We start from the raw sequence: 57,671 nt of genomic DNA, 5'->3' as shown, positions 1-57,671 counted from the left end.
TTGAACTGTTCCTTCATCACCCCCATGAGCAGATCCTCGACCTGGAGCAGGTCAAGGCGATTGACCTTGTCTTCGACCATGCGCCGGACATTGAGGGTTTCGACCAGCCGCGGGGCCTCCTGTTTAAGCAGATCCTCGACCAGACGGCATACCGAGATGTCGATTTCACGACGCAGATCCTGGGGAAAGCGCTCAGCAATTACGCCGAGGGGTTTCTGGTAAATCCACACCTGGGTCTGCTCACTGATCAGTCGCTTCAGCACCCGCTGTATCTGCTCTGAACGCAGGGTTTCGAGGAGACTCTCAGCAATCCGGTCAACCCCGCGCTTGACCCCGTCATCCGGCAATATCGACGACAACAGCTGGTTAAAAGGTCGATCTTTGATGCGATCCACGGCACATTCCGTCAACACCAGGGCGGTATCAATGGTGGAGTGCGACTGCAGGCGGTTTACCACCTGTTCCCGGATGAACGCCTGAGTTCCTGCTATTTTCCGGGGCGCAAGGTTTTCGGTAAAGCTGGCTACGGGACGGTCGAGCAGCTGGTCGATGCGCTGACGCAGCAGGGTCGCCATCTGTTCGCGGGTACGTGGTTGATGCAACCAGACAGCGATTTCATCACCGGCACGATCGAGAAATTCAGGGATTCTGGCATAGATTTTTTTCAGGTCGATGAAACCGCTGAGCAGCCCGGCCAGTCCGCCCAGGGAATCGAGAAAGCCGTCAATGGCCTTTTTCCCCTTTTTAACCAGCTGGGCGCGAAAGACCGGGTCCTGGAGCATCTCGCCGAATTTTTCAATCAGCGGTGGCAGCTCTTTTTCCAGTTGCACCAGCAGAACCTCGACCAGCTCCGCCGGCAGATGATCCCGCAGTGGGCGCTTGCTGGCCAGCAACTGCTCGACCTTGCGATCAACCGCACCACCGACCAGGTCTGAGGTTGCAGGCGATTGAAACAGGCGGGTATAGCGCTCAGCGAGATGGGTCTGCCAGGCGCGGTTGCGCTCCGGGGTCAGCAGGCTGCCAAGGTCACGCTCAAGCCACTGGTCCCCCTGCTCATGCAAAAACCTGTGTACCTGTTCAGCAAACTGGTCACTGGCGAAATACGTTAATAATAAGCTGGTGAACTTGTTTCGGGACAGCTGGACAATTTCATCAAAGCGTGGTCGAAAGTGCTCAGGCACCAGGCTTGCCAGAGAACCGCTGGGGCGATCCAGCAGGAGACTGAGCTTCTGCGTAACCGTCATGCGCAGTTCCAGCTGAATCGATTCCTTGCCCAACGCCCGCCCGACATCATCTGCCGTCAACAGATGATCACCGACCATCTCGCCCATGCGACGTGCCAGTTCTCCCCGCTTGGCCGGAATAATACCCGGGGTCAGGGGAACCCGCACCCCGAGTAGCCGCCATGCTCGTAACGGACGAAAAAGCATCCGGATGGCGATGTAATTGGTCACATAGCCGATCAGCGCCCCGAGCAGTGGCGGTATCAGATAAGGCAGGTACGAGGTCAGTTCCATGGTTAAGATGATACCGCTGGTTATTGATCCATCACGATCAGGGAATGGTCGCCGATATTCATGCGCCGTGGCGCCCCGATCAGGGTAACCGAGTCGCCTAACAGCGACTGATTAAGGCTCATGTGGCTGACCTTGCAATCGGCATTGATAATCGAATCGCTGATCGTACTGAAGTCGACCTCGCTACCGGCAGCCACAGAGACGTGGGGTCCGATAATCGAATGACGGATACGCGCGCCCCGCTCCACATGAACCGGTTCAATCAGCACGCAATCATCCACCTCACCATGAATATGGTGACGTCCTTCAAGCAGATAACGATTGGTTTCGAGCAGGGTCTCAGGCTTGCCGCAGTCGAGCCAGGCATCGATCTGCGGAGCCTTGAATTTTTTTCCTTCAGCCATCATGCGCATGAAGACAGCCGGCAGATAATATTCCCCCTTGACCGTATCACCGGCGGCGATGGTAGCCTCGATAGCGGCAATAAAACCGGCACCATCCTTAAGATAATAGAGACCGACCTGGGCTAAACGTGAAACCGGGGTGTCCGGCTTTTCTACCATGTCAACGATGTAGTCGCCATCCATGACGTTGACCCCGAAGCGTTGATAATCTTCGACTTCGCGGGAATAGATGAGGCCATCAGCATCACTGCAGAGGTGATCGATCCGGTTCAGGTCGGTAACAAAGATGGTATCGTTGAAGACCACCAGCAGATCATCGCCCGACTGGATGGAAGGCGCTGCCAGGGCAACGGCATGAGCCGGCCCGAGGCGCTGGTGTTGGACCTGATAGCTGCAGCACAGCTCCGGGAAGTGCTCGGCCATGAAGGCTTCAACCTGGGCGCCATTCTCATCGGTGATGAAGATATACTCATCGATAGCCAGAACCTTGAGGCGTTCAATGATGTGTTCGAGAACGGTTTTGCCGGCGACCTTGACCAGGGATTTGGCCTTGGTATGGGTGTGGGGACGCAGGCGTGTGCCTTTACCGGCAACGGGGAGGATAGCTTTCATGGGTTTTTCTCCTTATGGATCGCTAATGGTATTTGTTCCTTGAGTGCGTTAACTGTCGTTTGATGCCTCCGCCTTGTCACAGATCTCACCAATCAGATCGTAATCGGAAGAGTCGGTGATGCGCAACCTTACATAGTCGCCGACATTTGCCTGCCCGGCGGTAATTAGACAATGGCCATCAATATCCGGGGCCTGGCGGCGACTGCGCCCCTTTAACAGCAGATCGGTTTCATCGCTGTAGCCTTCAATCAGCACCTCTTCAATCTGACCGATCAGGGCGCGATTTTTCTGGAAGGAGACCCGCGCCTGGGCCTTCATCAAGCGTTTAAAGCGTGAGGTTTTGGTGGCTGCCGCCACCTGTTCAGGTAGTTGCGCCGCCGGGGTTCCCTCTTCACGCGAATAGCGGAAGACGCCAACCCGCTCAAAGTGCCCTTCGCCGACAAACTGCAGCAGTTTGTCGAATTGCTCCCGGGTCTCACCGGGGAAACCGACAATAAAGGTGGTTCGCAAGGTCAAATCGGGGACCCGTTGACGCATCCGTTTCAGCAGAAGGCGCGTACCTGCTTCGTCGAGGCGACGGTTCATCCCGCTTAAAATCCTGTCATCAATATGCTGCAGGGGCAGATCCAGGTAATTACAGATTTTCTCCTCCCTCGCAATCAGCTCGAGCAGTTCGTCGCTGATCCCTTCCGGATAGGCATAGAGCAGGCGCAGCCAGACCAGACCCTCGATCTTGACCAACTCACGCAACAGGCCCGGCAAGCTTGCCCCGTCGTTGCGGTCGCGGCCATAGGCGGTGATATCCTGGGCGATCAGGTTCACTTCGCTGACCCCGTTGGCCACCATGGAGTGGACCTCGGCGACCACCGAGTCAATGCTGCGCGAACGCAAATCACCGCGCAGCTGCGGAATCACACAATAGGAGCAGCGGTTGGAACAGCCTTCGGCGATCTTCACATAGGTACTGTACGCCGGCGAGGAGTTGACCCGAGGGGTGGTGTGGTCATAGAGGAAATCGGGGACGCCGATTGCCCGACTGGGGGTGGAGAGCTGCAGTTGTTTGTCGATCAATTCAACAATCCGTGCCCCTTCCGAGGTGCCGATGAACAGATCGACCTCCGGTAACTGCTCCTGCAGCTGCTCCTGATAACGCTGCGGCAGACAGCCGGCAACAATCAGCAATTGGCAGCGCCCGCTATGTTTGTATTCAGCCACCTCAAGGATGGTATCGACCGATTCCTCTTTGGCATCGTTGATAAAGGCACAGGTATTGACGATGATAATATCGGCCTGCTCTTCTTCCACCACGATGTTGAAGCGGTCGTCCGGCAAATGGCCAAGCATGACCTCGGCGTCGACAAGATTTTTCGGGCAACCGAGGCTGACCAGACTGACATTGAGTGGGTTTACGGGCATACGGATTTCCAAGTGTAGAGGTTAACAGCAGAGGCAACAAAGACTACCGGAAAGATAAAAAAATCGTATCTGTACAGCTCCGGATCGGGAATTCTATGTCAAGGGACGCTGTTCGTCATCCCTGACCCTGCGCAATGACAGAGCTGAATCAGAGCTGAATAAATTACCAAAAATCAGGAGCGCATATTCTCAAATTGCAGTTCAATCCCTAAGTCCTGCCCTTTGAGAAACTGCATCACTTCCTGCAGATCATCAATTTTTTTGCCGGTAACCCGCACCTGATCTTCCATGATCTGAGCCTGAACTTTCAGCTTGGTGTCTTTGATCAGTTTGACAACTTCTTTCCCTTTTTCCTTGCTGATCCCCTGGATGATAGCGACCCGCACCCGCACGGCACCAGCTGATGCCAGTTCAATCTTGCCATAGTCAAAACATTTGGGAGACAGGCCGCGGCGCACCAGTTTGCCGATCAGAATATCCTTGATCGCTTCGAGCTTGTATTCGTCCGCAGCAAGGATTTTCAGAGAATCCTTTTCCAGTTCCAGTTCATTGACGGTTCCTTTAAAGTCATAGCGCTGGGTGATCTCCTTGATCGCCTGGTTGACCGCATTGTCAACCTCCTGCAGATCAACCTTGGAGACGATATCGAAACTTGGCATCTCTTTCCTCCCTGAACTAAAATCTGTTGATGATTATCCAAGCTGTGGCTTTATAGCACAAAACCGCTCGCCGGCAACAGCGCAGGAGCGGTGAAAAAAGGCAGGTTGATGTTCGCAAATAATGGCGGTCGCTACAGGTCCAGACGGAAGAAATCACGTGCCTTGAACTGCGGCTCGCTGCTCATGCGGGTTGGCGCACTGCCGGGGGAAAAGGCTTCGTAGTAGGCGTCCTTGCTGTCTTCGGCGACGAGCAGGCCGTTCTGCCGATCGATGGGAAAAAACTCAATAGTATCGGGAACCGGAAAATGTTCCGGTGGATATAGTTTGATCGCTTCCTGCATGAACGCAATCCAGGCCGGCAGGGCGGCACGGCCACCGGTTTCCCTCCGGCCGAGGGGCTGTTCCTGATCATAGCCGAGCCAGGAAACTGCCGCCAGTTGCGGAATATAGCCGACGTACCAGGCATCTTTCAGGTCATTGGTAGTGCCGGTTTTCCCCGCCGACGGACGATTCAACACCCGGGCCTGACGCCCGGTGCCTTGCTGAACCACGCTCTCCATAATGTTAGTGGTCAGGTAAGCCGTTTCCGGCGAGATGACCCGGCGCGGGGCTTGGCGGATCAGACGTTGGTCGGCGGCCATGCCAGTGGCAAAGTCGGTCGGATCAATCGATTCGAGGATGCGCCCGTTACGGTCGCGGATCCGGGTGATATAGGTGGGCGGCGAGAGGATGCCGCCACTGGCAAAAACCGTATAGGCGGTAAGCAGTTCCATCGGCGTGATGGCAGTGGAGCCCAGAGCCATGGACAGATCGCGCTGAAGCGGGGTCTCGATTCCAAGCTTCTGGGCGTAGCTGGCGGCATAGCCGACCCCGATATCCTCAAGAATCTTGACGGTAACAACGTTGCGTGAGTGGGTCAGGGCTTCACGGAAGCGGGTCGGACCGTAAAACTTTTCTTCGTAATTTTTCGGTTTCCACTCTTCGACGTCGCCGTTTTCAACGTGCCTGTTTTCATAGATCAGCGGGGTATCAAGAATGATACTGGCAGGGGTGTAGCCCCGATCAAGGGCGGCTGCATAAATAATCGGTTTGAATGCTGAGCCGGGTAACCGCTGAGCCTGGATAGCGCGATTGAACTGGCTTTTGCGGAAATCATAGCCGCCGACCATGGCGCGAATCTGGCCGGTGCGCGGATCAATCGCAGCCAGGGCGGCCTGAGCCAGCGGTTCCTGCTCCAGGGCCAGTTCCAGTGGATCACCGACAGCATTGAGAACCCGCACATCAATAACGGCACCCAAAGGCAGACGGGTAGCATTGTTACCATCGGCATTGCCGGTGGGCTCGGTCCCGGCAGCAACCACTTCAATGGTTCCGGCCCAGGCGCTTGCACTGATGGCGATGGTAGCATTGCGATCGCCGATGCGGCAGAGAATCTGATCACCCCTGCGACCGACGACGACGGCCTGGGTCTCTGAACCAACGTCTAACCCGCCGGCAACAAATTCCTGACGTTGAGCGGCCAAAAATTCCGTCTGTTCAGCTTCATTAAGGATTATCTCAACCGGGCGGAATCCGCGGCGCTTATCGTGAGCCCGCAGGTTCTGTTTGACCGCATCCTGTGCCGCCTGCTGTAGCTTAAGATTAATACTGGTTTCCACCTGCAGCCCGCCGGTATAGAGCAAATCTTCACCAAAGCGTTGTTCAAGGTAACGGCGGACCTGCTCGTTGAAATAGGCGGTGACGTCCAGCAGGGTGTTAAGACGCGGGGTAATCACCACCTCTTCGGCTTCAGCGGCGGCCCTCTCGGCCGGGGTGATAAATCCTTCTTCCAGCATTCGCCCGAGGACATACTTCTGGCGATCCATGGCCCGTTGATAATGACGATAGGGGGAATAGCGGCTGGGGGCCTGGGGGAGTCCGGCAAGAATGGCCGATTCGGCCAGTGTCAACTCTTCAACCGTTTTGTCGAAATAGCTGCGGGCAGCGGCTTCGACCCCGTAAGAGCGATGGCCGAGGTAGATCTGATTCAGATAGATATAGAGGATATCTTCCTTGGTCAGGGTCTGTTCCATGCGCCAGGCGAGAATCGCTTCCTTGAATTTACGGGTGAAGGTGCGCTCCGGGGTCAACAGCATGGTTTTGGCTACCTGCTGGGTAATGGTGCTGCCCCCCTGGGATATTCCTCCCGCCTTAAGATTATTGATGGCGGCACGCATGATCGAGATAAGATCGATTCCCTGGTGCTTGAAGAAGCCGGCATCTTCAGAAGCCACAAAGGCCTGGACCAGGGTTTTCGGCATTTTTTCGTAGGGCACCAAAAAACGCCGCTCATGGGAATATTCGGCAATCACCGTGCCGTCGTCGGCATAAATGGTGGTAATCAGCGGCGGCCGATAATCAGCCAGGGACTCGACCTGGGGCAGGGTGGCGGAAATATAAAAATAGGCACCCAGCAGCACCGCAACAGCCAGCACGGGAGTAGCGAGAACAGCGAAAAAAAGGTATGTTAGCAGACGCTTCATATGATTTTTATAGACTTGCAGGCAAAAAATTGTTTCTGTTGAGCCGCACAGAGTGTGGATCCAAAAAAGATCAATGGGGATATATAACATGGGTGCCGGGGGGGAGCAACTGGATCTGTCAGGTTGGCATCAGCCTAATAAAAGAGGCCCAAGGTTTAAAACCAACCCGTTTTTTGCAATAAGACCTTAACATGGCGCACAGCGCCGGAGGAAATGCATGTACCGACATACCAAAATTGTTGCCACGGTAGGGCCGTCCTGTGGTGAGCGTGAGCAACTCGAAAATCTGCTCAAAGCCGGAGTGGATGTGTTCCGGTTGAACTTTTCCCACGGTGAGCTGGAACAAAAGAAAATCTGGATCCAGCAGATTCGTGAACTCTCGATATTGCACGGTAAAGCCGTATCAATTCTAGGTGACCTCCAGGGGCCGAAAATTCGTACCGGCGTAATGCGTGGTGGCGTCCAGACCCTGACCCGTGGCCAGCAGGTGATCGTCACCACGGCTGAGGTCGAAGGTGGTGACGGCATCATCCCTACCAATTACCAGGATTTGCCGGGGGACGTCGAGGCCGGGGATCGGATTCTGCTGGATGACGGACAACTGGAACTCGAGGTAATACGCAGCAGCGGCATCGAGGTTCATTGTCTGGTCAAGCAGGGGGGGCAGCTCAAGGACCGCAAAGGGATCAACCTGCCCGGCGTCAAGGTCTCGACCCCGGCGCTGACGGCCAAGGATTACGTCGATCTTGAGTTTGCCATCGCCCAGGAACTTGACTGGGTGGGCCTCTCCTTTGTCCGCACGGCGGCAGAGATCTGTCAGCTCAAACAGATTATTTTTGATCATCATTCCCCGATCCGGGTGATTGCCAAAATTGAAAAGCCGGAAGCGGTCGCCAACTTCAGCGACATTCTCGCGGCCACTGACGGAGTCATGGTGGCGCGGGGGGATCTCGGGGTTGAACTGCCATCAGAGCAGGTGCCGTTGATCCAGAAGGGGATTATCCGCCAGTGTAATGAAGCCGGCAAGCCGGTGATTACCGCCACCCAGATGCTCGAAAGCATGATCGGCAATCCGCGTCCGACCCGCGCCGAAACCTCCGATGTAGCCAACGCCATTCTCGATGGCACCGATGCGGTGATGCTGTCGGGGGAAACCGCAGCAGGGCTGTTCCCGGTCGCAGCAGTGGAAGTGATGGATCGTATCGCCCATGACGTCGAAGCCGATCAGAACCTGCATCCACGGCGCTCCTTTAAACTCGAACATTCGGGCTTTCATCAGAATATCCCCGATGTGATTGGCCAAGGCGCCTGCCAGGCTGCCGAGTATGTGGGGGCGGCCGCGATTCTAGCTTTTACCCAGACCGGCAGCACCGCAACTCTGGTGGCCAAGTACCGGCCTTCCCTGCCGGTTTACGCGGTCACCCCAACCCAGCAGGTCCGCCGTCATCTCGCTCTGTATCGCGGGGTCAGTTCCCTGCGCGTCGACATCCAGGGGGATACGGAGGCGCAGATCGCTTCGGTTGAAAAAGTTGTGTTGGAAAAGGGATTGTTAAAACCCGGCGATGTGGTGGTGATCACCATGGGCAGCCCGGTCTCTGCGCCGGGAACCACCAATCTGCTCAAGATCCATCGCCTCGGCACCGGCAACTTTTATGAGGTGCATGGCGCACCTTATCGGGTGACATCATGAAAAAAGCCGTCGTACTCTACAGCGGAGGCCTCGATTCAACCACCTGCCTGGCGATTGCCAAAGAGCAGGGGTTTACCCCCTATGCCTTGAGTTTCAACTATGGCCAGCGCCATGCCGTGGAACTGGAAAAGGCCCGTGAATATGCACCATTGATCGGGGCCGCCAACCACCTGGTGATCGATATCGACATGCGCCTGGTGGGGGGAAGTGCTTTGACGGCAGATATCGAGGTGCCCAAGGATGCTGCGCAGGATCATGGTATTCCGATTACCTACGTGCCGGCCCGCAACACCATTTTTCTCTCCTTTGCCCTGGGTTGGGCCGAGGTGCTTGGTGCCGGCAATATCTTTATCGGGGTTAACGCGCTGGACTATTCCGGTTATCCCGATTGCCGACCCGAGTTTATCCGCGCTTTTCAAACCCTGGCCAACCTGGCAACCAAAGCCGGGGTAGAAGGGCAAGACTACCGTATTCAGGCCCCGCTGATCGACCTGACCAAGGGGGAGATTATTCGTCGTGGTCTCGACCTGGGGGTTGATTACCGTTTGACCCATTCCTGCTATGACCCGACCCCGGCGGGCTTGTCCTGTGGCCATTGTGATTCCTGCCGCTTGCGCTTGAAAGGCTTCGCCGAAATCAACCAGGAGGACCCTCTGACCTATGCAGCCTGATCCCTTGCTTTCCATCCGTCAGCAGATGCCCGATCTGCAACAGAGCCCCGATGAGCGCCGGATCCCTATCGACAAGGTCGGGGTCAAGGATATCCGGTACCCGATTGTCGTACAGGATAAATACCGTGAGCGCCAGTACACGGTGGCCCGGGTCAATATGTATGTCGACCTGCCGGCCCACTTCAAAGGTACCCACATGAGCCGCTTTATTGAAGTGCTTAATCTCTATCACGGCGAGATCAGTGTCGATAACATCGAGACCATCCTGACCGAGATGAAAAAGCGTCTGGGGGCTGATCGTGCACACCTGGAGCTTGATTTTCCCTATTTTATTGAGAAGCGCGCACCGGTATCGGGTGCGCGCGGCTTGCTCGAATATCAATGCCGTATGGTCGGTACGCTGGCAGATCAATTTGATTTCATGCTCGAGGCGCGGGTGCCGGTGACCTCCCTGTGTCCCTGTTCCAAAGAGATCAGTGAGCGTGGGGCCCACAACCAGCGCAGCCTGGTGACGGTCCGGGTACGCTACAGTGAGCATATCTGGCTTGAAGACCTGATCGCGTGGGTCGAAGAGTGTGCCAGTTGCGAGGTCTATGCCTTGCTCAAACGCGAAGACGAAAAGGCCGTGACCGAGCGTGCTTACGACAACCCGATGTTTGTTGAGGACATGGTGCGGGCGGTGACCGAAAAGCTCGCGGCGCAAAAGCGGATCCGCTGGTTCAGTATCCAGTGTGAGAATTTTGAGTCGATTCACAACCATTCGGCCTATGCCATGATAGAGCACGGAGCCCGCTAGGCCGTGGAAAAGTCTGTGGAAAAAGTGGATAAGTGGTGTCCCGGCCCAACAAAAAACCGGATTTTAGGGATTTTTGCCAAACAACCGGTCCCCGGCAGGGTAAAAACCCGCCTTTGTCCTCCCCTGACGCCTGAACAGGCGGCCGATCTCTATCAGGTTTGCCTGCAGGAAACAGTGACGCGCATGCAATCACTCGTCGGGTGCGAGCTGGCCATCTGCTACAGTGGCGACAAGGATTGGTTTGCTGCCACCTTTCCCGGCATCACTCTGGTACCCCAGCGTGGCAGCGACCTGGGCGCGCGCCTGGCGCAATGCCTGTCAGACTGGCTGACAGCGGGGTACGGGGCAGCGGTGCTGATTGGCAGCGATGCTCCGGATCTGCCGTTGGAACGGATCGAACAGGCCTTCAGTGCCCTCGAGACGGCCGACCTGGTGCATGGCCCGGCGCTCGATGGCGGTTATTATCTGGTCGGCGAAACAACCCACCATGCGCAGCTGTTTCAGAATATCAGCTGGAGTACCGATGAGGTTCTGGCACAATCCCTGGCCAAGGCAACGCAGCTGGGGTTGCGTTCAGTGCTCCTCGAGCCCTGGGATGATCTTGATGATCTGCCCGCCCTGTTGCGTCTGGTGACCCGCACGCCCCACTCGTCAACGGCGATTCATATCACCCGGGTGCTAAACCACAGTCCTGATACCGTCATCGACAGCTTGACTTGAATAGCTGCGCTGCCGGATAATCCAGCGGCAAAAATCAAGGTACATGTCACAAAAAACGCCCGCCGTAGCGTGAACAATCGGTTGCGAAAAAAAATCGGATAAAGGAGAGGCCCCCTTGCTCGAACTCGTATTAAGTTCCGGACCAGTGGTTAAAAGTGTCCTGGTTATTCTCGTGTATTTTTCCCTGGTATCCTGGGCGATCATTTTTTACAAACTGGCGGTTGTGCGCAAAGCCATGGCCGAGACCGATCGCTTCCTTGATTTTTTCTGGACCAAGAAGCGTTTTGACCTGATCGGTCAGGGGGTCAAGGAATTCAGCAATTCCCCCGTTGCCAGCCTGTTTCGCGAGGGATATCATGAACTGTTGCAGCAAAAAAAACGTCCTGCAGGTGAAGACGCAGCAGAAGAATTCACCAGCCGAATGCCGAATACCGACATCGTTGCCCGCGCCCTGCGCCGTGCCACGACCCAGGAAACCCAGCGGCTGGAAAAATATCTGACGTTTCTTGCCACCACCGGCTCCATCACCCCCTTTATCGGTCTGTTCGGTACGGTCTGGGGGATTATGGATGCCTTTCACGGCATTGGCCAGACCGGCAGCGCCTCCCTGGCGGTTGTTGCCCCGGGGATTTCTGAAGCCCTGGTCGCCACCGCCATCGGTCTGGCTGCGGCGATTCCAGCGGTTATCGGTTATAATCATTTCTTGAACAAGGTCAACGAACTGATTGGTGAAATGGATAACTTCAGCCAGGAATTTCTGAATATTATTGAGCGTATGGAGCGGGGCAAATAGCATGGATGTCAGACGTAGCGGTCCCCGCCGCAGTGCTATGGCGCACATTAACGTCACCCCCTTTGTCGATGTCATGCTGGTGTTGTTGATTATCTTTATGGTCACCGCGCCGATGCTTGATCAGGGGCTGGAGATCGATCTGCCCCAGGTACAACAAACCCCGGGACTGCCGGCGGATATCGAACCGATGGTGGTGGTATTACAGCGTAATGGCCAGATCAGTATCGATCGGGTTGAGGTTGAAGGGATCGGCAGTCTTGAGCGGGTGGTGCGGCAGGCGCTGCAGAATCGTCCCGATCTGCAGGTCTTTCTCGAGGCGGATCAGACAGTTGCCTACGGTCTGGTGGTCCAGGTGATGGCGGCCATCAAGCAAGCCGGGGTTGACAAGCTGGGAATGGTCACCCGTCTGCCGGAAGATTGAAGCGGTGATGACACCCCTGGCTTCCGACCAGAAACAGCGCCGCCCGCCCCGGCTGGAGTCCGCCTTTCTCAAAATGCTGATGCTATCGGTCCTGCTCCACCTGTTGTTGGTGGGCCTGTACTTTACCCCCTTTTTTCAGCGCGCGCCGCTCACGCCACCGCCGGTCTATCGGGTGAATCTGGTCAATGCACCGGTCCTCAATCCGCAGGCCGGTCGACCTGAGGCAGCACCACAACCGCCGGCACCCGAACCACCCCCACCCGCTCCAGTGAGCGAACCGGAACCTGTTCCAGCACCACCCCCACCCGCACCACCCCCACCCGCACCAGCGCCGGTCCCCGCACCGGAACCGGAGCCGGAACTGATCCCCGGGCCAACCCCGGAAGACACCGAGCGTGAACGCCTGGCGGAGGAGCAGCGCCAGCGCGAGGAAGCGGAAAAGAAACGGCTGGCTGAAGAACAACGTAAGCGCGATGACGCCGAGAAACGTCGACTTGCCGAGGAACAACGCAAGCGTGAGGAAGCTGAACGCCAGCGCCTGGCCGAGCAGCAGCGCCGGCTGGAAGACCGCGCGCGTGAGCAGCGGTTGGCGGAAATGGCGGCGCAACGCCAACGTGAAGAGGATGATCGCGAGCGCCAGGCGCGCCTTGATACGTTGCGGGCGGCAGCACGAGCCCAGGCTGAGGCCCCCGAGTCCCCCATTGCCAATGCGCCGGTCGGCATGCCCGACGGTCGAGGCAATGAAGAGGGCGTCAGTGCCAGTGCTTATGTTCAGGAGTTCATTCGCCGGAACTGGACCTTCCCGCGCGCCCTGGCGACCGGTAATCCGGAAGCGGTGGTGCGAGTCACCTACAATGCCGCCGGTACCCGCACCGCTTTCAGCTGGGAAAGTCGCTCCGGCCACGCTGCCTTCGATGAATCCCTGGTGCGCGCCCTGACCCTGTCCCGGCAACTGCCCCAGCCGTTGCCCCAGACCATGGAGTTTACCATTACCTTCAATCTCAAGGAGATGCTGAATTGATGACGTTATTGTTGCGCCTGCCGGTTGTCGTTTTACTGACCCTGGTCTTTGTCAACTCCGCCCTTGCCAGTCGGATTGAAATCAGTTCGCCGGGGCAACAGGCCATCCCCCTGGCGTTGAACCGCATTCTGCCGATTACCAGCGCCCATCCGGAGATTGCCGCCGAATTCGACCGGGTGCTGGAATATGACCTGGAATTCTCCGGACTCTTCCGTTTTATTGATCCCGCTTCCTTTATGCGCGATGCCGGCAGTCTCGGGCTGCAACGCAGCGATGTTGATTTTCCCCAATGGCGGATTCTTGGTTCCGAATTGCTGATCAAAGGGGGCTACCAGCTCAACGGTGAGCAACTGACCGTGGATATGCGATTATACGATGTCACCAGTCAACGGCTGCTCACTGGTCGACGTTATGTCGGCCAGCGCGGCGATGTGCGCAAGATCGCCCATACCTTTGCTGATCAGGTGTTGGAGCAGTTAACCGGAGAAAGTGGGCCTTTTGCCACCAAAATTGCCTATATTTCCGAGCAGACCGGTAACAAGGAACTGTATCTGATGGATGTCGACGGCCATGGTGCGGTGCGTCTGACTGATCATCGCTCCATCGTGCTCAATCCTGATTTCTCGCCGACCCGCAAAGAGTTGATTTTCACTTCTTATAAACAGGAAAACCCCGACCTGTTCCGCAAGGAGGTCTACACTGGTCAGGAATCGCGCCTGTCGTTTCAGCAGGGGCTTAATATCAGTGGTCGTTACAGTCCGGATGGGCGCCAGATTGCCCTGACCCTGTCAAAAGACGGCAATGCCGAGCTCTACCTGATTGGTACCAACGGTACCCTGTTACGGCGTCTGACCAACCACTATGCGATTGATGTTGACCCTTCCTGGAGCCCGGATGGTAATCGTATTGCCTTTGTCTCGGATCGCCTCGGTAATCCCCATATCTTCATCGTTGATATCCACAGCCGTGAAGTCAAGCGTTTGACCTATGATGGGCGCTACAATGCCACTCCCGCCTGGAATCCGAAGAGCGACCGGATTGTTTTTTCACGCCTGGAGGACAGCATCTTTAATCTTTTCACGATCAACCCGGACGGTAGCGACGAACGCCAGATTACCTTTGGCGGCGGCAACAAGGAACACCCGCGCTGGAGTCCCGACGGACGCTTTCTGGTCTATTCCTTAGATGATGGCCGCGGAAAATCCCTGTGGATGATGCGCGCCGATGGCAGTGGCGCCCGGCGCATTGCCGCCGCCGGTGACCGGGCATCACATCCGGCCTGGTCAGGGCGCTGGTAATTTAACGACTTGAGCGATGATTGTTGTTTTTCTAGCGGGTTATTGTATAATGCAGACTGTTCGATTTACTTTAAATATTAGTTAATGATTGTTTTCTCGCGTAGGCGAAAGGAGTGGTTGGGTATGAAATTTTTGTCTGTTGTACGTTTTCTGGTTATCGGGTTTGCTTTTGCGGTGCTGACCGTCGGGTGTGCCAAGCAGCCGGTGGTGGAAGAAACCCCTGTCCCGGCCCAGCCGACCCAGGTTGTTGTTGAACAACCGGTTCGTGCGGTGCAGGAAACTCCCATTACCGATACCAGTGTGGCCATGACTGCTGAAGAAGCCGCTGCCGAGGCGCGCCGCGCCGCTGCTGCCGGGCTGCAGCGTATTCACTTTGATTTCGACCGATCCGACCTGACCGAAGAAGCCAAGCAGATTCTGGTCAACAATGCCGGGCTGCTGCGTGCCGCTCCCCAGGTGAATGTGCTGATCGAAGGACACACCGATGAGCGTGGCTCCGATGAATACAACCTCGCCCTGGGTGAGCGTCGTGCCATTTCTGCCCGCAATTTTCTGGTTTCCCTCGGGGTTGGCGCAGATCGTCTGCGGATCATTTCCTACGGTGAGGAAATGCCCATCGCCTTGGAGCGCAACGAGGAAGCCTGGGCCAAAAATCGTCGGGCTGAGTTCAAGATTTCCCGTTAATAGGTCCATTTGATGGATCAGGGCCGCCCATTGTCATGATGTGCGGCCTTTTTTAGTTGCAGGAGGAAAGAATGCGTTTAGCGCTGGCTATCATGCTGATGGTGTTGATCGGCGGCTGTATCCCCCCCAGCCAGTCCCAGTTACGGCTGGAAATGGATCTGGAACAGATGAAGCGGCGGCTGGCCCAGTTGGAGGTGCAGCGGGCCGATACCGCCCAGACGGAAGTGGTGGATGGCACCGGCTTGCAGCGCCAGGTGGCGGAATTGCAGGCCGGCCTGGACAACCTGCGGGTAGAGTCACATTCAGTTAATGGCCTGATCGACGACCTTGGGCGCAGGCAGCGCGATCTGGCCGATGAACTCAGACTGGTCCAGGATGATCTGAACCTGCAGATCGATTCCCTCACCAGCCGCATCGAAGAATTGGAAACCGGCAGCGTGACGGCTGGTGGTCAAAGCCCTACTCCAGCACCACAACCTGCAGTAGCCCTGCCAAGTCCGGAACAACAGTATGAGCAGGCGCTCCAGCTGATTCGGGATAGCATCGATTTCGGACGTGGCCGAGAGCAGATGGAAACTTTTAGCCGAAATTATCCGGATCATGACCTCCACGTCAATGCCCTCTACTGGACCGGCGAAGCCCTGTACGGTGAAAAAAAGTTTGAGCTGGCGATCCTACAGTTTCAGGATGTTATCAGTCGCTATCCGCGCCACAGCAAAGCACCGGACGCCCTCTACAAGCAGGCTCTGGCTTTTAATTCCCTTGGGGATGGACAGAACGCCCGGGCGACCATGCGGAAACTGATTGACAGCTACCCGGCCAGTGATCAGGCCAGGGCCGCCGAACGGTTTTTACAGAATTGATAATATTGTGTAACTATTCAGCTCTATCCTTGCTACAGGATTCCCGACCCGGTGCTGAACAGATACAATATTGTTACCGATCACTGGAATAACGATCTATCAGAAAGGGGCAGCTAAAAAGCTGCCCCTTTCTGCCCTGCGACCACTAAGGGCTTGCCGTATGTCACAACTTTCCCACAGTGAAATTACCGCCCTGTTTCTTGCTCTGGGGCTGCTCCTTGCTTCAGCCCGACTATTGGGAGAGCTGGCACGGGCCACTGGCTTACCCGCCGTGCTCGGTGAAATTACGGCTGGGATATTGTGGGGGCCAACGGTATTCGGGAGCCTGTTTCCACAGTGGAGCGCCTTTCTTTTTCCCCTCTCCGGCGGCGGGGCCCTCGCATTTGATGGACTGATCACCCTGGCGATTACCTTGTTTTTGCTGGTAGCAGGGATGGAGATTGACCTGTCAACGGTATGGCGTCAGGGTAAGGTAGCTCTGTATGTCGCCCTACTGGGGATGTTCTTTCCCTTCGCTTTTGGTTTTATGGCCGGCTGGTGGGCCCCGGGATTGCTCGGTTTTCAGCAGGGGGCTCACCCCCTCGCCTTTGCCCTGTTTATGGCAACCGTCCTCTCGATCTCAGCCCTACCAATCATTGCCAAGATCCTGATGGATCTCAATATTTATCGGAGTGACCTGGGTGTTGTGATTATTGCCGCCGCCGTATTTAACGATCTGCTGGGTTGGCTGGTTTTTGCCATGGTGCTGGGGATGCTGGGGGTTGGGCAGATGATGCCCCTGGGCTATACCATCGGCATGACCCTGGTCTTTGTGCTGCTCATGATCCTGGTGATGCCGTTGCTGCTCAATCAGATTCTCCCCTGGGTTCAGGCGCACAGCAGTTGGCCGGGGGGAATTCTGGGATTCGCGCTTTCATTCTGCTTGCTGGCCGCTGCATTTACCGAATGGATCGGCATCCACGCTATTTTCGGATCGTTTCTTGCCGGTGTCGCCCTGGGTGATTCAAAACATCTGAACGAACGTACCCGCACCACCATCGAACAGTTTGTGTCTTTCATTTTTGCCCCGCTGTTTTTTGCCAGTATCGGGCTCAGGGTTAACTTTGTCGACAACTTTAACCTGTTGCTGACCCTGATCATCCTGCTGCTGGCCATGTCCGGTAAAATTCTGGGGAGCACCCTCGGAGCACGTTTGGGCGGACTGCCCCTACGTGAATCCCTGGGCGTCAGTTTTGGGATGAGTGCCCAAGGCACCATGGGAATCATTCTTGGGGTGCTGGCCCTGCAGTTTGAACTGATTTCCCAGGAGATATTTGTCAGCCTGGTAGTGATGGCGCTGGTAACCTCCCTCCTCAGTGGACCACTGATGCAGCGGGTACTGCGGCTGAAAAAAGCCAGACGCTTTGTCAACTTTTTTCCACCCCAGGGCTTTATCCTGCGACTCGATTCAAGGGATCGCTGGTCTGCCATCCATGAACTGGCCAAGCTGGCCGGTCCCTTGATCGATAAAACCTCCGAAGAAATCACCCGGGCGGTCTATGCCCGGGAAAAAATGATGGCAACCGGTATCGGCCAGGGGGTCGCTGTGCCCCACGCCCGCTTGCCGGGACTGGCCGCACCATTGGTGCTGGTCGGGCTGTCACCTGCCGGAATCGATTTTGATGCGCCGGATACAACCACCGCCAAGGTGATTTTTCTCATCCTGGCTCCCCAGGATGATGACGGGGTGCAGCTGGAAATTCTGGCTGATATCGCCGCAACCTTCAAGGTCGCCGAGATCCGCGAAAAAGTAGGCAATGTCAATAACTATGTCGAGTTTCTTGCCCTGGTGCGCAGCGCTCGCGGGCAGTAGTTGGATAGGAAGTCAAACGTCTGGTCTTGACTCACCCTGGTCTGCAGTTGTGGGAACGGGTCGGGCAGCTCGAGTTAGAACTGCTGGAGGATGGAGCGCGGATGGTATTATGAACAAGATCAGGCTGGAACAGCTAACATGAGTACCGGGCGGGATCGGACCTGGCTGACGCGCTATCACAAGGAACGCCGGAAAAATATCCTCGCCGGGCCGGGCCCCCACGAATTTGTCCTGGTTCTCGATCAGCTCAAGGCCGGGTTCAACGTGCCGAAAATCTTTCGCAGCGCCGAGGCCTTCGGCGCTGCTGCGGTTCATCTGATCAACATCGGCCCCTTTGATCCGGCTCCGGCCAAGGGTTCTTTTCGCAAGGTACCGGCTGTCTTTCACGAGGACTTTGGTGCCTGCTACCAGCTACTCAGCGACCAGGGTTACCGTTTTTTTCAACTCCGGGCAGACGCCGAAACCCCCTTGTACGAGGTTGATTTTCCTGCCAGAAGCGCTTTTATTTTCGGCCATGAGGAGTTCGGTTTCAGCTTCGGTCAGGACTCTTATGCAGACATTGAACCTCTGGCGATTCCCCAGTTCGGCTCGATCCATTGTTTGAATGTCAGTAACGCTGCGACCATTGCCATGTATGAATATGTCAGGCAGTTCAACTAGTTTCTGTCCGGGAACACCCCTTTTCCGCAAACTGCGCGTCAATCTTCGGTTTTGCTTGTGCGGCGCAAAGCACTCCGCCTCCGTACAAATTCTTGATATCCTTGACCTTGCGAAAAACTGCTCGGTTCCGGATCAGAAACTTACCAATTAGCCCCCTGCGCTTCCCATTAACCTCGTTGATAGGTTCCGATCAGTCGGTTCATGCCGATAATATGTGGCTCAAGTTCTTCCAGCAATTGCCACATATTCAACCCTTCGGGCAATGCTGTCGTGTTATCCAGCGCAAGGATCCAGAAATAATACTGATGGGTACCGTGGCCTTCCGGTGGCATGGGACCGCCATAACCTGCGTTGCCGAAATTGTTCTGCCCCTGAGTGTATGTCGATGCCCCTTCTTCCAGGCTGTGCACGTTGGCCGGGATGTTATACAACACCCAGTGAACAAAGCCATAGGTGCCATTGGGGGAGACCAGCGGTGCATCCGGGTCATGGCAGATGACAGCGAAGCCCTTGGTGCCGGCAGGCACATCAGTCCAGGCCAAAGGGGGTGAAACATCTACTCCTTCACCGGTGTACTTGGTTGGAATGTCACCAGAGTTCTTAAATGCACTACTTGTTAATTGCATAGCTGAGGGTGCGAATCCCATGGTCCAGGCCTCCTTTAAGATCGGTTGTTAACAGATACGTGGAACGGTCAGATATGGCGCCAAAGAGGCATGCACATACCACCAAGACGGCTGTTGTTGCACCAGGCTGTTCCTGGTGCGAAGCTGCGTCGAAAATTTAAACTACAGGTGATAAGGCGACGACAACCATCACCCTTATACCGGGATGGTTCAGACATCCGTATCGCGCCCAAAATTTCGGAATTCCTCAAGATTGCTGAATTCTCCCCAGGCAAGATACTCGTTGGGCGCGTTGACGAAATCATACAGGTTTTCAATGATGTTGTAATGCTTTTGCTCTTCTTCAATGACGCGCTGAAGCAGTTTTTTTACCTCCGGGCTGGATTCATGGGTCAAAGCTTCCTGGTAAACCCGCGCAGCCTCTGCCTCTATTTTCATGGCATGACGATAGGCATCGAGATTACCCTGAAGGTGGCTTACTACCGGTTTTTCCTGCATCAGTTTTTCAAAGGTGTTTTTGGCCTTGCTTAACGCCCCGCTATCCCTCATGGCAGCGCTATCAGGTCGTGCCTTCATCGATTGAAAGATTTCAACGTGTTTTTTTTCGTCAGCAGCCAGATCCAGAAAAATATTCCTGATACCTTCTATGTCGGTCTGCTCCGCCAGCTTCCGGTAATAACTTTCCGCGTCTGTTTCCATCTTTACCGCAAAATCAAAAATATCCATCGCTTTTCCTTTTTGCTGTAGAGTTTACCATTGAGCCTAATAATCGTATCAATAGCAGGGCTGCTGTCAAGATGTATGGAACGATCTCTTTGTCTCATCGATTCAAACCGCCGCACAGACCTTACGCCCTAGACCCCTTAAAGTCAGTGTCGCCAAAAAGCGCTTTTTAGTCTGGCGGAGGACTTGGAGCAAGGAAAACAGAGGGTTTTTCAATAGGGTTGGGCCGCACCGCATACAGAAAACTCACAACCGCTTAACAACCGCTTAACCTGAAACTGTTCTCCTGCGGTCAAAAAGGAGAACAATCCATGCATCCACCAGAAACCTGTTCCTTACCATTCAGTCTGCTTCAGCAACCCGCTTCATCTATCAGAACCCGGGCAAGTCAGGCCGCCGTTGATCTTGCTGAACTGATATTCGGACTTAAAACCTGCAACAAACTCTATCGACAGGTCAACCATGATGGCACGATGGCCAACTTTGTCGCTCAGGCGCTGAAAACCCTGGACGTTCGTTTCCATGTCGAACCGCAGGACATGATGCGCATTCCGGCAAGTGGGCCCTGTATTCTGGTCGCCAATCACCCCTACGGTGGACTAGAAGGACTGATTCTGTTTGATCTGATCAGCCGTATTCGCACTGATTTCAAGGTGATAGGTAATCGTCTGTTGGGCCGCCTGCCGGCCTTACGCTCACACTTGATCGCCGTTGATCCTTTTGGCACTGACCGTTCGACGCGAATCAACATTGCCCCCTTGCGACAGGCTCTTAAGTGTCTTGAACAGGGTGAGTTGCTGATTATTTTCCCGGCGGGGGAAGTTTCGTCCCGACAATCAAAAGCCTCCGGAGTTGTGGACCCGGTCTGGAGTGATTCCGTCGCCAGAATTGTCCGGCGCAGTAAGGCACCGGTTGTGCCGGTCTATTTTCCCGGCCACAATGGTCCTCTGTTCCAATGGGCGGGGAAAATCCATCCCCGGTTGCGTACCGCTCTGCTCCCACGGATGCTTCTGGAACAGCGTCACCAGCACAAGCAGATTGTTATCGGCCAGGTTATTTCTTCCCGTAGTTATTGTGAACTCAGGAGCAACCGTGAGCTGACGAATTATCTGCGGTTACGTACTTATGCCCTGGCAACCCGATTGCACACCAATACCCCCCTTGCCGGTGCCAGGGGTTCGAGATGTCAATCGATGATCCCGCCCATCGACAAGAATCAACTGACCCTGGAACTTGAGCAGTTAGCTGAAACACAAACCCTGACGGAAAATGACGAATTCCGGGTCTGTTATGCTTCTGCCGGGCAGATTCCCTGGATCCTGAACGAAATCGGACGCCTGCGGGAGGTGACATTCCGTGAGGTGGGAGAGGGAACGGGGAAAGCCTGCGACCTGGACAGGTTTGACGAAAGCTATGTCCACCTGTTTCTCTGGCACAAGGAGCGGCAGGAAGTGGCGGGGGCCTATCGTCTCGGCCATATCGACCGTATTCTGAATCAGAGCGGCCGTAAGGGACTGTACACCTGCTCATTGTTTTCTATGAAACCGGCATTACTCGAAGAACTGCATGCCGGACTGGAGCTGGGCCGCTCTTTTGTCCGCCTTGAATATCAGCGCTCCTTTGCCCCCTTGCTGCTGCTGTGGAAAGGGATCGGCCACTACCTGACCATCTTTCCACGCTACCGCTACCTGTTCGGACCGGTGAGCATTTCGCGCGACTACAGTTCGGCGGCAAAGCAATTGATAACGCAGGTTTTAACTGATCAATACCGTCTCAATGAACTGGCAGCGCTGGTGAACCCCAGAACGCCCCTGACGTTCAAACCCAAGCTGCTCGCCGGCCTTGAGCTGAAACAGCAGGCGTTTCTCAAAGATATCGATCATCTTTCAGTACTGGTCAGCGACATGGAAGCCGACGGCAAAGGCGTCCCGGTGCTGCTGCGTCACTACCTCAACCTCGGCGGCCAGATCCTCGCCTTCAATCGTGATCCCGATTTCAGTGATGTCATTGATGGGCTGCTGCTGGTCGATCTGCTTAAAGCCGATAAAAAGCAACTGCAACGCTATATGGGGAAGGAAGGGTATGCCGGCTATATGGCCTATCATGATGAGGCAAGGCAGGATTGCGCTTAAAAATACAGGGGCGGGATATTCCCGCTCCTACGGCTGGCGGCGGCGGATAACATCAACCAGTTTTTTCGCCTTTTTGCTGGTGTTGCGATAGTTCAGGACACCAAAGGCGCAGAAAATAACGACGATCGACAAGAAAAACAGCAGATCCATAACTTGTACTCCTGAAGGATAATGCTTCAGGAGTACAAGTTGCCGGTTAGAAGCGGGTTAGAGCCTGATGTGTTTTTGGTTATCGTTTTAACGCGGTCGTGGCAGCAACGACATCAACCCTTAAGCTTTTTGGCAATCCGCGCGACATGAGCCCCCTGGAAACGGGCTCCAGCCAGCTCATTGTCACTCGGCATCCGTTCTCCCTGGCCGCCGGTAATGGTTGACGCCCCGTAGGGTGAGCCACCGGTAATCTCGCTGTTGTCCATCTGTCCGGCAAAGGAATAGGGGAGTCCAACCACAACCATGCCGTGGTGCAGCAGGTTGGTGTGAAAATTGAGAATGGTCGACTCTTGGCCGCCGTGCTGGGTGGCGGAACTGACGAAGACGCTGCCGACCTTGCCGATCAATGACCCGTTGAACCACAGGCCGCCGGTCGCATCGAGGAACTGACGCATCTGTCCGCACATGTTACCGAAACGGGTCGGCGTACCGAAGATAATGCCGTCAGCTTCTGCCAGGTCATCCACCGTTGCCAGCGGAATATCCGCCATCGCCTTCTGTGCTTCAACCGCGCCCATCTTTTCCAGTACCTCATGGGGCAGAGTTTCCGGCACCCGTTTGATGACAGCCTCGCAGCCGTCGACTTCACGTACACCCTCTGCTACCGCTTCTGCCATTTTATAAATGTGACCATACATGCTGTAATGAACGATGAGAATTTTTGCCATGGTGTGCTCCTTCCTGGTTGCTTACTCCATCAATTTCGATCAGCTCAGATCAAATAATAGCACCTCGGCATGCTGTTGCTCGATCAGGGTCAGTTCTTTTTTTATTTTCCCGTGCCGCACCATCACCTTGCTGCAATCTGGGCGTTTTGCTGAAGGTCTGATGGTGAGCATGGTGACGCTCCTTATGGCGTCGATGATTGAGCCGTACATCTATTTGTTTACCAATATAGTCAGATATAGAATAGAATAAAAATATTTTATATGGATCAACTTCATAGTTAAAACCTATACTGTTCGACAGTTACAGTAAAATAAACGGGTAACTATTCTGCTGCTGTTCTTCGCACAGGATCGGGGATCCGGTGCGGAACAGAAACAAATAAACCCTACCAACACCTAAAGGGGGACACTCTTATGACCCTTGACCAACTCAGGATTCTGATCGCGATCGCTGATCAAGGCAGTGTCCTTGCTGCAGCGCGTGTATTGCTCCGTACTCAGCCAACCATCAGCGTCTCTATGCGCAAACTGGAAGACGAACTGGACCTCTCCCTCTTCGATCGCAGCAGCTACCGGGCACTACTGACGCCCCAGGGGGAACAGCTGTGTCAACATGCCCGCGAGATTCTTAAGCAGGTAGAACATTTTCGCGCCCGGGCGAAATATCTGGCAACCGGGTACGAGCCGTCAATCTCCCTGGCGATCGAGGCCGGCTACCCACTGCCCCAGATTCTGGGGGCATTGCGCAGATGCGAAAAGACCTACCCGGAAACCCGACTGCATCTGCAGACGGAAAACATCGGCGGTGCCCTTGATAAACTGCGACAAGGAGAGGTCGATCTGGCGATCAGTCCCTGGCTGGACGACATGCCGGAACTGGAATCGATTCCCTTGACCTTTACCACCCTGGTAACGGTTGCTACGCCCCGCTTTGTTCAGGATCATCAGATCAGTGATCTGGATGCCCTGAAACGACAGGTACAGATTGTCGTGCGCGACAGTGGCGATACCGGAACCGTCCGGTCACCCGGAACCCTGCCCGGCGGGCGGCACTGGGTGGTAAACGATCACTACAGTAAAAAAGAGCTGATCCTGGCGGGCATGGGTTGGGGCAAGCTGCAGGATTATCTGATGACGGATGAGCGTGCAACCGGAAAGCTGGACGTTCTTGAGGTCAACGGCTACCCCAGTCACAGTGTCATCGAAATGCGCGCCGTGCGCCGCCGCGACGAACCGGTCGGCCCGGTGGCTGAGGCGCTGTGGCTGGATTTGATACGATCAGGGGGGTAGCCGCTTCATTCCCCTCAATAATCCCGGCAACTTGACGCCTGTTGCCAAGTTTGGCAGTCTATACCAGCAGTTCATTGATATGAGCGGGGCAACAACCTTGTACCTCTGTTGTTTTTAGTGCCCCGGTTGAAAGGTAGCCACCATGACAGATTCCGAAAAACCCCTCTATTTGGCACTGATCAGTATCCATGGCTTGATCCGCGGCCACAACCTGGAGCTGGGTCGTGACGCTGATACCGGTGGCCAGACCCTGTATGTGCTGGAGCTGGCCCAGGCCCTGGCCGCGCGGGACGATGTCGACCGGGTTGATCTGATCACCCGTCGGGTCGTCGATCCGGCGGTTGACGCTGATTACGCTGAGCCGCTTGAAGAGGTTTCCGCCAAATTACGGATAATCCGTATCACCGCCGGCCCCGACGCGTATCTGCCGAAGGAGCAACTGTGGGACCATCTGCCCATCTTTGTTGATCAGCTCTCCGATTATTTTCGTGATCAGGAGCGCTGGCCCGATCTCTTCCACAGCCATTATGCCGATGCCGGCTGGGTGGGAGCACGCCTGGCCCAATTAACCGGAATCCCCCTGATTCATACCGGCCATTCTCTCGGGCGGGTCAAACGCAGACGTTTGCTGGCAGCCGGGCTAAGTCGAGAAGACATCGAACATCGCTATAACATGGCCAGACGCATCGAAGCCGAAGAGGTGACCCTGGCGACAGCGGAACGGGTGATTACCAGCACCCAGCAGGAAATCGAGGAACAGTACGAGCTCTATGATTATTATCAGCCGAAGCAGATGCGCGTAGTACCACCAGGAACCAATCTGGAACTTTTTACCGCGCCAACCGGCAAGGAATTCGACCTGCCGCAGTTTGCCCTGCTGACCCGGCACCTGAAAAATCCCCGACAACCGATCATTTTTGCCCTGTCCAGGCCGGACAAGCGTAAGAATATCACCAAACTGGTAGAGGCCTATGGGCAGAGTAAAAGGCTGCAGGATCTTGCCAATCTGGTGATTATTGCCGGCAACCGTGAGGACATTGACGACCTGGATGAAGGAGCTCGCGACCTTTTCTATGAAGTACTGGCAACGATTGACCGCTATGATCTCTATGGCAAAGTCGCCATTCCCAAGCAGCACCGGCGCGCTGATGTGCCGTTTTTCTATCGTATTGTGGCGGCGTCAAAAGGGATTTTTGTCAATCCGGCCCTGACCGAACCCTTTGGCCTGACCCTGATTGAAGCAGCGGCGTCCGGCCTGCCGATTGTCGCCACCCGGGACGGTGGCCCCCGGGATATTATCGGGAACTGTGATAACGGCTTTCTGATCGACCCCCTCGATCCGCAAGAAATTGCCGGCAAGTTACAGCAATTACTTGAAGACGAAGACCTCTGGCAGTCCTTTTCTCAAAAGGGTCTCAAAGGGGTTCGGGAACACTACTCGTGGCAGGCCCATGCCGACCGCTATCTGCACATGGTGACTCCGGTGATCAAGCGCTATGAACCGCTGGAAAGGGAACCCTTAAGTCGCAGGGACGCTCTTTACAGTGACCGCGCCCTGGTCAGTGGTCTTGATCAGAACCTGATCGGCGACGCATCTGCGCTGAAAGAACTGATGTCGCGGTTACGGCGTCAGCGCAAAAGCACGGCGTTTATTATTGCCACCGGACGGCGGCTTGACTCGGCCCTGGCCCTGATGAATAAACATGCCATCCCGGAACCTGATATTCTGATTACCAGTGGTGGCAGTGAAATCTACTATGCTCCGGAACTGGAACAGGATCAGGTCTGGGCCAAATACATCGATTTCCAATGGTCACCCCACAAGGTCCGCGAGGTCCTTACCGACTACCCCGGCTTGAAGCGTCAAGCCAAAATTGAGCAGAGCCGTTTCAAAGTCAGCTATTACATTGATCCGACGATGGCCGATGTTGATAAAATCCAGCGCCTGCTTCATCAGGAAGGACTGGCGGTCAATGCCATTATGAGTTTCGGCCAGTTTCTTGATATTCTACCGGCGCGCGCCTCCAAAGGGCTGGCGTTACGTTATGTGGCCGACCGTCGAGGAATTGAGCTGGAAAGGGTTCTGGCCGCCGGGGGGGCCGGTGCCGATGAGGACATGCTGTCCGGCACTACCCTGGCTGTGGTTGTCGCCAACCGCCACCACGAAGAACTGTCCGGTCTGGTGGACACCGAAAGAATCTATTTCGCCCGCCAGCCGCTGGCTGCCGGTATTCTTGAGGCGATGGACTATTACGACTTTTTCGGCGCCTGCCGCGATCCCCGAGAGCAGACCAATGGGAACGCATAAACCCCGATTGCTGTTGTGTACTGATCTGGATCGCACCCTGATTCCTAATGGCACCGCACCGGAAGACGCGCGGGCAAGGGAGCTGTTCAGTAAACTGTGCCGTCATCCCGGGGTAAGCCTGGCCTATGTCACCGGACGAGATCGCCGACTGGTGCTGGACGCAGTCAAAACCTACCAACTGCCGCAGCCCGATTACGCCCTGACCGATGTCGGTTCAACCATGTACCGGATTGTTGCCGGAACATGGCAACAGCTTGAAACCTGGAAGCACCACCTTTCGGTCTGTTGGCCGGAGGCAACAAGCCGGCGCGTCAGATCCCTGGTCGATCTGATATCCGGCCCGTGTCTGCAGGAAGAAACCAAGCAGAACAACTTCAAGGTCAGCTTTTATGTGCCGCTGCAGCTTGATATCGACCAGGTTATGGGGGACATTGACAACCAGTTACAGCGAGCAGGGATCGGGGCAAACCTGATCTGGAGCATTGATGAAGAGAAGGGCATCGGATTGCTCGATATCCTCCCGATTTGCGCGGATAAACGTCAGGCCATCCGATTTCTCCAGCAGCAGCTCGGCTTTGGTGACCAGGAGCTGGTATTCGCCGGTGACAGCGGCAATGATCTGCAGGTGGTCAACAGCGACATCCCCTCGATCCTGGTAGCCAATGCGGCCAGACCGATCAAAGAGGCGGCCTTAAGCTGGGCCCGGCAGAACGACCAGACTGACGCTCTGTATATCGCCAGGGGCGATCTATTGGCCATGAACGGCCATTACAGTGCCGGTATCCTTGAAGGGGTCTGCCACTTTCAACCGTCCTTCAGATCGTATTTAATGAAAGAGACAGCATGAGCGATCAACAGATTATCGTTTTTGGTGAAGTGTTATTCGACTGTTTTCCCACCGGTGAACAGATTCTCGGCGGGGCTCCTTTTAACGTCGCCTGGCATCTGGCTGCCCTGGGCGCTGATCCCTGCCTGGTGTCGGCCATCGGTGATGATGACCTGGGACGGCAGATTCTGTCCGCCATGAACAACTGGAATATGCGCACAGATGGCGTTCAGATCAACCGGGAGTATCCGACCGGCAGGGTCGAGGTGCAGATTGCTGACGGCCAGCCTGCTTATCAGATCAGCGAAGGTGTGGCCTATGATCACATTCGTGCGGACCTGCTGCCTGCCGGTGGCGCTGATGTTATTCTTTACCACGGGACCCTGGCTCTGCGTCATAAAGAGTCGCAAGAGACTTTTGATGCCCTCGCCGGCCGGCACGGATGCCGGCTCTTTGTTGATATCAACCTGCGCTCCCCCTGGTGGGAGAAAGGTGCGGTAATTCATCGTATCAAGCAAGCACGCTGGGCCAAAATGAACAGCGATGAACTGAGGGAACTGGGTTTTGATGATCCGGACACGACTGTCGCCATGGCCGAGTTGATGGCGCAAACCAACCTGGAACAGCTGATTGTAACCCGGGGCGCTGATGGGGCCCTGGTGCGCACCCGTACCGGAGAACTTATCCCGGTGGCGGCTCCTCCCATCAAACGTTATATCGACACGGTCGGTGCCGGGGATGCATTTTCTGCCGTTTATCTGCATGGACTGATGACCGGTCGAGCGATTGAGAAGAATATTGCCCTGGCCCAACAACTTGCTGCCAACGTCATTGGTATGCGCGGAGCAATACCCACCGATGCAACCCTCTATCACCCACTGACAACGACAGGCTGTGACCATGTATGAACAGGTTTCCCATGCTCTGCTGAATGATATTCTCAATCGTCTCAATGAGGAAATCTGCGAAGAGGATCTGCGCCATTTCTACACCCGTCTGGGCGCCAACTTTTACGCCATCCACTCGCTTTTTTTTCGTCTCTATGGCGATCGCCCTGATTTTACCGATCAGGCCCAGCGTCTGGTTGAAACCATGGCCCGCCAGTATATTTGCCGACCACAGATATTACGCGCTATCGATATCGAACGGGAGCGCGATTTCAGCTGGTTTCTGCACCAGAAATGGATCGGCATGGCTCTGTACAGTGAGGGCTTTGCCGGAAACTTAAGTGGCGTAACAGAGCGGCTGTCCTATTTTCAGGAGCTGGGCATCAATCTGATCCATATCATGCCGGTGCTGAAGTGCCCTGAAGGACGCAGTGATGGTGGCTATGCCATCAGTGATTTTCGTGCCATCGATCCCCGCGTCGGGACCCTGGAGGATGTCCAGCAGCTGGCTGAACAGGCCCGCCGGCGCGGGATTCTGCTGACCCTTGATGTGGTGCTGAATCACACCTCCAATGAGCATGAATGGGCATGTCGTGCTCGTGCCGGCGAAAGCCATTACCGCGACTATTATTTCACTTACCCCAACCGTAATGTTCCCGACATGTTTGAACAGAGTATGCCGGAGATCTTCCCTGAAACGGCCCCCGGCAACTTCACTTGGGACGAGACCATGGAACGCTGGGTGATGACGGTGTTCAATGACTATCAGTGGGATCTGAATTACAGCAACCCGGCGGTCTTTATTGAAATGCTCGATATTGTTCTGTATTGGGCCAATCAGGGAGCCGATATCCTGCGCCTTGATGCCGTCGCCTTTTTATGGAAGAAGATCGGCAGCACCTGCCAGAATGAGCGCGAAGCGCATCTGATTCTGCAATTGATGAAAGACTGCGCCCAGGTCACGGCGCCCGGCGTCCTGTTTATTGCCGAAGCGATTGTCGCCCCGGTCGAGGTGATCAAATACTTTGGTGAAGATGCGGTCATCGCCAAGGAGTGTGAAATCGCCTATAACGCCACCTTTATGGCGCTGTTGTGGGACGCGGTGGCAACCAAAAACGCGAAACTGCTCAATCAGGGGATCAAAAACCTGCCGGTCAAACTGGAGCGCGCTACCTGGCTCAACTATGTGCGCTGTCATGACGATATCGGCTTAGGCTTTGACGATCGCGATATCGACCTGGCCGGTTATGACCCGGCCAATCATCGTCAGTATCTGGTCGACTATTTTACCGGCCACTATGCCGAGTCTCACGCCCGCGGTCTGCCCTTCGGTCAGAATCACCGAACCGGCGACAGCCGGATTTCCGGTTCCCTTGCCTCACTGGTGGGCCTTGAATATGCCCTTGAAACCAGTGACGATATAGCCACCCAGGATGCTATCAGTATCATTCTTCTGCTCCACGCAATGATCATGTCCTTCGGTGGTATTCCCCTGCTGTATTATGGTGATGAAATCGGCACGGTCAACGATGATGCCTACCTGAGGGACCCACACAAGGCAACGGATACCCGCTGGATCCATCGTCCGACCATCGACTGGGAAAAGGCGGCCCGTCGCAATCAGTCGGGAACCATTGAATACCGGATTTTCACTGCCCTGAAAAGGATGATTGCGGTACGTGGTGAAATCAGCGTCTTCGCCGATTTTAACAATCGTGAATTGATTGAGGTGGAAAACCCCAACCTGTTTGTCTTTGAACGTTATAACTGGCTCAGTCGCCGTGATTCGGTTCTGATAGTGGCCAACTTTAACCGTCAGCCCCACTCTCTGAACCTTGATGAAATGGCAACCTGGGGCACCATCGATTTCAGTCGACTCACCGATCTGTACAGCGGCGGCCAACCCGACATGGTAAATCATACATTGGTTGTGCCGGGTTTCAGTTTTTACTGGCTTGCGGAAAAGTAATTCCTGCGCCTGCGCATCTTGTTTTATTTGAGCAGGGGCTCACGGAACAAAACCGCGTACACTAATGGTTAAGCTGCGCTTAAAACATCACAAACCGGGCATTTGCGCTGCCGGTGAGAGCTGCTCCACTCCTTCAGGCACCTCAAACACAAACTCGGTGTCAGCGGGATCAAGATTCCAGCCCACATCGACAAAGGTGATCCGGGTCAGGTTGTCCTGCGGATCAGTCACCTGGGTTGCCACCAGGGGAAACACCTGGGGGTTGCCGCCCTGGTGGCTTTCCGCTACCGCCTGCTGATTGACAATCACCTCGATCCGCTTAAAAAATTGCGAAGGGCGCTTCGGGGTCAGCAACAGGATGTAATCCCCAGCTTCGTTACGGCGACTCTTGCCCCAGGCGATGGCAAAATTCTGCGCCAGATCCCCTAGGCCAGTGAAAAAGGCCGCCGGGTTATCACCATATTCAGCCTCAACCTCACCGACTTCGCTGACAATCACCTGCCGGTTTTCCGGTACATAGACCCACAGGGTGGTGCCGTCGGACAGAACCTGTTGCTCATTGGGCAAGCGATAGTCCCAGCGAAACTTGGGCATGACCGAGCCGGTGCGGGATTGTGGGGGGAATTTAAACCATACCTTGCCTTCGCCGCGCTGCACGCGATCAATGGCAACGACCGTTGATAACTGGACAAAGTCGGCAGCAAAATCGCGTATCTGTTGCTCAGCCGGGGTCGATACCTTAAAAGGTGTCTCCAACGCCCTGAGAACATTGGTTAATTCTTCGTCGGCTATGGCCGGCAAAGAACCAGCAACCAATAACAGCCATGAAAGTAGCAGCGCCATCAACTTCATAAAGTGTGTTCTCCTTTAAAATACAACGCCTACATCATAACACTTTTCCTGGCCTGCGTGCGTACCGCAAGCGTTATCACAAATCACCAAAGGAGGAGACACCGTCGTCATTGTTATGCAGGTTGATAAAAACCCCCGCCCTGGCGGCATCCGTGCCACCAGCCGGAGCAACCAAAAGCAGCGGCAACGCGTACATATCTTCGGCCCGCCCGGAATCTATTTGGCAAGGGCCTCCAAGGTGCAGATCAGGTACTCCGGGTAAACCACCACGGCCACACAATGACTCGAGGGCGCCGAGAAAAGCTGAAGCAACGATATTTCCCGCCTCCCTTAATGCCGAACGAGCCATTTCATTGAAACCCGACCTTATCGTGCCATCCCCGGTCAGGGCAGTGACTAATTGCTGCGCTGCCTGATTATCCAGCGCCAGAATAATGGTTCCGGAAATTCTGCCGGACAAACTCAAGGCAATCTGGACACCGTCACAGCGCAGCTGCTGCCAACAGGAGCGAGCAGCAGATGAGCGGATAAAATCCTGACTTTTCAGCACCAGTGAACCTTGCGGCAGCATCTGCCCGAAGCTTACCAGGGCAGAACGGATTCCGGTTTCGATCAGGCGACTGTCCGTAAATAGTTCACTTGTCTGGCCGGCAATCATCATACCTCTTTTTTTCGGCGCTCTAGCAGGGATTGCAAGTCCAGCAAAAAGACCACCTGACCATTACCCAGAATAGTCCCTCCGGCACAACCGGGACTTTGGTCAAAGGGGGGTGCCAGGCGCTGGACAAAGACTTCCTGCTGGCCGATCAAGCGATCTACAACCAGGCCGATGCGACGCCCCAGGACTTCTGTCACCACCAGGGAAAGAGAATCTTTTTTTGTGCCCTTGGATTGCTTAAGGATTTTTCGCAAAGAAAGCAGCGGAATAAAAGCGTCCTGATAATGAACCATCAGCTGCTTACCACTACTGTGGATTTCCGCCGGGCTGATTTCAACCGCCTGGATGACACGAGTAATCGGAATGGCCATCGACATGCCGGCCGATTCGATCAACAGCACGCGGATAATCGCCAGCGACAGTGGCAACTTAAGGGTGATACTGGTACCTTCTCCCGGGGTCGAGTCGATCAACACCAGGCCGCCAATCGCCTCTATTGCAGTCTTGACAACATCCATACCAACACCACGACCGGAGATACCGGTAACCGTATCAGCGGTTGAAAAACCGGGCTGACAGATCAACTGATACAGATCGTAATCACGGACGGTCTTCACCTGGGCGCTGCTCAAGAGTCCACGCTCCCGCGCGATACGACGAATGGTCTGCGGATCAATGCCGCTACCATCATCTGCCACCTGAACCAGGACCTGATCCCGATCACGCCAGGCTTTAAGGCTGATGACCCCCTGATCTTTATCCCTGAAGCCATGATCAACGGCATTACGCACCATGTGGATCAATGGATCAACCAGCTCTTCGACGATCGCCCGATCTATTTCAATATCGGCACCGTCGATCTGTAGTTCAATTTTCTTAGCGCTGCTTCGGGCCAGATCGTGAACAATCCGCGACAACCGGGAAAACAGCGCCCGCAGCGACACCATGCGCACCTGTAACACCTGATGATGAAGGTTCTTGACCAGGCGCGACAATTGTCCCACCCCATCGTCCAGCCCTTGCACGTGCTGCTGCTTAAGGGCATCCTGCAACTGATAACGGGTGGTTATCAATTCGCCGGTCAGATTAATCAGTTGATCAAGACGCTCGGTACTGACCCGCACACTGGCACTTTTTTGGCGGCGCTCTCCCAGACCACTGGTGGCCGGCGGCTTGGGAAAGGAAATTTCCTCGACATCGCTATACCTGGCCAGCTGTGCATGCATCTCTTGCCGCGTCAGACGGGGGCGTAACTGCACCAGCAAACGTGCATCTACCTTGTCGTTCAGAATCTGCTCGAGAGACGGCCAGGATTTCAGCACGGTACCGAAATCGCTACATTTTTTCAGCAAAACCAGCAATCTCGGAGCTGCTACGGGGACCGTTTCAGCAAGGTCAATCTGCACCAGGAGCGGCTCCGCAGCAATCTGGTCACCTTCTTCTTTTTCCGGCACCATCTGGCTCATCGGAACATCGGATGGCACCTGTGGGTTCAGCGTCTGCAGATACGTCTCAACCCTGCGCTCTTCTCGCCCCTGGCTGATATCATCATGCAGGGCCTCCAGCAGGTCGACCCCTGCCAGCAACTGATCAATTTCAACGCTGCTGACCGAACCCCGTTTACGACACTTATCCAGGTCATCTTCGAGACGATGGGCCAGGCGGGCAGTTTCCGCGTATTCCATCGTCGCAGCCATCCCCTTGATCGAGTGAGCTTCCCGAAACAGGGCATCGATCTCGTGATGATTTTCCGGTTCGTTATCAAGGCGCAACAGTATTTCAGACATGGCCTGCAGATGCTCAGCCGTTTCAGCCAGATACATGTTGCGATATTTTTCTTTATCCATCTGTTTATCCAGTGGGTTTAGACAACATAATCAGGACGCAACGACACGTTCCGCCACTTCAAGAACCTGATCACTCTGGAACGGCTTGACAATAAAATCCCGGGCACCGGCGGTGATCGCATCGAGGATCAGATGTTTCTGCCCCAATGCGCTGCACACCACCACCCGCGCCTGTGCTTCCAGCTGCAGGATGGCTTTTAGTGCCTCTATTCCACCCATAACCGGCATCACGATATCCATGGTGACCAGATCAGGGCGCTGCTGCTGATAAATAGCCACCGCCTGTTCCCCGTTTTCAGCTTCTCCCACAATTTCCCATCCCGCCTGGGAAAAAATATCTGTCAGCATCTTGCGCATAAAGAGCGCATCATCGACAACCAGAACGCGTCCGGGCATTACTTTCTCCTTATTTGACACAGGTTGCTTCTATCGCTGCTACGACATAATGGAGATCGAGCAGGCTGATCATGTCATTCTTCCAGGTGAACAGGCTGCGAACCGAGGGCTCTTTGACCCCCGCATCGGCATCTTTGACAAAGCCCTTATCCAGCCCGATCAATGGCCGCAATCGATCAACGGCCAAAGCGAAAGGGCCATAGTGGTTGGCCAGAACAATGATGCGTGGGCTCCCCTGAGGGCTGTCAAAACCCAGCAGACAAGGCAAATCAACCACCGGTACGATACGCCCATGGAACGCAATGGCACCACTGACCGTTGCCGGCGCAGCAGGGAAGGGGTGCAGGTGAGGCGTTTCGACAATCTCCTGGATATCGATCAGTTCCAACGCATAGATTTCGTTGCCAACCTCAAAAGGGAGCAACTGCATCACGGTGCCGTCCGTTCATGGTCGCTGCCCAGGTTAAAACGGCGGACCGAGGTCAACAGCTCTTCCGCCAGGCGCGACAGACGCTGTGAGGCAAAAGACATTTCTTCCATCGACGCGGTCTGTTCTTCAGTTGCCGCAGACACCTCTTCGGTCGAGGCAGCGTTATCTTCAGCGACCCGGGCAATCTCTTCGATCGCTTCTACAATAGCCTGTGCCCCGCGACTCTGCTTCTCGGTCAGATCACGGATATCGATGGAGCGCTCCTGCGCTGCCTCCGCCTTGGAAATGATCGATTTGAAGGCGTTGCCGGTAACATCCACCGCTTCGCGGCCGGCATCGATAGACTTGACACTCTGTGCCATGGACAGCTGGACCTTTTGACTCTGCTCCCGGGTTTTTTCAATCAGCCGGCTAATCTCGGCCGCTGAGTTGCTGGTGCTGTCCGCAAGTTTGCTGACCTCTTCCGCCACTACCGCAAAACCATGGCCGTATTCCCCCGCGCGAGCCGCTTCAATGGTTGCATTCAGGGCCAGCAGGTTGGTCTTCTGGGCAATACCGGTGATGACATCGATAATCGAGCCGATCTTTTGTACCTGCTCGCTGAAATCAACGATCATGGTGCCGTTCTCTTCAATCTGACTGAGCACCTGTTTCATGTTGTCCAGTGCCTTGCTGGTCAAGCCTTCTCCCTCACGCGCTGAGAGGGTTGTCTGTTCCGCTGATTCCGTCAATTTACCCGACGACCCGGCCACCAGCTCAATCTGCTCGGCCATTTCGCGCACTACCCGTGACACCCGTTCAACCATCTCCGCCTGAGTTTCGGCACCGCGGCTGATCTGCTCAATCGAACCGGCTACTTCGTGGGCGGTGGCCGTCATTTCCTCGGAGGTGGTAGCTAACGCCATGGAGGACTCATTGACATTCAGGGCGCTGCCGCGCATCTGACCAACCAGGTTACGCAGACTGTCGACAACCAGATTCAGGGAGTTGGACAGATCTTCTGTTTCGTCGCTGAACAACCCTTTGTGGAGGCGTACTTTACGGCTTAAATCACCATGACTGAGGCGATCAGCACCATCGGTAAGAATCTTGATATTGGCGGTAAAGGCCCTGGAAAAAAGCCAGCCGAAAATCAGCCCAACCAGCAAGGCGCCAATCACAGTGATGAACTGATGCGTCCATTCAGGGGCATCGAGTCGTGGCACCAGCAGATTCAGCAGCACAACCGACGCCACCACAAAAATAAAGCCGATAACAAACTTATAGCTGATCTCTACACGCATCTTCTTCCTCCACCTTGACAACGACGGGTTTCCATTTTTTTACCGTTAATCCACCGGTCTTACAGATCAACCGTGCGTCGATAAATCCGTTCAGCCGGGTCAACACAGAAAAACAGGTTACGACAATCAGGGGCCAGGGTTTCTGCCCGGCCGAGAACCAGATACCCACCGGGCGACAGAGCCCCTGCCAGCAACTTAAGCACCTGCTGTTGTTTATCTCTGGAGAAATAAATCAACAGGTTACGACACAAGATCACATCCGCACGGTAGATTATCTCCTCAGAAATAATGTCATGGCGAAAAAATTGCACGAGTTGACGGATCTCTTCGTTAATCTGATAGAGCTGAGCCTGTGCGCTAAAGTATTTTTCAAGCATTGCCGGCGGCACCTCTTTGAGACGATCTACCGGATAACAACCGTTTTTTGCCCTTTTTAAGGCGTCCGGACTTAAATCCGTGCCGACAATCGCAAACTGGTCGCCTTTTTGCACCATATCTTTTAGTAACAACGCGACGGAGTAGGGTTCTTCACCCAGGGCACAACCAACACTCCAGATTCGCAGTTTGCTGTTCTGACGCCGCGACATGCGCAACACTTCCGGCAAAATTCGTGATTTGAGCGCCAAAAAGGTGCTGGGATTGCGAAAGAAATGCGACACATGGATACCCATAGCGGCAATCAGCTGTTTTTGTTCCTCTGCTCGGTCTGCCAGTTCAGCACTGTAGTGAAGCGGATCAGTACAGCCACAGGAACGCAGATAGGCCGCCAACCGACGCTTCATATTAACCGACTTATAACTTGCCAGATCAAAATTCTGCTGCTGCTTGAGAATAGTAGCAATCACAGCATATGCTTCGTCAGGGAAATCCTCACCAACCAGGGGACTGCGTTGCCTGGTGGCGGAAAGATTTGTTCCCTGGTTGGCAGCATCAGTCTGATTAGACACTGTGGGGTCAGCTTGCAGCAAAATGGTCAAACCCCCGTTGTCGACAGTGATAGATATCGCCATTATCCTGCCTGATGTTGATTCCGGTGCCGGCCCTGATATGACCAACCTTAACCACTCCGGGGGCAGGTAAAGCCATCTGCTCGAGATCGTGCCGCGCCGAGCTGAACAGCAGTTCGTAATCTTCACCACCAGCCAGGGCCAGATCGATCAAGCTGGGATTCTGGCCTAATGCGCTGCGAAAAGCCTCAGACAAGGGCAGAGCCGAGAGTATCAGCTCAGCACCAACGCCGGAAGCAACCAGCAGATGATTCAAATCTGCCAGCAGACCATCTGAGACATCAAGCATCGCTGTTGCCAATTCCTGTTCACCTACCAGACGCCCCAGGTCAATCCGGGCGCTGGGGGTGTGAAAACGCTGCGCCAGAGGCACAGGAGGCATCTGGCCGGCGCGCAACAGGTGCAGCGCCAGAGCGCTGTCACCAAGGGTTCCGGAAACGTAGAGAGCATCACCACACCCTGATCCCTGGCGCATCACCGCTTTACCTGTCGGCACCAGACCCTGGACGGTAACCGAAATCATCAGAGGACCCGGCGACCCGCAGGTGTCGCCGCCGGCCAGAACGACATCATGTTGCCTTGCTTCATAAAGAAAGCCCCGAATAAAATCCTTAAGCTCCGTTTCTTCGAGCTGTTGTGAACGTCCAAGTCCCAGGTACAAAGACCTTGGTTTGCCCCCCATGGCGGCGATATCACTTAAGTTCACCGCTACCGATTTACGCCCCAGGTCAAACATACTGGTCCAGGCACGGTTAAAATGGATATCTTCAATCAACAGGTCGTTACTCGTCAGCAACTGCTGGTCAGACGGCAACTGATCGATAGCACAATCATCTCCGATGCCGGACGGCATCCGGCTACAACTTTCGACCTGTTCCTTGATCCAGCCGATCAGTTCGAATTCACCACGTCCTTTGTTGTTTACTTCACCCATATGGCGACATCCAGCTTTCTAAGCTTTTAATTATTATTTTTCTTTTATAATAAGTCAAGTTATCCCTTTGCCAAACAACAACGGCCAGCTGACGCTGGCCGTTGTTGTTCATGATTTAATGAAAGGAGATGAGCGATTAAACCTGAGGACCGGCCTTGGTGAAATCGAAATCATGATTATCTTCATCGATATATTTTTTAAAGTTCTGAATGAACATTCCCGCCAGTTTATTGGCCGTGCGATCAAAGGCCTCCTGATCTGCCCAGGAGTTGCGGGGATTAAGCAACTTGCTATCTACACCCGGCAGTTCTTTGGGGATGTTCAATTTAAAAAAGCGGGTCTGATCAAATTCAGCATTGAGAATACTGCCGTCGAGGATAGCATTGATACAGGCTCTGGTTGCCTTGATGCTCATACGCTCACCAACACCATAGCCGCCACCGACCCAGCCGGTATTGACCAGGTAGGCATTGACATTGTGCTTCTCCATCTTCTCGCCCAGCAACTTGGCATAAGCGGTAGGATGCAGGGGGAGGAAGGCTTCACCAAAACAGGCAGAAAAAGCTGCGGTTGGCTCGGTAACGCCGCGTTCAGTACCGGCTACCTTGGCGGTATAGCCGGAGAGGAAGTAATACATGGCCTGCTCTTTGCTGAGTTTCGATACTGGTGGCAAGACGCCAAAGGCGTCGCAGGTCAAAAAGATGATGTTTTTCGGGTGGCCGGCGCGCAAACTTGGCTCAAAGTTGTCGATATGGTGAATAGGGTAGGAGACACGGGTGTTCTCGGTTTTATCCTTGCTGGAGTAGTCGATAATTCCATCTTCGTCATAAACCACGTTTTCCAGCAGAGCATCACGGCGGATGGCATTGAAAATTTCCGGTTCACTTGCCGGAGAGAGATCAATACATTTGGCGTAACATCCCCCTTCGAAGTTGAAGATCCCGTCGTCGTCCCAACCATGCTCGTCATCACCAATGAGCTTGCGTGATGCATCGGTCGACAAGGTGGTCTTGCCGGTGCCTGACAGACCGAAAAAGAGACAGACGTCCCCCTCTTTACCAACGTTGGCGCTGCAGTGCATGGATAGAATCTTGTTGAGGGGCAACCAGTAGTTCATCATGGTGAAGATCCCCTTTTTCATCTCCCCACCGTACCAGGTGCCACCGATAATGGCGACCCGTTTCTCAATATTGAAAATGACAAAAACATCGGAATTCAGTCCCATCTCTTCCCAACGCTTGTTGCTGTAACCGGCAGCATTGTAAACGGTAAAATCGGGCGCAAAATTTTCCAGGCCGGCACTATCGGGACGAATAAACATGTTTTTGACAAAGTGGGACTGCCAGGCAATTTCAGTCACAAAGCGTACCTGGCGACGGGTCGAAGGGTTGGCTCCGGAGTAGCCATCGGTTACATAAATATCTTTACCGGACAGATAGTTAATGACCTTGTTATAGAGTTCATCAAAAAAATCGACCGAGATCCGCTGGTTTATTGTGCCCCAGGCAATGTTCTGCTTGGAAGGGTCCTGTTTGACAAAATATTTGTCCTTGGGTGAACGGCCGGTAAATTTGCCGGTATCAACCATCATGGTGCCGTTGGCGGCAAGCTTGCCCTCCTGGTTTTTTACTTCGTGCTCAAACAACTCATCATAGCTCAAGTTATAAAATACCTTACCCACGCTCTTAAGTCCCAGTTCCGCAGCAGTCAACTCACTCATTTCATTCTCTCCCTGTTTTCAGGTTTTGATATGCCCGATCAGATCAGACAAATCCAGGCTCGGCTGATTAAAATAACGTTGTTATACGCATTATTACCGGGTTAATATAGCCCAAAGGCCTATTGATCGCAACAACTGCGCGACACAATAGTCGAATTCTGCTGCTTTTTTTCTTTTGCCTGCGACCACCGACAGATAAGTCTCTTGACCGCCATATCACAGGGCCATCAGCCCCGGTCTCAGCAGCCGATAACAGAAAATACCCGACCTGCTGTTGACCGATTTTAAGAGCGGGATACGCCACGACCGTTGATACAAGACAGCCCCCTATGGCATGACCATAGAGGGCTGTCTTGCTGCTTAAAATTTGTAATTATTCAACTGCCGTCCTTCGCGCAGGGCCTTTGGATGCTGTGGCAAGGGTTTTTGGACGGCGACAAAGAGCAGTCATGGATGACCTGACGGGAAACTAGCGCGTCCCGTGACATAGATTCCCGACCCGGCAGTGAACAGTTAGTAAATTCTTAATGTTTATCCTGGTTGAGGTTTACTGTATCTCCATGATGGTTGTTCATCATACTTTCAAGCAGGACTTTACTGCCGATTGACGCTGTTTTCTTTACCAGATTTTCAGCTGTCTCCGGATCCTTGCGGCGAAACGCATCCAGCAGTTTCTCGTGTTCGTCAACAGAGATCGCCATTCGGCCGTTGACCGATAACGAAGCCATGCGCAGACGGTTGAATTTCATCCCCAGTTGATGAATTAACCCGTACAGTTTGCTGTTATCAGCGGCTTTGAGGAAAATTTCGTGAAACTCATTGTGCACACGATAAAAGGACCGGACGTCACCTTCTTCAGCCAGGCTCCGCAACTTGCGATTCACTGTTTCAAGGCGTTCAAGTTCTTTTTCCGTCAGGTTGCGGGCAGCGAGTGAAGCCGCATACCCTTCAAGGATACTTTTGATCGCATAAAATTCCTGAACATCACGCTCCGACAAAGCTGCAACAACAGCTCCCTTACGCGGAATAACCGTCAGATAACCTTCGGATTCCAACTGCCTGAAGGCCTCACGGATGGGGGTCCGACTGATACCAAAGCGCTCTGCCAGTTCGGGTTCGGCAACTTTCTCACCCGGCTTAAGGTTTCCTTTAAGGATGGCCTCACGAATAGTTTCGAGAATTTTTTCCCGCAAGGTCTGATGCCGTTCCATATGCTTATTCTTCATAAAGATCTCCACTTTGAGTATGTAAATTGTATACAGTATACATACAGTGTCAATCTTTTTTTACACTGCAGCCACCCCTATCGATGGATCTTATAGGTTTTTTTAAAAGGTAACTGACTGAACATAAAGTTAATTCAGAATGGCCCGGCGCTTTTCACGGTTAGCTTGTGGTACTATTCTAAAAATACCCTCTGTCCTGGAATGACCCTATGTCTGAACTTTTCATCCATGTTCCCGCAGCGCTTTTTCCCGACCGGGTTGACTTTCTTCTTACGCGAAGGTTGCAACCGGAGGTGGCCTGTCAGGATGCCAATATCGCGACGCTTGACATGAATCAACTGGCCGATAGTGCTTCAGCACTGGCAGCGGCGGGACTGAAGACGGTATTGCATGCCCCCTTTGTCGACTTTCTTCCTGGTGCTTCAGATTTTCGCGGACGCCAAATGACCATCAGCCTGCTCGAACAGACGCTGATCTTGGCCGAACGGATCAAGGCTGGTAAAATTGTTTTTCATCCCGGACTGATCGCCAATGCCTCCGGGCACGAGACGGACGATTGGCTTGCACGCTCTTATGTGTTGTGGTCCAACTACATGTCCTGGGCCAAAATCAACAATTGTATTTTTTGTATCGAAAATATCTACGAGACCTCTCCAACGCCTTTATTAGATCTGATTACAGCGATTAACTCTCCCTACTTTGGCCATGTTTTTGATATCGGACACTGGAATATTTTCAGTGGCGAACCGTTGACAACCTGGTTGGGCGCTATTGGACCTTATATCCACCATCTCCATCTACACGATAACCGCGGTCATATGGACGAACACCTTGCCATCGGTCTGGGGACAGTACCTTTCGATCAACTCTTTACCTGGCTTGATGACAGCGACACGGCCCCATCCATTACCCTGGAAAACCACAATCGCCTTGCCCTTGATCAATCCCTCGGAATGCTCGCTCGCACCCTGACCAATGACAAATACCAATAAAAAAGGGCACCCTCATAGAGGTGCCCTTTTTTATTAAAAATGATATTACTTGATATCAGCGCATCTTACCGGCGACCTGAATACGGATCAGAGCTCGCTGAAGTGCCCGTTCCATAATAGCATAGGACTTATCTTCCTGTGACATGGTCTTCAGTGCCTGTTCTGCCCGACCCATCGCCGCTTTGGCCCGGGCAAGATCAATCTCATCAGATTTCTCTGCGGTATCAACCAATACCGTTACCGCATCCTCATCGATTTCCACGTAGCCCCAATTAACGGCAACATGAAAATGTTGACCACCTTTTTTATAGCTCATCTCACCGACACGCAAGGTTGTCAGCAAGGGGGTGTGACCAGGCAGAATTCCGAGTTCGCCAACCAGTCCCGGCAAGGTCAGTTCATCAACTTCCTCAGAAAGAACCTGCTTGTATGGTGTCACCATGTCAAGCTTGAGTTTTTCAGCCATCACGCTAATCCTTTATCTGACAATTCAGTGTACCCTCAGGCTGCCATCTTGCGTGCTTTTTCAATGACTTCTTCAATTGTTCCGACCATGTAGAAAGCTTGTTCGGGCAGGCCGTCGTGTTTGCCATCAACAATCTCACGGAAACCCCTGATCGTATCTTTGAGCTCCACGTACTTTCCTGGTGAACCGGTGAAAACTTCGGCGACATGGAAAGGCTGTGACAAAAAGCGCTGAATCTTCCGTGCCCGTGCGACAACCTGCTTGTCCTCTTCAGACAGCTCGTCCATACCAAGGATGGCAATGATGTCCTGCAGGTCTTTGTAGCGCTGGAGGACGTACTGCACGTCGCGAGCAACCTTGTAATGCTCTTCACCGATAACCTGCGGATCAAGAATCCGGCTGGTCGAATCAAGGGGGTCAACCGCTGGATAGATCCCCAGCTCGGCAATCTGGCGGGAAAGCACCGTCGTTGCATCCAGGTGAGCAAAGGCGGTAGCCGGTGCCGGGTCAGTCAGGTCATCAGCGGGAACATAGATAGCCTGAACCGAGGTAATTGATCCCTTATCCGTCGTCGTAATACGCTCCTGCAGCTCACCCATCTCGGTTGACAGGGTCGGCTGGTAACCAACCGCTGAAGGAATCCGCCCGAGCAGAGCCGAAACCTCGGAACCTGCCTGGGTAAAACGGAAAATGTTGTCAACAAACAGCAGCACATCCTGACCTTCTTCATCGCGGAAGTATTCGGCAACGGTCAGGGCTGACAGGGCGACCCGGGCACGTGCTCCAGGGGGTTCATTCATCTGGCCATAGATCAATGATGCCTTGCTCAAAACCCCTGAGTCTTTCATCTCTTCCCACAGATCGTTACCTTCGCGGGTACGCTCACCAACCCCGGCAAAAACGGAAAAACCGCCGTGCTGCTGGGCAACGTTGTTGATCAGTTCCATAATTAGGACGGTCTTGCCAACCCCGGCCCCACCGAACAACCCGATTTTTCCACCGCGGGAATAAGGAGCAAGAAGATCAACCACCTTGATCCCGGTTTCGAAGGCCTCAACCTTGGTCGACTGGCTGACAAAGTCCGGCGCGGGGCGGTGAATCGGCCATGACAGTTCAGCGTCAACCGGACCCATCTCATCAATCGGTTGGCCGATGACATTGAGGATACGTCCCAAGGTTTTTGGACCAACCGGCATCAGAATCTGGTCACCGGTATCAAGAACCTCTTGACCACGAACCAGACCGTCAGTTGCATCCATAGCAATGGCACGCACGGTATTTTCACCAAGGTGCTGCGCCACCTCACAAACCAGGTTCCACTCTTCATCGCCGAGGGCAGGGTTGGTGATTTTTACCGCATGGTAAATCTCCGGCAGCTTACCGGGCTCAAACTCAACATCGACAACAGGGCCGATAACCTGTGTGATCTTTCCTTTATTCATAACGCAACCTTTCCTCCTAATCCCGCGGGAATGTACCTGTTTCTATTTAAAATCTCAAAATTATTTGATTGATTCTGCACCAGAGATGATTTCCATCAATTCTTTAGTTATTGCAGCCTGGCGGGCGCGATTGTACTGTAGAGTCAATTTGCCGATCATTTCAGAAGCATTACGGCTGGCGCTATCCATCGCCGACATCCTGGCTCCCTGTTCTGATGCGTTGGACTCAAGCAGGGCACGAAACAGCTGGACTTCTACCATTTTGGGTAAAATATCCGCCAACACCTCGCCTCGACTTGGCTCGTAAAGATAGTCAACTGAGTCTGCTTCGTGTTTTTCCTCTTCTTGTGCCTGGATCGGCAATAACTGCTCTACCGTGACATTCTGGACAACTGCACTCTGAAAGGCATTGTAGATCAGATAGACCGCATCGTAGGTCTCGTCTTCGTACTTTAAGACAATATCTTCGCCAATTAATTGCGCAGTTTTAAAGGTAACATTTCCGGTAATATCTTCATAAACCTTGGTAATTTTGTCGCCGACGCGATTTCGCAAGAAATCCCGACCTTTTCGACCGATTATCATCAAATCGATATGAGCATAACCTTCGCTGTTATTGCGGATAAAGCGCTCCGCCTCTTTGGAAGGATTAGCGTTAAACCCGCCACACAGACCTCGGTCAGCGGTCAGCAGCAAAACCAGCGCCCGATCTTTACCGCGCGGACTTAAGAAGGGATGGCCATCGGCTTCTTCGCGTTGCGCCAGGTGCGATACCACTTTGTGCAACTTTTGGGCGTATGGGCGGGCAGCAACTGCAGCTTCCTGGGCCCGCCGCAACTTGGCCGCAGCGACCATTTTCATCGCCTTGGTGATCTGCTGGGTGTTTTTTACCGAGCCGATCCGTTTTTTTATGTCTTTCAGACTTGGCATCTGTTCAACCTTTTCTCAAGATCAGGCAACAAACTGACTTTTGAATTCCTCGAGGGCCTGTTTGAGCTTTTTCTCCATCTCCTCGTCAATCGCTTCTTTCTCTTCGAGCTCTTTGAGAACATCGGCTTTCTGAGCTTCCATGAACGTCAAAAGTTCGCCTTCATAACGACTGATTGACCCTACCGGGTATTTATCGACAAAGCCATTGTTCGCCGCAAAGATGGAAACAACCTGCTTGGATACCGGCATCGGCACGTATTGACCCTGCTTCAGGATCTCAACCAGCCGTGATCCACGATTCAGCTGAGCCTGGGTTGCCGCATCAAGGTCAGAACCAAACTGGGCAAATGCCGCCATTTCACGGTACTGAGCAAGAGCCAGACGCAAGGTACCGGCAACCTGCTTCATTGCTTTAACCTGGGCAGAGCCTCCGACCCGGGAAACCGACAAACCGACGTTGATCGCCGGTCTGACCCCGGAATAGAAAAGGTCGGTTTCAAGGAAGATCTGGCCATCGGTGATCGAAATAACATTGGTCGGAATATACGCCGACACATCACCGGCCTGGGTTTCAATAATCGGCAGCGCTGTCAATGAGCCGGCACCAAGAGCATCACTCAACTTAGCTGCCCGTTCAAGGAGGCGACTATGGAGATAGAAAACATCGCCGGGGAAAGCTTCACGTCCCGGTGGGCGGCGTAGCAACAAGGAGAGCTGACGATAAGCAACGGCCTGCTTTGACAGGTCATCATAGATAATCAGCGCGTGGCGGCCACTATCACGGAAAAACTCACCCATAGTTACACCGGTGTAGGGTGAAATAAACTGCAGTGGCGCAGGGTCGGATGCCGTTGCAGCGACAACAATGGTGTAATCCATGGCGCCGTACTGTCTGAGCTTATCAACCACCTGGGCTACCGTCGAACGCTTCTGACCGATAGCGACATAGATACAGATAACCCCATTACCCTTCTGGTTGATAATGGTATCGATAGCTACGGCTGTTTTTCCGGTCTGGCGGTCACCGATAATCAGTTCGCGCTGGCCACGACCAATCGGCACCATCGCATCAATCGCCTTCAGGCCGGTCTGCATCGGCTCATGAACGGACTTACGTGCGACAATTCCGGGGGCTTTGATTTCTACCTGGCTATAGGTATCGGTTGCGATATCGCCCTTGCCATCAATGGGAATACCGATACCATTGACAACCCGACCGACCAGGGCTTCACCAACCGGCACCTGGACAATCTTCTCGGTTCTTTTAACCAGATCGCCCTCTTTAATGTGCTCGGAATCACCCAGAATAGCGGCACCGACATTATCTTCCTCAAGGTTGAGAACCATACCCATGGTGCCACCCGGAAACTCGAGGAGTTCACCGGACATGGCTTTATCGAGTCCGTGAATACGGGCGATACCATCACCAACGGAAATAATGGTACCGGTCTCACTAACTTCAACCTCACGACCAAAGTTTTCAATCTGTTTTTTGATGATCGCACTGATTTCTTCTGCTCTAATTTCCATAATCGTGTCCCGTTACCCCTTTGTTAAGGTATCAGCCATGCGTTTCAGCTGGGTTCTTACGCTTCCGTCAAACAGCTTCCCGCCCATTTCCGCCTGCAGTCCCCCAATTAACGCAGCTTCTTTTTCCACATTCAGCACGACCGTTTTACCGGTCTGCTGTTCTAAGCCTTTGCGAATTGTATCAACCCGTTCCTTTGTCAATTTGTTCGCAGAACGGATATTTGCCCGGATCACTCCCGAGAGTTCATCAGCAAATTGCCGGTAGTTCAGATCAATCTGTTTGACGTAGGAAATCCGTCCTTTTTCCAGCAACAGGCCAAAGAAACTGCGCATGGAATCGCTGAGCTTGAGCACCTCGGCAATATCATGGAGAATGGCAGTTTTTTTCTGCAGGGAAAAGGTCGGGCTGTCAAGCAGCAGCCTTAAAAGATCTTCTCTCTCAAGTAGTTCTGCTATGGTTGAAAGTTCCGTACCGAACTTATCAACCTGCTTGTTTTCTTCTGCAAGCCTCAGCAGCGCTCTGGCATACCGGATAGAAATCGCACTGTTACTCAATGTAGCTCTCCTACCTTCTGCATGTATTCGTCGATCAGACGGCTGTCATCATCTTTGGTAAAGTTCTTCTTGAGCAGATCCTCAGCAACACCCACAGCCAGCTGCACCGCCTCCTGCTGCAGGCTTAAGCGTGCTTTTGCCACTTCAAGGGCTGCCGCTTTCTCAGCATCCTGCTCGATTTTTACGGCCTGCTCCCTGGCGTTTTCGATAATTTTCTGTTTTTCCATTTCTGCCTCTTTACGGATCGACGCAGAAATAGCAGCTATCTCCTGGGTGGCCTGATTGAGCTTTTTATCGTACTCAGCAAATTTTGCTTCGGCCTCTTCCTTGACCTTCTTTGCTTCGGCCAGGGCTTTTTCAATATCATCACGGCGTCCGCTTAAGGCATTACCAATCGGCTTTTTAAGAAAATATACAAGGATGGCAACGACAATGGAAAAATTAAGCAAGCGATAGAGAAAATCTTTTAACAGGACGCCGCTGTCGACATGGGCATCACCGGCAGCCATGGCGGTACCACAGGACAATACAACCAGCACAAGTGCCCCTGCCAGGGTTTTGTTTTTCGCATTCATCTTCAAACCTTCCTGCCTTATGTCAATGATCTGCCAAGGATTTTAGTTGCAATCTGCTGGGCAAGCGCGGTTGATTCCTTTTTTAGCGTCTGACTTGCCCGGGCTGATTCCTGACCTACTTGCTCTTTAATTTGATCCATTCTGGCGCCCGCATTTGACTGTGCAGCAGCGATCATTTTTGACTCTTCTTCACTAGCCAGCTTCCTGATTTGTCCACGCTCATCATTAGCCTGTTTTTTGGCTTCGGCGAGTTGCTGCTGATAGCGACTCATTTTATCATCAATATCAGCCTGCAGATCGCGGGCACGGGCATGTGATCCGTCGATTGTTTCGCGCCTTTTATCCATCACTGCGCGTAAAGGTTGAAACAATATTCTATTCAACAGATAGAGCAGAACCATAAAATTTATAAACTGAAGTATGAGTGTCCAGTCAAGGCTAATCACCTAGCTCACCTCTTTTGTTACGATAATTGCCAAGCCAACTATTTATGTATACAGTATACAGTTTGGCTGGTTGGCGAATATGGATATGCTATGAAAGAACGGCATTGCTATCATATCTTTGCAACTCTTGTCAACACTCTGTTTGACTCTTTAGTGGTGACACCTTGAAGCGCTTACTGCGACAACGTCTTTTCGTCCTTTTTTTGGTCATTTTCTATTTTTTTACTGGGCTGCTGTTGGGGCTCGGCGGACATCTTGATTTCGCCATTGAACATAACTTTTTCATCAATTTTCAGGCAGGGGGTTTCAATCGTACCCTCAACCTGTGCCGGGGCCCGTAATTCTACCTGGGTTGTCGCTTTAATCCCACCAACAAAACGGCCACTAAGAATCAACGCACCCACACTGATCTGTCCTTCGATGCTGGCTGTCTCTCCGACAATCAGGGTGTCACTGGAACAGATTTCTCCGGTAAAATTTCCGTCCAGACGTACCAGCTCGTCGAAGTTCAGCTTCCCCTCGAAATGACTTCCCTGACCCAGAAATGCCTTAATATCGGCCTTTTCTATATCTATCGGTTTTTTTATCTGTTTATTTTCTTCTTTTTTTCCACCAAACATGATCATCCCTTTTCATTTTGACGTTGCTGTCTCTAGTTTCTTCCCGACTCTACCAATAACCAGGTGAAGGTATTTTAGTATCTGTTCAGCACCGGATCGGGAATCCAGTGCCAAGGGACGCTTATCGTTATCCCTGAGCGCTTGTTGTTGCCGTTCATGGTGACAGACGCCCTCCACAGGATCCCCGACCCTGCGCCAGGCCAGTGCTGAATCATTACCTATTTATTCTGTCAATATCACCTTCGTGAGCCATCGCTAGCCACTCGGCGTTCGTCCAAAGAGTTGCTCCACCAGTCTTAAAAGATCAGAATCATCGTGATAGTGCAGCTCTATTTTTCCTCCGTGATTTTTTTTAACCAGTTTTACCTGGGTACCCAGATGCGTTTCCAGATCATGTATCAAATCCATCGTCTCAGGATTTAATCTTGGCGTCTTTTTTTCCTTGATCACGCCATCAAAATTTTTAATTTTTTTAACCAGCTTTTCCGTTTCCCGCACCGACAGACTTTTTCTGAGGACCTCGTTACTCGCCTCCATTACATCGTCCTCACGTTCAAGCGCCAATAACGCTCGTGCGTGTCCCATACTCAGTTGACCTGCTGTCACCATTTCTTTGATTTTGTCTGGTAGACGCAGCAATCTCAGGGCATTTGCCACGGTACTGCGATCCTTGCCGACGCGTTGGGCGACTTCTTCCTGGGACAAATCAAAGGTGTCAACAAGATAGCGATAAGCTCCGGCCTCTTCCAGGGGATTAAGATCCTCTCGCTGAATATTTTCAATCAGCGCTATCTCCAGGGCATGACTCTCGCTGACATCCTGAATGACAACCGGGACTCTGTCCAATCCGGCCTTTTGTGCTGCTCGCCAGCGCCTTTCCCCGGCAATGATCTGATAATGATCTCCCTGTTGGCGTACGACAAGGGGTTGAATGACCCCTTTTTCTTTGATTGATGCAATCAATTCCGCCATTTTTTGGTCGTCAAAATTTTTCCGTGGCTGTTGTGAATGAGGCTTTAACTCTTCGACAGGGCAGGAAAAATACTTTTTTCCACCTTCTTGAGCTGCCGAACTTATCAGGGCACCAATCCCCTTACCAAGAGCCGGCCTTTTAGACATGATTTCCTCCTGCTACCAACTCACCTGCCAGATCGATATAAGCCTGGGCTCCACGGGATGCAATATCATAGAGCAGAGCCGGTTTACCGTAACTGGGTGCCTCCGATAAGCGGACATTACGTGGCACCACAACGGAAAAAACCTTGTCACCAAAATGTTGCCGAATTTCCTGGCTGACCTGATGGCAGAGATTGTTTCTCCCATCAAACATCGTCAGGAGAATACCTTCCAACACAAGGTTTTTGTTCAATTCCTGCTGAACCAATCTGATGGTCCTGGTTAACTGGCCAAGACCCTCCATAGCATAAAACTCACACTGCAGGGGCACCAGCACTGAATCAGCAGCAGCTAATGAATTAATTGTCAACAGACCTAAGGATGGGGGGCAATCAATGATGATATATTCATAATGTGAACGAATTTCTTCCAGCGCCGCCTTTAATTGCTGTTCACGGTTTTCCGTATCTATCAGCTCTATCTCAGCTCCGGTCAGGTCGGTATTGGATGGGAGCACATCTAAAAATTCCAATTCCGTGCGGCAGATCACATCCGCAGCAGTACTTTCACCCAACAACACACTGTAAACAGTCAAGATCACACTTGTTTTATCGATTCCCAGACCGCTGCAGGCGTTTGCCTGCGGGTCCATATCGATCAGCAGCGTGCGCTTTTCGGCTGCGGCCAGGGAGGCTGATAGATTCACTGCAGTGGTGGTCTTACCCACCCCCCCTTTTTGATTTGCAATAGCTATAATCCGTGCCACCCTCGATCTCCTTGGTTCATATCACCAGCCTCTGGCAATCTACCACATACGCTTGTTCTTTATTAGCCCAAAGATCACAATATTGTCCATCATGTAGCCAATTGGTACCTATTCAGATCTAACCTCGTCCCGGTGCTTAGCAGATCCAACAGAGGTACCTCAAACCCTGACTTTTTTCGAATTAATCGCTGAAAACTGCTTAATCATCTTTTCGTCTAACACTGATCAGGCATCTTGTTGCGCCGGTAAACGGCAATTGATATGTCACCACTGTTTCCGGGATTTCGTAAAAACGGTGCCACCGATCCTCAATTGAGGCCAACTCCCCTTCACCTTCAGGACCCTTCATGGCGATCACTATCCCAGCAGGTCCAATTAGCGGCAGAGCCATTTTCAATAAATCATTTGTGTGTGCAAGAGCCCGTGCCAGAACGACATCAAAACCATTCCACTCCAGACCTGCGCTATCCAGCTCCTCAATCCGCGCACAGCGAATTTGCAGATTTTTCAAGCCTAGTAGTCTCTTTATGTGTTGTTGGAAATTTATTTTTTTTCCAACACTATCAACGGAAAAAAAGGATTGGTTTGGTAGCGCAAGCGCAAGCGGGATGGCCGGGATGCCGCCTCCGGACCCCATATCCAGAATTCTTGAGGGTTTATCAAGCAGTCCAGTGACCACCAGGGAGTCGAGAATGTGCTTTTCTATCACACCGTCCAGCTCTCTGATGGATGTCAGGTTAATTCTGGCATTCCAACGCAACAGTTCTTCTGCAAACAGCAGTAAACATTCAACAAGCTCTTCGCTCAAACTGTCTATACCAAGGAGCTCAGCGCCCTGCTTCATTTGTTTTTTCACGCGTTTTTTTTCTCAAATAGACATTTAACACTGCTACCGCTGCCGGCGTAACCCCCTGAATCCGCCCCGCTTGTCCCAAACTGGAAGGGCGATATTTAATCAGCTTCTCTCTGACTTCAGCTGAAATGCTTGTAACCTCTGCATAGTCAAGATCATCTGGAATTTTGACCTTCTCAAGTTCGACAAAGCGCTCAACCTGTTCAATCTGACGGGCGATGTAGCCTTCGTACTTGATCGCTATCTCAACCTGTTCCAGCACCTTTTCCGGAAAACCTGTTAATTCAGGAACCTCAGCTTCAACCTGGCGTACCGTCACCTCAGGCCTCTTGATAACCTGCTCAAGGGTTACGCCGCTCTTCAACTCGCCAAGGCCGAACCTGGAGCACAAGCGCGCATTTTTGTTCGTGACTGTTATGTCGCGACACACAGAAAATGCCCTTTCCATCAACTCAAGCTTTTCCTGATACCGCTGCCAGCGACTGTCACTCACCAGCCCGACGTGTCGTCCCAGCTGAGTAAGGCGCAAATCAGCATTATCTTCGCGCAACAACAGGCGATATTCCGCCCGTGAAGTAAACATCCGGTAAGGCTCGGTTGTTTCCTGGGTTACCAGATCATCAACCATAACCCCCAGATAGCCCTGATCCCTTCTGATGATTAATGGTTCGCTCTGTTGACACTGCAGTGCTGCATTGATACCTGCCAGCAGCCCTTGCCCTGCTGCTTCTTCGTATCCCGAAGTGCCATTTATTTGTCCGGCATGATACAACCCAGCGACCTCACGTGTTTCCATCGTTGACTGAATCTGCAGCGGCTCTACAAAATCATATTCAATCGCATAGCCCGGTCGCATAATTTCTACCCGCTCAAACCCAACCATTGAGCGAAAATATTGAAGCTGAACATCCGCCGGCAATGAGGTAGAAAGACCACTCGGATACATCTCTGCGCCCCTGACCCCCTCTGGTTCAATAAATGACTGATGACTCATTTTATCAGGGAAGCGGACAACTTTATCCTCTATCGATGGACAGTACCTGGGACCCACACCCTCAATTACCCCGGCATACAGAGGTGACTTATCAAGATTGTTACGGATTATCTCGTGGGTCTTCTGATTGGTGTGAGCTATATAACAGTCAACCTGATTTCTTTCTATTTTGTCGTTCATAAAAGAAAATGGACGAATCTCGTTGTCGCCGGACTGCCTTTCGAGTTTACCGAAATCTATAGAGCGTGCTGACAAACGCGCAGGCGTCCCTGTCTTGAGCCTGCCAACCACAAAACCTAAAGACCTTAAACAGTCAGAAAGTTTATCTGCTGCCGGTTCGCCGGCCCTCCCTCCAGGATAGTTATTCATTCCCACATGAATAAGTCCACGCATGAATGTGCCAGCAGTTATTACCACAGTTTGCCCTGAAAACTCTATTCCCTCCCGGGTTCGAACCCCAACCACCCGGTAATTTTTTACCACTACCTCGTCAACGACACCCTGCTTTAAATCAAGAAGATCAACGGATTCAAGAACCAGCTTCATCCTTGCGCTATAGGCCATCCGATCTGCCTGTGCCCTGCCTGCGCGAACAGCTGGACCCTTGCGCATATTCAGTCGCCGGAACTGGATTCCAGTATCATCAATATTTAATCCCATCTCCCCACCCAGCGCATCTATTTCATGCACCAGATGACCCTTAGCCAATCCACCAATCGAAGGATTACACGACATCTGGGCAACAGTATCCAGACCCATGGTCAGCAACAGGGTTAAACAACCCATTCTCGCCGCCGCCAGAGCAGCTTCACAACCTGCATGTCCGGCGCCCACCACTATGACCTCATATTTCTTTCCGTATCCCGTCATCTGCTATCCACTCAAAAATGTTTCACGTGAAACAACGCTACTTACCAATACAAAAAGAAGAAAAAACATCGTTCAGCAGATCATCGGTAGTAATAACACCGGTAATCTGACCGAGGGAATCCAGGGCAGCTCGAAGATCAATGGACAGAAGATCAAGATCGACCAAGCCAACATTTTTAATAAAAGAGTTGAGGTGTTGGGAAGCAGTTAATAATGTTTCGTAGTGACGCCTTTCAGTAATGTAGGGAGATTCCGACGACGACAGATGGTCTTGTAGCAAAAGAGAGGAGATCATATCCACAAGATCCTGAAGGCCTTCCCCATATTTTGCAGATAAACGAACTATCGGGCCGGAGAAAAAATGAACGTCATCCTGAACCAAGCAAAGATCTGATTTATTTATCACCAAAACAACCTGCAGACCTGAAAATTCAGCCAAGAGGTCAATAAATAGATCAGACACAGGAACAGATCCATCCATAATCAACAGGATAATATCTGCAGTGGTAAGAATATTACGTGCACGACGCACCCCCTCCTGTTCGATAAAATCGTCAGAATGGCGCAAACCAGCAGTGTCGACAAGGCGCACCTTGATACCTGAAATTTGTGTTGATTGTTCTATCAGGTCTCGTGTTGTTCCAGGAATATCAGAAACGATCGAACGATCCTGTTTGAGCAATGCGTTCATTAAAGAGCTTTTGCCGGCGTTTGGCAGGCCCGCCAGGGCCACAATAGCCCCCTCATGCACATGTTGTCCTGTACGATAGGAAGCCATCAAATTGACCATAGCATCATAAATACCTATAGCAGATAATGATATTTTACCAATACTCTCCTCAGGCAAATCTTCTTCGGGAAAATCTATCCAGGCTTCAATCTGTACTAAAAGTTGCTTGATGGTATGCGCGTATCGATACAATTCACGGCTCAAATGACCCTCTAGTTGTTGCAGCGCAGATTTGCGCGAGAGTTCTGAGGTAGACTGAATGAGGCGAGAGACGGCTTCGGCCTGAACCAGATCAATTCGTCCATTAAGATAGGCGCGGTAAGTAAATTCACCCGGTTGCGCAATGCGTATACCCAGTAAACCAGCAAGATCAATAATTCGTCGAACAACTTGACGACTACCATGGCAATGAACCTCTGCTACAGATTCAGTCGTATAGCTGTGGGGAGAGGCCATATAGACAGCCATAACCTCATCCACAACAGACTGATCGTGGTCTACAATGTGGCCAAGGTACAACTGATGCGACTTCATTTCTTTCGATCTAACAGCAGGACGAAAAAATTTATTTAAAAAAAGCAAAGCACTCTTGCCGGATATTCGGATAACCGCAAGGCCCGATTCGTTGACAGCTGTAGCAGGGGCAATAATCGTATCATCATCATTAATCATGATAAGAATATCACGCTTTTTGAGCCTGACGGCGAATCAACAACTGCTGAAGAATTGTTAGAAGGTTATTGACCAACCAATAAATGACCAATCCTGCTGGAAAGTTTAAAAAGAGAAAAGTAAAAATTATCGGCATCATCAACATAACTTTTTCTTGGGTAGGATCCAGATTGGTGGGAGTTAACTTTTGCTGTAAAAACATCGAGGCCCCCATGACAATAGGAGTAATATAGTACGGATCTTTGGCGGAAAGGTCCGTTATCCACAAAATAAAGGGGGCGTGTCGCAACTCAATGGAGTCCAGGAGCACTTTATAGAGAGAAAAGAAAACAGGTATCTGAATCAGAATGGGTAAACATCCCCCCAAAGGATTGACCTTGTTGTCACGATAAAATGACATCATTTCCTGATTTAATCTCTGTTTGTCATCAGCATACTTTTCCTTCAGCCTTTTCATCTCGGGTTGCAATTTTTGCATACCCTGCATTGATTTATAACTCTTCTGGGTCAAAGGCCAAAAAATAAGTTTAATACACACGGTCAATAAAATAATTGAAAACCCATAGTTATTTATGAAGCTATTAAAAAAGCGTAAAACATCAAAAAGGGGTTTAGCCAAAAAATGAAAAAAACCAAAATGAATGGCTTCTTCAAACAAAGAATCACTTGCAGAAAGTGATTCCAGCTCTTTTGGGCCAAAATAAGAAGTAACTTGAAAAGATTCAGATTGTCCGGGCAAAAGAATAAAAGAATTTGAAGAAAATCTATTTTGAATAAGGTCTGAATGATAACGAATCAATACCTGATTCAAACTATCACCAGTATTTATTGCTTGAAGGAAGTACTTATCAGTAAATCCTGACCAAACAAAATTATCGTAAATAATAGAATTTTTTATAACATTTTTTGGCTTATCTTCGTGTAATTTGTTGCCATCAAAAGTAAGAGGACCTACAAAAGAGTAGAGATCACTTTTGGTGTCAGTCGACCAAGGATTAATAAGAGAGAGATTATATACACCTGAAAAATGTCGATCATTTTTATTTTCAATAATAACCTCAACGTCAATATGATAAGAATCACGGAATACAGTGTAGTTTTTGTACAACAAAAAACCATTATATTCAGCGACAAAAGAAACAGTAAGTGAATTACCTGAATCAAAAACAGGAACTAAATCATTTTGAATTTTAAAAACAATATCCTCGGGTATATTTAAACCTTCAGAAAAAAAAGATTTCATTGAATAAAATTTAAAATCATCATTTTTTAAAAGATAAAAATTAGAAGAATTACTTTTGTTATCTTCTTTAAAATCAAACAAGTTGATACTTTTTATCGTGGCGCCCCTGGTAGAGAAAACAACATCAAACTTGTCATTTTTAATTTCAATAAATTTTTCTTCATAGTTCAAATTTTCACCATATCCCAGATCAGAAATAATTATTTGATCTGGTTGATGATCAACTGAAGAATCAGTTTGAACAATTTGTTCATGCTGATCTTGTGGGGGGATAACTGGTGAAGAAGGTGCCAAAAAAATACTATAACCAGACCATAGCAGTATGATTAGAACGATAGCGATAATAGTTCTATTGTCCATTATTTATTTTCCTGATTTTCGGTAGGAGGGACCGGATCAAATCCACCTGGATGGAAAGGATGACACTTAATGATCCTGAATAAAGAATAAAAAGAACCCTTTAAAAAACCATGGTTGATCAAGGATTCGCGAGCATAAGAAGAACAAGAAGGGTAAAAGCGGCAACAATTTACTTTAAGAGGTGAAATGAAATATTTATATAAATCTATAAGATAGACAAAAGGGTAAATTAAGTAATTACTTATTCGAGAAAAGTTCATCTAATTCATTTTTTATTAAAATTGAATTTTTTTTACTAAAAGTTTTTCGTACGATGATGACAAAATCGAGTTTCGAGAAATTATGTTTATTCAAACGAAAAAATTCTCTTAAAAAACGCTTTATATAATTACGCTTTACAGCATTGCCGTTTTTTTTACTAACCGTTATACCAAAGCGAGAAAAATCGTTCGTATCAGTCCCAGTCAATAAAACAAAATGGGGTGATTTTCGAGTACACCCCATTTTTTTTATATACCTGAATTCTCGTGATTTGAGTATGCGATTTTCTTTTTTAAAAAAAAAATTCACTTACTTTTTGGGAATACCGGCCGCTAAGGTTTTACGGCCTTGAGCACGCCTTCTGTTAATCGTGGCCCGACCACTTTTTGTTTGCATCCGCTTACGAAATCCGTGGGTACGCTTTCTTTTAATACGACTGGGTTGAAATGTTCTCTTTGACATATATAATCTCCTAAAACTGACAAAAGACTAATTTTAGACGTATTTTTAGAAAAGTCAATAATTTTTATAAAAGAAATTACTGGAAGGCGGCAAAAAATACAGATATAATAAAAAGTCGGGTTAAGTTTTTTTTAATTAAAAGAGTGATTATTATGGAAAACTTCTGGCAGGAAATTATACACAGTTTAAAAAATGAAATAGGAGATCAAAACATCAAAACCTGGATTGAACCTCTTATTTTTTTAAATAATACAGAAAATACCATATATTTAGAAGCGCCTAATAGATTTGTACGTGACTGGTTTAATGATAATTACAAAAAAAATATGTCAGAAAAATTGAAAGAAAAAACAGGAAAAAAAATAAATATTGAAATAGAGATTAATAGAAAACGAAATAACGAAGAAAAAATAATAAACGAAGAAAAAATAATAAAAAAAGAATTAAAAGAAAATAAAGATATTAAAATAATAAACCATTCAAATATCAATCATCTATATACATTCGATACTTTTGTATCAGGCCCCTCAAACCAATTTGCTCATGCGGCAGCTATGGCAGTAGCAAAAAATCCAGCAACAACCTATAACCCTCTTTTTATTTACGGAGGAGTAGGTTTAGGAAAAACCCACATTATACATTCAATAGGAAATGAAATAATTAAAAATAATAATAATCTAACGATTACCTATTATTCATCAGAAAAATTTACAAATGAACTGATAAATTCACTAAGACATGGAAAGATGGAAGAATTTAGAAACAAATTTAGATCTATAGATGTCTTATTAATTGATGATATTCAATTTATAGCAGGAAAAAAAAGTACACAGGAAGAATTTTTTCATACATTTAATGCTTTATATGAATCTCACAAACAAATAGTTGTAACATCAGATAAATTTCCAAAAGAAATTCCTGATTTAGAAGAAAGACTCAGATCAAGATTTGAATGGGGATTAATTGCAGATATACAAGAACCCGATACAGAAACCAAACAAGCTATTTTAAAAATGAAATCGGAGATAAATAATATCAATGTACCGGAAGAAGTGATATCTTTTTTAGCTAATTCTCATACTAGTAATGTAAGAGAATTAGAAGGATATTTGATAAGGGTCGGAGCTTATTCCAGTCTTACATCTACTCCGATCAACCTGGAAATGGCAAAAGATGTATTAAAAAATATCATTGTAG

Annotated in this window: 57 protein-coding genes (1 of these 57 running past the window's edge); 20 read left to right on the top strand and 37 right to left on the bottom strand. The window is 51.7% G+C overall.

The genetic code is table 11. The annotated features are described in order from the left end of the window. The 5 genes from ICT70_RS04510 to ICT70_RS04490 all read right to left on the bottom strand — a co-directional run. Positions 1–1,517, bottom strand: the 5' portion of a protein-coding gene (locus ICT70_RS04510; RefSeq protein ID WP_191154206.1) for a DUF445 family protein. It extends 76 nt beyond the left edge of the window; 1,517 of the gene's 1,593 nt are visible here — the first part of the coding sequence; it begins with the start codon at positions 1,515–1,517; its stop codon lies beyond the left edge, outside the window. Between the two features lie 20 nt (positions 1,518–1,537). Next, positions 1,538–2,533 (bottom strand): sugar phosphate nucleotidyltransferase, encoded by a 996-nt coding sequence (locus tag ICT70_RS04505; RefSeq protein WP_191154205.1) that lies wholly within the window; start codon positions 2,531–2,533, stop codon positions 1,538–1,540. A gap of 48 nt (positions 2,534–2,581) precedes the next feature. After that, positions 2,582–3,949, bottom strand: coding sequence for a 30S ribosomal protein S12 methylthiotransferase RimO (gene rimO, locus ICT70_RS04500; protein ID WP_191154204.1), 1,368 nt, complete (start codon positions 3,947–3,949; stop codon positions 2,582–2,584). Positions 3,950–4,122: 173 nt separating this feature from the next. Further along, a complete protein-coding gene (locus tag ICT70_RS04495; RefSeq protein ID WP_191154203.1) occupies positions 4,123–4,608 on the bottom strand; it encodes a YajQ family cyclic di-GMP-binding protein in 486 nt (161 codons plus the stop codon). Between the two features lie 131 nt (positions 4,609–4,739). Beyond that, positions 4,740–7,130: a penicillin-binding protein 1A gene (locus ICT70_RS04490; protein ID WP_191154202.1), complete on the bottom strand. Its 2,391-nt coding sequence runs from the start codon at positions 7,128–7,130 to the stop codon at positions 4,740–4,742. A 217-nt stretch (positions 7,131–7,347) separates the two neighbouring features. Between ICT70_RS04490 and pyk the strand changes: the two genes are divergently transcribed. The 12 genes from pyk to ICT70_RS04430 all read left to right on the top strand — a co-directional run bounded on the left by pyk (position 7,348) and on the right by ICT70_RS04430 (position 18,599). Continuing rightward, entirely contained in the window at positions 7,348–8,820 is a 1,473-nt protein-coding gene (gene pyk / locus ICT70_RS04485) for a pyruvate kinase (protein WP_191154201.1), read from the top strand. Further along, the gene (gene queC / locus ICT70_RS04480; RefSeq protein WP_191154361.1) at positions 8,814–9,491 is read left to right on the top strand and encodes a 7-cyano-7-deazaguanine synthase QueC; all 678 of its coding nucleotides are present in this window, start codon (positions 8,814–8,816) and stop codon (positions 9,489–9,491) included. Before pyk ends, queC begins: the two co-directional genes overlap by 7 nt. A 25-nt stretch (positions 9,492–9,516) precedes the next feature. After that, positions 9,517–10,287, top strand: coding sequence for a GTP cyclohydrolase FolE2 (folE2, locus tag ICT70_RS04475; protein WP_191154362.1), 771 nt, complete (start codon positions 9,517–9,519; stop codon positions 10,285–10,287). Between the two features lie 3 nt (positions 10,288–10,290). After that, the gene (locus ICT70_RS04470) at positions 10,291–11,007 is read left to right on the top strand and encodes a TIGR04282 family arsenosugar biosynthesis glycosyltransferase (RefSeq protein ID WP_191154200.1); all 717 of its coding nucleotides are present in this window, start codon (positions 10,291–10,293) and stop codon (positions 11,005–11,007) included. A 115-nt stretch (positions 11,008–11,122) separates the two neighbouring features. Further along, complete coding sequence (gene tolQ, locus ICT70_RS04465) at positions 11,123–11,800, top strand: protein TolQ (protein WP_191154199.1); 678 nt, start codon at positions 11,123–11,125, stop codon at positions 11,798–11,800. A 1-nt stretch (position 11,801) separates the two neighbouring features. Continuing rightward, complete coding sequence (gene tolR / locus ICT70_RS04460; RefSeq protein WP_191154198.1) at positions 11,802–12,221, top strand: protein TolR; 420 nt, start codon at positions 11,802–11,804, stop codon at positions 12,219–12,221. 7 nt (positions 12,222–12,228) lie between these two features. Beyond that, positions 12,229–13,242, top strand: a complete 1,014-nt coding sequence (tolA, locus tag ICT70_RS04455; RefSeq protein WP_224746834.1) for a cell envelope integrity protein TolA — start codon at positions 12,229–12,231, stop codon at positions 13,240–13,242. Next, positions 13,242–14,540: a Tol-Pal system beta propeller repeat protein TolB gene (gene tolB / locus ICT70_RS04450; protein WP_224746816.1), complete on the top strand. Its 1,299-nt coding sequence runs from the start codon at positions 13,242–13,244 to the stop codon at positions 14,538–14,540. Before tolA ends, tolB begins: the two co-directional genes overlap by 1 nt. Before the next feature lie 123 nt (positions 14,541–14,663). Continuing rightward, positions 14,664–15,224, top strand: a complete 561-nt coding sequence (gene pal / locus ICT70_RS04445) for a peptidoglycan-associated lipoprotein Pal (protein ID WP_191154196.1) — start codon at positions 14,664–14,666, stop codon at positions 15,222–15,224. A 71-nt stretch (positions 15,225–15,295) separates the two neighbouring features. After that, positions 15,296–16,087 (top strand): tol-pal system protein YbgF, encoded by a 792-nt coding sequence (gene ybgF, locus ICT70_RS04440; protein WP_191154195.1) that lies wholly within the window; start codon positions 15,296–15,298, stop codon positions 16,085–16,087. A 160-nt stretch (positions 16,088–16,247) separates the two neighbouring features. After that, complete coding sequence (locus tag ICT70_RS04435) at positions 16,248–17,939, top strand: cation:proton antiporter domain-containing protein (protein ID WP_191154194.1); 1,692 nt, start codon at positions 16,248–16,250, stop codon at positions 17,937–17,939. Between the two features lie 138 nt (positions 17,940–18,077). Continuing rightward, positions 18,078–18,599, top strand: coding sequence for a TrmH family RNA methyltransferase (locus tag ICT70_RS04430; RefSeq protein WP_191154193.1), 522 nt, complete (start codon positions 18,078–18,080; stop codon positions 18,597–18,599). Positions 18,600–18,766: 167 nt separating this feature from the next. Here the strand turns inward: ICT70_RS04430 and ICT70_RS04425 are convergent, their stop codons facing one another. Both ICT70_RS04425 and ICT70_RS04420 read right to left on the bottom strand, forming a co-directional pair. Beyond that, on the bottom strand, positions 18,767–19,246 hold the full coding sequence (locus ICT70_RS04425; RefSeq protein WP_191154192.1) for a YbhB/YbcL family Raf kinase inhibitor-like protein: 480 nt from the start codon (positions 19,244–19,246) through the stop codon (positions 18,767–18,769). A 189-nt stretch (positions 19,247–19,435) separates the two neighbouring features. After that, positions 19,436–19,951, bottom strand: a complete 516-nt coding sequence (locus ICT70_RS04420; protein WP_191154191.1) for a ferritin-like domain-containing protein — start codon at positions 19,949–19,951, stop codon at positions 19,436–19,438. A gap of 308 nt (positions 19,952–20,259) precedes the next feature. Here ICT70_RS04420 and ICT70_RS04415 point away from each other — a divergent pair, with 308 nt between their 5' ends. Then, a complete protein-coding gene (locus tag ICT70_RS04415) occupies positions 20,260–22,080 on the top strand; it encodes a lysophospholipid acyltransferase family protein (RefSeq protein ID WP_191154190.1) in 1,821 nt (606 codons plus the stop codon). Positions 22,081–22,107: 27 nt separating this feature from the next. Here ICT70_RS04415 and ICT70_RS15080 read toward each other — a convergent pair whose 3' ends face one another. The 3 genes from ICT70_RS15080 to ICT70_RS15075 all read right to left on the bottom strand — a co-directional run bounded on the left by ICT70_RS15080 (position 22,108) and on the right by ICT70_RS15075 (position 23,129). Further along, on the bottom strand, positions 22,108–22,230 hold the full coding sequence (locus ICT70_RS15080) for a hypothetical protein (protein WP_272977227.1): 123 nt from the start codon (positions 22,228–22,230) through the stop codon (positions 22,108–22,110). Between the two features lie 113 nt (positions 22,231–22,343). Beyond that, a complete protein-coding gene (gene wrbA / locus ICT70_RS04410; protein WP_191154189.1) occupies positions 22,344–22,958 on the bottom strand; it encodes an NAD(P)H:quinone oxidoreductase in 615 nt (204 codons plus the stop codon). Between the two features lie 39 nt (positions 22,959–22,997). Next, the gene (locus ICT70_RS15075; RefSeq protein WP_272977226.1) at positions 22,998–23,129 is read right to left on the bottom strand and encodes a hypothetical protein; all 132 of its coding nucleotides are present in this window, start codon (positions 23,127–23,129) and stop codon (positions 22,998–23,000) included. A 243-nt stretch (positions 23,130–23,372) separates the two neighbouring features. On the opposite strand from ICT70_RS15075, the gene ICT70_RS04405 reads away from it, so the two are divergent. The 5 genes from ICT70_RS04405 (at position 23,373) to ICT70_RS04385 (ending at position 30,238) form a co-directional block, all read left to right on the top strand. Continuing rightward, positions 23,373–24,248, top strand: a complete 876-nt coding sequence (locus ICT70_RS04405) for a LysR family transcriptional regulator (protein WP_191154188.1) — start codon at positions 23,373–23,375, stop codon at positions 24,246–24,248. Between the two features lie 142 nt (positions 24,249–24,390). Beyond that, complete coding sequence (locus ICT70_RS04400; protein WP_191154187.1) at positions 24,391–26,556, top strand: HAD family hydrolase; 2,166 nt, start codon at positions 24,391–24,393, stop codon at positions 26,554–26,556. Beyond that, positions 26,543–27,403, top strand: coding sequence for an HAD-IIB family hydrolase (locus ICT70_RS04395; protein ID WP_191154186.1), 861 nt, complete (start codon positions 26,543–26,545; stop codon positions 27,401–27,403). Before ICT70_RS04400 ends, ICT70_RS04395 begins: the two co-directional genes overlap by 14 nt. Beyond that, positions 27,400–28,290 (top strand): PfkB family carbohydrate kinase, encoded by an 891-nt coding sequence (locus ICT70_RS04390; RefSeq protein WP_191154185.1) that lies wholly within the window; start codon positions 27,400–27,402, stop codon positions 28,288–28,290. The genes ICT70_RS04395 and ICT70_RS04390 overlap by 4 nt, the downstream gene beginning before the upstream one ends. Then, entirely contained in the window at positions 28,283–30,238 is a 1,956-nt protein-coding gene (locus ICT70_RS04385) for an alpha-amylase family glycosyl hydrolase (protein ID WP_191154184.1), read from the top strand. The genes ICT70_RS04390 and ICT70_RS04385 overlap by 8 nt, the downstream gene beginning before the upstream one ends. 87 nt (positions 30,239–30,325) lie before the next feature. Here the strand turns inward: ICT70_RS04385 and ICT70_RS04380 are convergent, their stop codons facing one another. From ICT70_RS04380 to ICT70_RS04335, 10 genes are all read right to left on the bottom strand, one after another. After that, entirely contained in the window at positions 30,326–31,090 is a 765-nt protein-coding gene (locus tag ICT70_RS04380; RefSeq protein ID WP_191154183.1) for a LolA family protein, read from the bottom strand. 76 nt (positions 31,091–31,166) lie between these two features. Then, on the bottom strand, positions 31,167–31,751 hold the full coding sequence (locus tag ICT70_RS04375; protein WP_191154182.1) for a chemotaxis protein CheC: 585 nt from the start codon (positions 31,749–31,751) through the stop codon (positions 31,167–31,169). After that, the gene (locus ICT70_RS04370) at positions 31,748–33,595 is read right to left on the bottom strand and encodes a chemotaxis protein CheA (RefSeq protein WP_191154181.1); all 1,848 of its coding nucleotides are present in this window, start codon (positions 33,593–33,595) and stop codon (positions 31,748–31,750) included. Before ICT70_RS04370 ends, ICT70_RS04375 begins: the two co-directional genes overlap by 4 nt. A 30-nt stretch (positions 33,596–33,625) precedes the next feature. Next, complete coding sequence (locus ICT70_RS04365; RefSeq protein ID WP_191154180.1) at positions 33,626–33,991, bottom strand: response regulator; 366 nt, start codon at positions 33,989–33,991, stop codon at positions 33,626–33,628. Positions 33,992–34,001: 10 nt separating this feature from the next. Beyond that, positions 34,002–34,421 carry a chemotaxis protein CheW gene (locus ICT70_RS04360; protein ID WP_224746833.1) on the bottom strand — a complete coding sequence of 140 codons (420 nt, stop codon included), beginning with the start codon at positions 34,419–34,421 and terminating at the stop codon, positions 34,002–34,004. Then, positions 34,421–35,704 carry a methyl-accepting chemotaxis protein gene (locus tag ICT70_RS04355; RefSeq protein WP_191154178.1) on the bottom strand — a complete coding sequence of 428 codons (1,284 nt, stop codon included), beginning with the start codon at positions 35,702–35,704 and terminating at the stop codon, positions 34,421–34,423. The genes ICT70_RS04360 and ICT70_RS04355 overlap by 1 nt, the downstream gene beginning before the upstream one ends. 59 nt (positions 35,705–35,763) lie before the next feature. After that, complete coding sequence (locus ICT70_RS04350; protein ID WP_191154177.1) at positions 35,764–36,651, bottom strand: CheR family methyltransferase; 888 nt, start codon at positions 36,649–36,651, stop codon at positions 35,764–35,766. Positions 36,652–36,658: 7 nt separating this feature from the next. Further along, a complete protein-coding gene (gene thiL, locus ICT70_RS04345) occupies positions 36,659–37,645 on the bottom strand; it encodes a thiamine-phosphate kinase (protein WP_191154176.1) in 987 nt (328 codons plus the stop codon). Between the two features lie 136 nt (positions 37,646–37,781). Next, positions 37,782–39,365 (bottom strand): phosphoenolpyruvate carboxykinase (ATP), encoded by a 1,584-nt coding sequence (gene pckA, locus ICT70_RS04340; RefSeq protein WP_191154175.1) that lies wholly within the window; start codon positions 39,363–39,365, stop codon positions 37,782–37,784. Positions 39,366–39,889: 524 nt separating this feature from the next. Beyond that, positions 39,890–40,591 carry a GntR family transcriptional regulator gene (locus ICT70_RS04335; protein WP_191154174.1) on the bottom strand — a complete coding sequence of 234 codons (702 nt, stop codon included), beginning with the start codon at positions 40,589–40,591 and terminating at the stop codon, positions 39,890–39,892. Between the two features lie 209 nt (positions 40,592–40,800). Here ICT70_RS04335 and ICT70_RS04330 point away from each other — a divergent pair, with 209 nt between their 5' ends. After that, positions 40,801–41,583, top strand: a complete 783-nt coding sequence (locus ICT70_RS04330; protein ID WP_191154173.1) for a sugar phosphate isomerase/epimerase family protein — start codon at positions 40,801–40,803, stop codon at positions 41,581–41,583. A gap of 55 nt (positions 41,584–41,638) precedes the next feature. Here the strand turns inward: ICT70_RS04330 and ICT70_RS04325 are convergent, their stop codons facing one another. The 17 genes from ICT70_RS04325 to rpmH form a co-directional block, all read right to left on the bottom strand. Next, entirely contained in the window at positions 41,639–42,049 is a 411-nt protein-coding gene (locus ICT70_RS04325) for a F0F1 ATP synthase subunit epsilon (RefSeq protein ID WP_191154172.1), read from the bottom strand. 35 nt (positions 42,050–42,084) lie between these two features. Then, positions 42,085–43,491: a F0F1 ATP synthase subunit beta gene (gene atpD, locus ICT70_RS04320; RefSeq protein ID WP_191154171.1), complete on the bottom strand. Its 1,407-nt coding sequence runs from the start codon at positions 43,489–43,491 to the stop codon at positions 42,085–42,087. A gap of 60 nt (positions 43,492–43,551) precedes the next feature. Further along, the gene (locus tag ICT70_RS04315) at positions 43,552–44,421 is read right to left on the bottom strand and encodes a F0F1 ATP synthase subunit gamma (RefSeq protein ID WP_191154170.1); all 870 of its coding nucleotides are present in this window, start codon (positions 44,419–44,421) and stop codon (positions 43,552–43,554) included. Between the two features lie 21 nt (positions 44,422–44,442). Further along, positions 44,443–45,951: a F0F1 ATP synthase subunit alpha gene (atpA, locus tag ICT70_RS04310; protein ID WP_191154169.1), complete on the bottom strand. Its 1,509-nt coding sequence runs from the start codon at positions 45,949–45,951 to the stop codon at positions 44,443–44,445. Positions 45,952–45,963: 12 nt separating this feature from the next. After that, complete coding sequence (atpH, locus tag ICT70_RS04305) at positions 45,964–46,506, bottom strand: ATP synthase F1 subunit delta (protein ID WP_191154168.1); 543 nt, start codon at positions 46,504–46,506, stop codon at positions 45,964–45,966. Beyond that, positions 46,503–47,081 carry a F0F1 ATP synthase subunit B gene (atpF, locus tag ICT70_RS04300; protein ID WP_191154167.1) on the bottom strand — a complete coding sequence of 193 codons (579 nt, stop codon included), beginning with the start codon at positions 47,079–47,081 and terminating at the stop codon, positions 46,503–46,505. Before atpF ends, atpH begins: the two co-directional genes overlap by 4 nt. A gap of 17 nt (positions 47,082–47,098) precedes the next feature. After that, the gene (locus ICT70_RS04295) at positions 47,099–47,527 is read right to left on the bottom strand and encodes a F0F1 ATP synthase subunit B family protein (protein WP_191154166.1); all 429 of its coding nucleotides are present in this window, start codon (positions 47,525–47,527) and stop codon (positions 47,099–47,101) included. A gap of 173 nt (positions 47,528–47,700) precedes the next feature. Then, the gene (locus ICT70_RS04290; protein WP_191154165.1) at positions 47,701–48,147 is read right to left on the bottom strand and encodes a bactofilin family protein; all 447 of its coding nucleotides are present in this window, start codon (positions 48,145–48,147) and stop codon (positions 47,701–47,703) included. A gap of 255 nt (positions 48,148–48,402) precedes the next feature. After that, positions 48,403–49,266 (bottom strand): ParB/RepB/Spo0J family partition protein, encoded by an 864-nt coding sequence (locus ICT70_RS04285; protein WP_191154164.1) that lies wholly within the window; start codon positions 49,264–49,266, stop codon positions 48,403–48,405. Next, a complete protein-coding gene (locus tag ICT70_RS04280) occupies positions 49,259–50,029 on the bottom strand; it encodes an AAA family ATPase (protein ID WP_191154163.1) in 771 nt (256 codons plus the stop codon). Before ICT70_RS04280 ends, ICT70_RS04285 begins: the two co-directional genes overlap by 8 nt. A gap of 199 nt (positions 50,030–50,228) precedes the next feature. Beyond that, entirely contained in the window at positions 50,229–50,885 is a 657-nt protein-coding gene (gene rsmG, locus ICT70_RS04275) for a 16S rRNA (guanine(527)-N(7))-methyltransferase RsmG (protein ID WP_191154162.1), read from the bottom strand. Next, positions 50,857–52,746: a tRNA uridine-5-carboxymethylaminomethyl(34) synthesis enzyme MnmG gene (mnmG, locus tag ICT70_RS04270; RefSeq protein WP_191154161.1), complete on the bottom strand. Its 1,890-nt coding sequence runs from the start codon at positions 52,744–52,746 to the stop codon at positions 50,857–50,859. Before mnmG ends, rsmG begins: the two co-directional genes overlap by 29 nt. A gap of 37 nt (positions 52,747–52,783) precedes the next feature. Further along, positions 52,784–54,148: a tRNA uridine-5-carboxymethylaminomethyl(34) synthesis GTPase MnmE gene (gene mnmE, locus ICT70_RS04265; protein WP_191154160.1), complete on the bottom strand. Its 1,365-nt coding sequence runs from the start codon at positions 54,146–54,148 to the stop codon at positions 52,784–52,786. 10 nt (positions 54,149–54,158) lie between these two features. Next, positions 54,159–55,751: a membrane protein insertase YidC gene (gene yidC, locus ICT70_RS04260; RefSeq protein WP_191154159.1), complete on the bottom strand. Its 1,593-nt coding sequence runs from the start codon at positions 55,749–55,751 to the stop codon at positions 54,159–54,161. Continuing rightward, positions 55,751–56,011, bottom strand: coding sequence for a membrane protein insertion efficiency factor YidD (yidD, locus tag ICT70_RS04255; RefSeq protein ID WP_191154158.1), 261 nt, complete (start codon positions 56,009–56,011; stop codon positions 55,751–55,753). Before yidD ends, yidC begins: the two co-directional genes overlap by 1 nt. Beyond that, entirely contained in the window at positions 55,989–56,321 is a 333-nt protein-coding gene (gene rnpA / locus ICT70_RS04250) for a ribonuclease P protein component (protein WP_191154157.1), read from the bottom strand. Before rnpA ends, yidD begins: the two co-directional genes overlap by 23 nt. After that, the gene (rpmH, locus tag ICT70_RS04245; protein ID WP_191154156.1) at positions 56,322–56,474 is read right to left on the bottom strand and encodes a 50S ribosomal protein L34; all 153 of its coding nucleotides are present in this window, start codon (positions 56,472–56,474) and stop codon (positions 56,322–56,324) included. A gap of 152 nt (positions 56,475–56,626) precedes the next feature. On the opposite strand from rpmH, the gene dnaA reads away from it, so the two are divergent. Further along, positions 56,627–57,671: chromosomal replication initiator protein DnaA (dnaA, locus tag ICT70_RS04240; RefSeq protein ID WP_191154155.1), on the top strand; the 1,045-nt coding region annotated here is incomplete at its 3' end.

Origin of the sequence: Pelovirga terrestris, from assembly GCF_014773365.1 — a bacterium.
GTDB lineage: Bacteria > Desulfobacterota > Desulfuromonadia > Desulfuromonadales > Geopsychrobacteraceae > Pelovirga > Pelovirga terrestris.
This window is presented reverse-complemented; position numbering and strand designations above follow the sequence as displayed.

Excerpts from the sequence above, each read along its gene's own strand:
- ICT70_RS04505 (WP_191154205.1), bottom strand. The coding sequence starts at position 2,533 with ATGAAAGCTATCCTCCCCGTTGCCGGTAAAGGCACACGCCTGCGTCCC.
- rimO (WP_191154204.1), bottom strand. The coding sequence starts at position 3,949 with ATGCCCGTAAACCCACTCAATGTCAGTCTGGTCAGCCTCGGTTGCCCG.
- ICT70_RS04495 (WP_191154203.1), bottom strand. The coding sequence starts at position 4,608 with ATGCCAAGTTTCGATATCGTCTCCAAGGTTGATCTGCAGGAGGTTGAC.
- ICT70_RS04490 (WP_191154202.1), bottom strand. The coding sequence starts at position 7,130 with ATGAAGCGTCTGCTAACATACCTTTTTTTCGCTGTTCTCGCTACTCCC.
- pyk (WP_191154201.1), top strand. The coding sequence starts at position 7,348 with ATGTACCGACATACCAAAATTGTTGCCACGGTAGGGCCGTCCTGTGGT.
- folE2 (WP_191154362.1), top strand. The coding sequence starts at position 9,517 with ATGCCCGATCTGCAACAGAGCCCCGATGAGCGCCGGATCCCTATCGAC.
- tolR (WP_191154198.1), top strand. The coding sequence starts at position 11,802 with ATGGATGTCAGACGTAGCGGTCCCCGCCGCAGTGCTATGGCGCACATT.
- tolA (WP_224746834.1), top strand. The coding sequence starts at position 12,229 with ATGACACCCCTGGCTTCCGACCAGAAACAGCGCCGCCCGCCCCGGCTG.
- tolB (WP_224746816.1), top strand. The coding sequence starts at position 13,242 with ATGACGTTATTGTTGCGCCTGCCGGTTGTCGTTTTACTGACCCTGGTC.
- pal (WP_191154196.1), top strand. The coding sequence starts at position 14,664 with ATGAAATTTTTGTCTGTTGTACGTTTTCTGGTTATCGGGTTTGCTTTT.
- ybgF (WP_191154195.1), top strand. The coding sequence starts at position 15,296 with ATGCGTTTAGCGCTGGCTATCATGCTGATGGTGTTGATCGGCGGCTGT.
- ICT70_RS04435 (WP_191154194.1), top strand. The coding sequence starts at position 16,248 with ATGTCACAACTTTCCCACAGTGAAATTACCGCCCTGTTTCTTGCTCTG.
- ICT70_RS04430 (WP_191154193.1), top strand. The coding sequence starts at position 18,078 with ATGAGTACCGGGCGGGATCGGACCTGGCTGACGCGCTATCACAAGGAA.
- ICT70_RS04425 (WP_191154192.1), bottom strand. The coding sequence starts at position 19,246 with ATGGGATTCGCACCCTCAGCTATGCAATTAACAAGTAGTGCATTTAAG.
- ICT70_RS04420 (WP_191154191.1), bottom strand. The coding sequence starts at position 19,951 with ATGGATATTTTTGATTTTGCGGTAAAGATGGAAACAGACGCGGAAAGT.
- ICT70_RS04415 (WP_191154190.1), top strand. The coding sequence starts at position 20,260 with ATGCATCCACCAGAAACCTGTTCCTTACCATTCAGTCTGCTTCAGCAA.
- ICT70_RS15080 (WP_272977227.1), bottom strand. The coding sequence starts at position 22,230 with ATGGATCTGCTGTTTTTCTTGTCGATCGTCGTTATTTTCTGCGCCTTT.
- wrbA (WP_191154189.1), bottom strand. The coding sequence starts at position 22,958 with ATGGCAAAAATTCTCATCGTTCATTACAGCATGTATGGTCACATTTAT.
- ICT70_RS15075 (WP_272977226.1), bottom strand. The coding sequence starts at position 23,129 with ATGCTCACCATCAGACCTTCAGCAAAACGCCCAGATTGCAGCAAGGTG.
- ICT70_RS04405 (WP_191154188.1), top strand. The coding sequence starts at position 23,373 with ATGACCCTTGACCAACTCAGGATTCTGATCGCGATCGCTGATCAAGGC.
- ICT70_RS04400 (WP_191154187.1), top strand. The coding sequence starts at position 24,391 with ATGACAGATTCCGAAAAACCCCTCTATTTGGCACTGATCAGTATCCAT.
- ICT70_RS04395 (WP_191154186.1), top strand. The coding sequence starts at position 26,543 with ATGGGAACGCATAAACCCCGATTGCTGTTGTGTACTGATCTGGATCGC.
- ICT70_RS04390 (WP_191154185.1), top strand. The coding sequence starts at position 27,400 with ATGAGCGATCAACAGATTATCGTTTTTGGTGAAGTGTTATTCGACTGT.
- ICT70_RS04385 (WP_191154184.1), top strand. The coding sequence starts at position 28,283 with ATGTATGAACAGGTTTCCCATGCTCTGCTGAATGATATTCTCAATCGT.
- ICT70_RS04380 (WP_191154183.1), bottom strand. The coding sequence starts at position 31,090 with ATGAAGTTGATGGCGCTGCTACTTTCATGGCTGTTATTGGTTGCTGGT.
- ICT70_RS04375 (WP_191154182.1), bottom strand. The coding sequence starts at position 31,751 with ATGATGATTGCCGGCCAGACAAGTGAACTATTTACGGACAGTCGCCTG.
- ICT70_RS04370 (WP_191154181.1), bottom strand. The coding sequence starts at position 33,595 with ATGGATAAAGAAAAATATCGCAACATGTATCTGGCTGAAACGGCTGAG.
- ICT70_RS04365 (WP_191154180.1), bottom strand. The coding sequence starts at position 33,991 with ATGCCCGGACGCGTTCTGGTTGTCGATGATGCGCTCTTTATGCGCAAG.
- ICT70_RS04360 (WP_224746833.1), bottom strand. The coding sequence starts at position 34,421 with ATGCAGTTGCTCCCTTTTGAGGTTGGCAACGAAATCTATGCGTTGGAA.
- ICT70_RS04355 (WP_191154178.1), bottom strand. The coding sequence starts at position 35,704 with ATGCGTGTAGAGATCAGCTATAAGTTTGTTATCGGCTTTATTTTTGTG.
- thiL (WP_191154176.1), bottom strand. The coding sequence starts at position 37,645 with ATGGGTGAAGTAAACAACAAAGGACGTGGTGAATTCGAACTGATCGGC.
- pckA (WP_191154175.1), bottom strand. The coding sequence starts at position 39,365 with ATGAGTGAGTTGACTGCTGCGGAACTGGGACTTAAGAGCGTGGGTAAG.
- ICT70_RS04335 (WP_191154174.1), bottom strand. The coding sequence starts at position 40,591 with ATGAAGAATAAGCATATGGAACGGCATCAGACCTTGCGGGAAAAAATT.
- ICT70_RS04330 (WP_191154173.1), top strand. The coding sequence starts at position 40,801 with ATGTCTGAACTTTTCATCCATGTTCCCGCAGCGCTTTTTCCCGACCGG.
- ICT70_RS04325 (WP_191154172.1), bottom strand. The coding sequence starts at position 42,049 with ATGGCTGAAAAACTCAAGCTTGACATGGTGACACCATACAAGCAGGTT.
- atpD (WP_191154171.1), bottom strand. The coding sequence starts at position 43,491 with ATGAATAAAGGAAAGATCACACAGGTTATCGGCCCTGTTGTCGATGTT.
- ICT70_RS04315 (WP_191154170.1), bottom strand. The coding sequence starts at position 44,421 with ATGCCAAGTCTGAAAGACATAAAAAAACGGATCGGCTCGGTAAAAAAC.
- atpA (WP_191154169.1), bottom strand. The coding sequence starts at position 45,951 with ATGGAAATTAGAGCAGAAGAAATCAGTGCGATCATCAAAAAACAGATT.
- atpF (WP_191154167.1), bottom strand. The coding sequence starts at position 47,081 with ATGAATGCGAAAAACAAAACCCTGGCAGGGGCACTTGTGCTGGTTGTA.
- ICT70_RS04290 (WP_191154165.1), bottom strand. The coding sequence starts at position 48,147 with ATGTTTGGTGGAAAAAAAGAAGAAAATAAACAGATAAAAAAACCGATA.
- ICT70_RS04285 (WP_191154164.1), bottom strand. The coding sequence starts at position 49,266 with ATGTCTAAAAGGCCGGCTCTTGGTAAGGGGATTGGTGCCCTGATAAGT.
- mnmG (WP_191154161.1), bottom strand. The coding sequence starts at position 52,746 with ATGACGGGATACGGAAAGAAATATGAGGTCATAGTGGTGGGCGCCGGA.
- mnmE (WP_191154160.1), bottom strand. The coding sequence starts at position 54,148 with ATGATTAATGATGATGATACGATTATTGCCCCTGCTACAGCTGTCAAC.
- yidC (WP_191154159.1), bottom strand. The coding sequence starts at position 55,751 with ATGGACAATAGAACTATTATCGCTATCGTTCTAATCATACTGCTATGG.
- yidD (WP_191154158.1), bottom strand. The coding sequence starts at position 56,011 with ATGAACTTTTCTCGAATAAGTAATTACTTAATTTACCCTTTTGTCTAT.
- rpmH (WP_191154156.1), bottom strand. The coding sequence starts at position 56,474 with ATGTCAAAGAGAACATTTCAACCCAGTCGTATTAAAAGAAAGCGTACC.